The organism is Mesorhizobium sp. WSM4813, assembly GCF_055811555.1.
Genome location: NZ_JBVVQU010000006.1, coordinates 115,344 through 160,781, shown reverse-complemented (window position 1 = coordinate 160,781; position 45,438 = coordinate 115,344). Strand labels below are relative to the sequence as shown.

Annotated in this window: 49 protein-coding genes, 2 pseudogenes and 1 riboswitch (1 of these 52 cut by a window edge); of the genes and pseudogenes, 38 read left to right on the top strand and 13 right to left on the bottom strand. The window is 60.6% G+C overall.

Annotation, left to right across the window (positions count from 1 at the left end):
- The 3 genes and pseudogenes from AC0L25_RS05455 to AC0L25_RS05445 form a co-directional block, all read left to right on the top strand.
- Window positions 1-131, top strand: a pseudogene (locus AC0L25_RS05455) (IS630 family transposase); the annotation flags it as partial.
- Between the two features lie 54 nt (window positions 132-185).
- Complete coding sequence (locus AC0L25_RS05450) at window positions 186-836, top strand: Crp/Fnr family transcriptional regulator (RefSeq protein ID WP_473594540.1); 651 nt, start codon at window positions 186-188, stop codon at window positions 834-836.
- Between the two features lie 134 nt (window positions 837-970).
- Window positions 971-1,537 (top strand): LysE family translocator, encoded by a 567-nt coding sequence (locus AC0L25_RS05445; protein ID WP_473594539.1) that lies wholly within the window; start codon window positions 971-973, stop codon window positions 1,535-1,537.
- Window positions 1,538-1,645: 108 nt separating this feature from the next.
- Here the strand turns inward: AC0L25_RS05445 and AC0L25_RS05440 are convergent, their stop codons facing one another.
- The 4 genes from AC0L25_RS05440 to AC0L25_RS05425 form a co-directional block, all read right to left on the bottom strand.
- Window positions 1,646-2,302: a helix-turn-helix domain-containing protein gene (locus tag AC0L25_RS05440; protein ID WP_473594538.1), complete on the bottom strand. Its 657-nt coding sequence runs from the start codon at window positions 2,300-2,302 to the stop codon at window positions 1,646-1,648.
- Between the two features lie 62 nt (window positions 2,303-2,364).
- Window positions 2,365-2,742 carry a transcriptional regulator gene (locus tag AC0L25_RS05435; protein WP_473594537.1) on the bottom strand — a complete coding sequence of 126 codons (378 nt, stop codon included), beginning with the start codon at window positions 2,740-2,742 and terminating at the stop codon, window positions 2,365-2,367.
- A gap of 106 nt (window positions 2,743-2,848) precedes the next feature.
- The gene (fixJ, locus tag AC0L25_RS05430) at window positions 2,849-3,469 is read right to left on the bottom strand and encodes a response regulator FixJ (protein WP_473594536.1); all 621 of its coding nucleotides are present in this window, start codon (window positions 3,467-3,469) and stop codon (window positions 2,849-2,851) included.
- Window positions 3,456-4,976, bottom strand: coding sequence for a PAS domain-containing sensor histidine kinase (locus tag AC0L25_RS05425; protein ID WP_473594535.1), 1,521 nt, complete (start codon window positions 4,974-4,976; stop codon window positions 3,456-3,458). The genes fixJ and AC0L25_RS05425 overlap by 14 nt, the downstream gene beginning before the upstream one ends.
- A 353-nt stretch (window positions 4,977-5,329) precedes the next feature.
- On the opposite strand from AC0L25_RS05425, the gene AC0L25_RS05420 reads away from it, so the two are divergent.
- The 12 genes from AC0L25_RS05420 to ccoS all read left to right on the top strand — a co-directional run bounded on the left by AC0L25_RS05420 (window position 5,330) and on the right by ccoS (window position 16,108).
- Window positions 5,330-5,770 carry a pseudoazurin gene (locus tag AC0L25_RS05420; protein WP_473594534.1) on the top strand — a complete coding sequence of 147 codons (441 nt, stop codon included), beginning with the start codon at window positions 5,330-5,332 and terminating at the stop codon, window positions 5,768-5,770.
- 86 nt (window positions 5,771-5,856) lie between these two features.
- Window positions 5,857-6,369, top strand: a complete 513-nt coding sequence (locus tag AC0L25_RS05415) for an NnrS family protein (RefSeq protein WP_473594533.1) — start codon at window positions 5,857-5,859, stop codon at window positions 6,367-6,369.
- Window positions 6,370-6,470: 101 nt separating this feature from the next.
- Window positions 6,471-7,571, top strand: coding sequence for a copper-containing nitrite reductase (gene nirK / locus AC0L25_RS05410; protein WP_473594532.1), 1,101 nt, complete (start codon window positions 6,471-6,473; stop codon window positions 7,569-7,571).
- Window positions 7,572-7,649: 78 nt separating this feature from the next.
- Window positions 7,650-8,519: a formylglycine-generating enzyme family protein gene (locus tag AC0L25_RS05405; protein WP_473594531.1), complete on the top strand. Its 870-nt coding sequence runs from the start codon at window positions 7,650-7,652 to the stop codon at window positions 8,517-8,519.
- Window positions 8,520-8,579: 60 nt separating this feature from the next.
- Window positions 8,580-9,014 carry a group III truncated hemoglobin gene (locus AC0L25_RS05400; RefSeq protein WP_473594530.1) on the top strand — a complete coding sequence of 145 codons (435 nt, stop codon included), beginning with the start codon at window positions 8,580-8,582 and terminating at the stop codon, window positions 9,012-9,014.
- Window positions 9,015-9,153: 139 nt separating this feature from the next.
- Window positions 9,154-10,809 carry a cytochrome-c oxidase, cbb3-type subunit I gene (gene ccoN / locus AC0L25_RS05395; protein WP_473594529.1) on the top strand — a complete coding sequence of 552 codons (1,656 nt, stop codon included), beginning with the start codon at window positions 9,154-9,156 and terminating at the stop codon, window positions 10,807-10,809.
- A 5-nt stretch (window positions 10,810-10,814) separates the two neighbouring features.
- Entirely contained in the window at window positions 10,815-11,555 is a 741-nt protein-coding gene (ccoO, locus tag AC0L25_RS05390) for a cytochrome-c oxidase, cbb3-type subunit II (RefSeq protein ID WP_473594528.1), read from the top strand.
- Window positions 11,552-11,722, top strand: coding sequence for a cbb3-type cytochrome c oxidase subunit 3 (locus AC0L25_RS05385; protein WP_473594527.1), 171 nt, complete (start codon window positions 11,552-11,554; stop codon window positions 11,720-11,722). Before ccoO ends, AC0L25_RS05385 begins: the two co-directional genes overlap by 4 nt.
- Window positions 11,713-12,594 (top strand): cytochrome-c oxidase, cbb3-type subunit III, encoded by an 882-nt coding sequence (gene ccoP / locus AC0L25_RS05380; RefSeq protein ID WP_473594526.1) that lies wholly within the window; start codon window positions 11,713-11,715, stop codon window positions 12,592-12,594. The genes AC0L25_RS05385 and ccoP overlap by 10 nt, the downstream gene beginning before the upstream one ends.
- 258 nt (window positions 12,595-12,852) lie before the next feature.
- Window positions 12,853-13,671: a DUF2189 domain-containing protein gene (locus AC0L25_RS05375; RefSeq protein ID WP_473594525.1), complete on the top strand. Its 819-nt coding sequence runs from the start codon at window positions 12,853-12,855 to the stop codon at window positions 13,669-13,671.
- Complete coding sequence (locus AC0L25_RS05370) at window positions 13,668-15,965, top strand: cation-translocating P-type ATPase (RefSeq protein WP_473594550.1); 2,298 nt, start codon at window positions 13,668-13,670, stop codon at window positions 15,963-15,965. The genes AC0L25_RS05375 and AC0L25_RS05370 overlap by 4 nt, the downstream gene beginning before the upstream one ends.
- Window positions 15,962-16,108: a cbb3-type cytochrome oxidase assembly protein CcoS gene (ccoS, locus tag AC0L25_RS05365; RefSeq protein ID WP_473594524.1), complete on the top strand. Its 147-nt coding sequence runs from the start codon at window positions 15,962-15,964 to the stop codon at window positions 16,106-16,108. The genes AC0L25_RS05370 and ccoS overlap by 4 nt, the downstream gene beginning before the upstream one ends.
- A gap of 609 nt (window positions 16,109-16,717) precedes the next feature.
- Here ccoS and AC0L25_RS05360 read toward each other — a convergent pair.
- Window positions 16,718-17,002, bottom strand: coding sequence for a glutathione S-transferase family protein (locus tag AC0L25_RS05360; RefSeq protein WP_473594523.1), 285 nt, complete (start codon window positions 17,000-17,002; stop codon window positions 16,718-16,720).
- 478 nt (window positions 17,003-17,480) lie between these two features.
- Here AC0L25_RS05360 and AC0L25_RS05355 point away from each other — a divergent pair, with 478 nt between their 5' ends.
- From AC0L25_RS05355 to AC0L25_RS05260, 20 genes are all read left to right on the top strand, one after another.
- Window positions 17,481-18,116 carry a type III secretion protein gene (locus AC0L25_RS05355; RefSeq protein ID WP_473594522.1) on the top strand — a complete coding sequence of 212 codons (636 nt, stop codon included), beginning with the start codon at window positions 17,481-17,483 and terminating at the stop codon, window positions 18,114-18,116.
- Between the two features lie 15 nt (window positions 18,117-18,131).
- Window positions 18,132-18,791: a hypothetical protein gene (locus AC0L25_RS05350; protein WP_473594521.1), complete on the top strand. Its 660-nt coding sequence runs from the start codon at window positions 18,132-18,134 to the stop codon at window positions 18,789-18,791.
- Between the two features lie 46 nt (window positions 18,792-18,837).
- Window positions 18,838-19,629, top strand: coding sequence for a type III secretion system inner membrane ring lipoprotein SctJ (sctJ, locus tag AC0L25_RS05345; protein ID WP_473594549.1), 792 nt, complete (start codon window positions 18,838-18,840; stop codon window positions 19,627-19,629).
- Complete coding sequence (locus AC0L25_RS05340; RefSeq protein ID WP_473594520.1) at window positions 19,626-20,252, top strand: hypothetical protein; 627 nt, start codon at window positions 19,626-19,628, stop codon at window positions 20,250-20,252. Before sctJ ends, AC0L25_RS05340 begins: the two co-directional genes overlap by 4 nt.
- Window positions 20,253-20,259: 7 nt before the next feature.
- Complete coding sequence (gene sctL / locus AC0L25_RS05335) at window positions 20,260-20,880, top strand: type III secretion system stator protein SctL (protein WP_473594519.1); 621 nt, start codon at window positions 20,260-20,262, stop codon at window positions 20,878-20,880.
- Window positions 20,877-22,238: a FliI/YscN family ATPase gene (locus AC0L25_RS05330; RefSeq protein WP_473594518.1), complete on the top strand. Its 1,362-nt coding sequence runs from the start codon at window positions 20,877-20,879 to the stop codon at window positions 22,236-22,238. The genes sctL and AC0L25_RS05330 overlap by 4 nt, the downstream gene beginning before the upstream one ends.
- Window positions 22,225-22,719 carry a hypothetical protein gene (locus tag AC0L25_RS05325; RefSeq protein WP_473594517.1) on the top strand — a complete coding sequence of 165 codons (495 nt, stop codon included), beginning with the start codon at window positions 22,225-22,227 and terminating at the stop codon, window positions 22,717-22,719. Before AC0L25_RS05330 ends, AC0L25_RS05325 begins: the two co-directional genes overlap by 14 nt.
- A gap of 19 nt (window positions 22,720-22,738) precedes the next feature.
- Window positions 22,739-23,818: a type III secretion system cytoplasmic ring protein SctQ gene (gene sctQ, locus AC0L25_RS05320; RefSeq protein WP_473594548.1), complete on the top strand. Its 1,080-nt coding sequence runs from the start codon at window positions 22,739-22,741 to the stop codon at window positions 23,816-23,818.
- Window positions 23,811-24,467, top strand: a complete 657-nt coding sequence (gene sctR, locus AC0L25_RS05315) for a type III secretion system export apparatus subunit SctR (protein WP_473594516.1) — start codon at window positions 23,811-23,813, stop codon at window positions 24,465-24,467. Before sctQ ends, sctR begins: the two co-directional genes overlap by 8 nt.
- 93 nt (window positions 24,468-24,560) lie before the next feature.
- The gene (locus AC0L25_RS05310) at window positions 24,561-24,830 is read left to right on the top strand and encodes a flagellar biosynthetic protein FliQ (protein ID WP_473594515.1); all 270 of its coding nucleotides are present in this window, start codon (window positions 24,561-24,563) and stop codon (window positions 24,828-24,830) included.
- Between the two features lie 9 nt (window positions 24,831-24,839).
- Window positions 24,840-25,652 carry a type III secretion system export apparatus subunit SctT gene (gene sctT / locus AC0L25_RS05305; RefSeq protein ID WP_473594514.1) on the top strand — a complete coding sequence of 271 codons (813 nt, stop codon included), beginning with the start codon at window positions 24,840-24,842 and terminating at the stop codon, window positions 25,650-25,652.
- Between the two features lie 397 nt (window positions 25,653-26,049).
- Window positions 26,050-26,229, top strand: coding sequence for a hypothetical protein (locus tag AC0L25_RS05300; RefSeq protein WP_473594513.1), 180 nt, complete (start codon window positions 26,050-26,052; stop codon window positions 26,227-26,229).
- 138 nt (window positions 26,230-26,367) lie between these two features.
- Window positions 26,368-27,372, top strand: a complete 1,005-nt coding sequence (locus AC0L25_RS05295; protein ID WP_473594512.1) for an FHA domain-containing protein — start codon at window positions 26,368-26,370, stop codon at window positions 27,370-27,372.
- Entirely contained in the window at window positions 27,369-27,809 is a 441-nt protein-coding gene (locus AC0L25_RS05290; protein ID WP_473594511.1) for a hypothetical protein, read from the top strand. The genes AC0L25_RS05295 and AC0L25_RS05290 overlap by 4 nt, the downstream gene beginning before the upstream one ends.
- Before the next feature lie 17 nt (window positions 27,810-27,826).
- A complete protein-coding gene (locus tag AC0L25_RS05285) occupies window positions 27,827-28,138 on the top strand; it encodes a tetratricopeptide repeat protein (RefSeq protein ID WP_473594510.1) in 312 nt (103 codons plus the stop codon).
- Window positions 28,138-30,291 (top strand): type III secretion system export apparatus subunit SctV, encoded by a 2,154-nt coding sequence (sctV, locus tag AC0L25_RS05280; protein ID WP_473594509.1) that lies wholly within the window; start codon window positions 28,138-28,140, stop codon window positions 30,289-30,291. The genes AC0L25_RS05285 and sctV overlap by 1 nt, the downstream gene beginning before the upstream one ends.
- Window positions 30,292-30,342: 51 nt before the next feature.
- Complete coding sequence (locus AC0L25_RS05275) at window positions 30,343-31,707, top strand: type II and III secretion system protein family protein (RefSeq protein ID WP_473594508.1); 1,365 nt, start codon at window positions 30,343-30,345, stop codon at window positions 31,705-31,707.
- A gap of 13 nt (window positions 31,708-31,720) precedes the next feature.
- On the top strand, window positions 31,721-32,182 hold the full coding sequence (locus tag AC0L25_RS05270) for a hypothetical protein (protein ID WP_473594507.1): 462 nt from the start codon (window positions 31,721-31,723) through the stop codon (window positions 32,180-32,182).
- Window positions 32,183-32,231: 49 nt separating this feature from the next.
- Window positions 32,232-33,041: a tetratricopeptide repeat protein gene (locus AC0L25_RS05265; protein WP_473594506.1), complete on the top strand. Its 810-nt coding sequence runs from the start codon at window positions 32,232-32,234 to the stop codon at window positions 33,039-33,041.
- A gap of 84 nt (window positions 33,042-33,125) precedes the next feature.
- Window positions 33,126-34,169 carry an EscU/YscU/HrcU family type III secretion system export apparatus switch protein gene (locus AC0L25_RS05260; protein WP_473594505.1) on the top strand — a complete coding sequence of 348 codons (1,044 nt, stop codon included), beginning with the start codon at window positions 33,126-33,128 and terminating at the stop codon, window positions 34,167-34,169.
- Window positions 34,170-34,666: 497 nt separating this feature from the next.
- Here AC0L25_RS05260 and AC0L25_RS05255 read toward each other — a convergent pair whose 3' ends face one another.
- The 6 genes and pseudogenes from AC0L25_RS05255 to thiC form a co-directional block, all read right to left on the bottom strand.
- Window positions 34,667-35,434, bottom strand: coding sequence for a hydroxymethylpyrimidine/phosphomethylpyrimidine kinase (locus tag AC0L25_RS05255; RefSeq protein ID WP_473594504.1), 768 nt, complete (start codon window positions 35,432-35,434; stop codon window positions 34,667-34,669).
- Complete coding sequence (locus tag AC0L25_RS05250; protein WP_473594547.1) at window positions 35,425-36,009, bottom strand: thiamine phosphate synthase; 585 nt, start codon at window positions 36,007-36,009, stop codon at window positions 35,425-35,427. Before AC0L25_RS05250 ends, AC0L25_RS05255 begins: the two co-directional genes overlap by 10 nt.
- A gap of 18 nt (window positions 36,010-36,027) precedes the next feature.
- Complete coding sequence (locus AC0L25_RS05245) at window positions 36,028-36,801, bottom strand: thiazole synthase (RefSeq protein WP_473594503.1); 774 nt, start codon at window positions 36,799-36,801, stop codon at window positions 36,028-36,030.
- A gap of 3 nt (window positions 36,802-36,804) precedes the next feature.
- Window positions 36,805-37,002 (bottom strand): sulfur carrier protein ThiS, encoded by a 198-nt coding sequence (gene thiS / locus AC0L25_RS05240; RefSeq protein ID WP_473594502.1) that lies wholly within the window; start codon window positions 37,000-37,002, stop codon window positions 36,805-36,807.
- Window positions 36,971-37,970: pseudogene (gene thiO, locus AC0L25_RS05235) on the bottom strand (glycine oxidase ThiO). The gene thiS and the pseudogene thiO overlap by 32 nt, the downstream one beginning before the upstream one ends.
- Window positions 37,967-39,802 (bottom strand): phosphomethylpyrimidine synthase ThiC, encoded by a 1,836-nt coding sequence (gene thiC, locus AC0L25_RS05230; RefSeq protein ID WP_473594501.1) that lies wholly within the window; start codon window positions 39,800-39,802, stop codon window positions 37,967-37,969. Before thiC ends, thiO begins: the two are co-directional and overlap by 4 nt.
- 104 nt (window positions 39,803-39,906) lie before the next feature.
- A riboswitch (TPP riboswitch) is annotated at window positions 39,907-40,023 on the bottom strand.
- A 135-nt stretch (window positions 40,024-40,158) separates the two neighbouring features.
- On the opposite strand from thiC, the gene AC0L25_RS05225 reads away from it, so the two are divergent.
- A complete protein-coding gene (locus AC0L25_RS05225; protein WP_473594500.1) occupies window positions 40,159-40,590 on the top strand; it encodes an SgcJ/EcaC family oxidoreductase in 432 nt (143 codons plus the stop codon).
- Between the two features lie 131 nt (window positions 40,591-40,721).
- Here the strand turns inward: AC0L25_RS05225 and AC0L25_RS05220 are convergent, their stop codons facing one another.
- Together AC0L25_RS05220 and AC0L25_RS05215 are read right to left on the bottom strand one after the other, a co-directional pair.
- Window positions 40,722-42,101, bottom strand: a complete 1,380-nt coding sequence (locus AC0L25_RS05220; RefSeq protein WP_473594499.1) for an ATP-binding protein — start codon at window positions 42,099-42,101, stop codon at window positions 40,722-40,724.
- Window positions 42,101-42,829 (bottom strand): response regulator, encoded by a 729-nt coding sequence (locus AC0L25_RS05215; RefSeq protein ID WP_473594498.1) that lies wholly within the window; start codon window positions 42,827-42,829, stop codon window positions 42,101-42,103. Before AC0L25_RS05215 ends, AC0L25_RS05220 begins: the two co-directional genes overlap by 1 nt.
- A 589-nt stretch (window positions 42,830-43,418) precedes the next feature.
- Between AC0L25_RS05215 and AC0L25_RS05210 the strand changes: the two genes are divergently transcribed.
- Both AC0L25_RS05210 and AC0L25_RS05205 read left to right on the top strand, forming a co-directional pair.
- Complete coding sequence (locus tag AC0L25_RS05210; protein ID WP_473594497.1) at window positions 43,419-44,642, top strand: efflux RND transporter periplasmic adaptor subunit; 1,224 nt, start codon at window positions 43,419-43,421, stop codon at window positions 44,640-44,642.
- On the top strand, window positions 44,643-45,438 hold the beginning of the coding sequence (locus tag AC0L25_RS05205) for a MacB family efflux pump subunit (RefSeq protein ID WP_473594496.1). It continues 1,196 nt past the right edge of the window; 796 of the gene's 1,992 nt are visible here — the first part of the coding sequence; the start codon lies at window positions 44,643-44,645; its stop codon lies off the right edge, out of view.

Here is a 45,438-nt window from a genome sequence, read left to right as displayed (position 1 = left end):
AGGCGCTGCTGCGAGCAAAGGCCGAGAGAACCATCAAGGCTCTGTGGGACGCGGTCGGCGCGGTCGTCGACCTCTTCCCCCCAGCCGAATGTGCCAATTACTTCAAAGCCGCAGGATATGAACCGGATTAAACAGGACGTGCTCTAGACCGCTCGCTCATCGCCGGGCTGCCCCCGTTTCAGGGCATGGCCCCGGCGGATCTTGATCGCATCATCCAAAAAGCCAGTTCGCTTAGGGTATCGAAGAATTATGAGATCTTCGAGCAAGAGGCCGAGGCACACTCATTCTTCCTGCTGCTCGACGGACATGTCCGCGTTGTGAAGACCACACCCGATGGCCAGCAGGTGATCGTTCGCTATATTAGCCCGGGTGAACTGATGGGGATCGCACACGCGCTTGGCCGCAAGACCTATCCGGCAAGCGCCATAGCCGCCGTCGACTGTGTTGTTCTTTCCTGGTCAAGCTCCCTTTGGTCGATATTTGTAGCAGCCTTCCCGAGTTTCGGCGTCAATACCTACAAGACGGTCGGCGACAGGCTTCAGGACGCGCAGACACGTGTCGTCGAGATGTCGACGGAGCAGGTGGAGCAACGGGTCGCGCACGCTCTGCTTCGACTCTCCGAACAGAATGGCAAGAAGACTGACCACGGCATTCTGATCGACTTTCCGATCTCGCGCCAGGATATCGCCGAAATGACCGGCACGACCCTTCACACGGTAAGCCGGCTGCTTACGACGTGGGAAGAAAAGGGGGTCGTGGCGAGCGGCCGTCAGAAGGTCACCATCGTCGAGCCTCGTCGCCTGCTGACGCTCGCCGAGGGCAGCGAGGGGCGCTAGCGCGATTTCGTTTATCGACCGGCTATGTCCATCTCCCAACATGGCATGCCGAGGCGAAACGTTGAGGATTGCCTGCCGTGGGCCCATCCGTTTCCACTCTTCTTACGTTTGCAATTACCTCACTGGCGATAGAAATGACGCCGGGGCCGAATATGGGCTATCTCGCGGTCCTCGGCCTGAGCAGGGGCCGGGCCGCGGGTCTTTCGGCAGTCCTGGGAATCGCGCTCGGGTTGGGGCTGCTCGGCATCGCTGTAGGTCTTGGGATCGGCTCGTACATTCTCGATAATCGTTTTGCATATGAAACCGTCCGCTGGGCAGGCGCGCTCTATCTGTGCTGGCTTGCCTTTGACAGCTGGATCGAATCGCGACGGCCGCCCGAAACCGGACCGCTCGATCTGTCGTTGATCGTCTACTTTCGCCGCGGACTTGTTACGAATGTGCTCAACCCGAAAGCGGGGCTCTTCTTCGTTGCGGTGCTGCCAGATTTCGTCGATGGCTCCACCACAGCAGTCACGCAACTGTCGATCCTGATTGCAACCTACGTGGGCGTCGCGACGCTGGTTCATACCATAATCGTGATGCTGGCGGGGGCGGTGCAGCCCTACCTATCGCGCCCCAAATGGCGGCGAGGCGCGGGCAACTTTTTTGCCGCAACCCTTTTGGTTCTGGCAGTCTGGTTGTTCATGAAAGGCGCGCGCTAGTCGAGCCGCGTCGAGATGGTCCGAGCGCCAAACGCCTAGCGCAGACAATCGCGGAAATCCTTTCGTTACGCGGGGTTTTGATGCGCGCGGGAATGCCATTCCCTTGCCTTATTCGCACATGAATCGAAGAGCTTCGGGCTTGCTGATTTCGAGGGTGCGAAGACCATGAAACTTGAGGATTCCCTTGTCGCGCAACCTGGAGAGGACACGCGATACGGTCTCGATTGTAAGTCCGAGGTAGTCGCCGATATCCTGCCGGGACATCGGCAACTCGATCTGGGCCAACTCCCCCTGGCGATCAGCCATGTCTACCAAGAATGCTGCAATACGTTCGACGGCGTTCTGGCGGCCGACCACGAGCAGGTGTTCCTGTGCGCGGACCATGCCACGAAGGGCGAGCTGAAGAAGCTCCCGGGACATATCAACGCCCGCGGTCGGGCGGAAGGTTCGCAAACCCGTCGCGACTATGGCGTCGGCGAAAAAGTGATGGGTGTGGTCGGCTTCGAAGCCGAAGGACTCGCCGGCGAGGTGGAATGCCGTTATCTGCCGGCGCCCATCAGAGAGGAGCCGGTAAACCCGAACCGCCCCGAATTCGATCTGATAATGGCTGCTAACTTTCTCGCCCTGGGCATAAATCTCCGAACCGGCGGCAAAAAACGAAACGGGCAGCGGCCGCGTTGTTGCTGAGCCCGCGGCACCCGAACCGATCGAGGTTGCACCCGACACGATTTCGAAAGGGACTTCGGAGCGGACGAGAGCGTGCATGGCTGATTCCTTCATTTCTGATCAATCAGCAATCGCGCGAATTCCTCGACCGCGAAATTCGGTTATGTCCTAAGGGAATCCACGTAGTCGGAGCTCAAACATGCTGCAAGACCATGCACTACGTCGATCAGGTCGTCGCCGATGATCGGCTTGGTCAGAACCGTCAAACCGTCGGCGGCCGCAGTCGAGGAAAGCCCGTCTACCAGCAGAATTACAGGCCCCGGCATTCGTCCAAGCGATTGCCGCGCAGCCGGGTCCATCGCCAGAGCACTTTCGTCGACGACCATGCAGACTGCCTTCGCAGCGGCGGAAGATGCTTCGGCCTGCGTCAGCATCGCATGAGAATCGACCGAGAATCCCTCCACTTCGAGCGCGAACTCGAGTGATTGCCGCAAAGCGCGGTCCGGAGCAACGACGAGAATGGTGTTGGCGGCGACCAAAGACGGATTCCTGAAGGCTGTCGGCGGGGACAGCCCGCCGGCGCAACTTCAGCTAGCGGCAATTCAGCGGCGTGCGCATTGCGCCAGGTCAAACGGCCAAATTGAATCAGGTGGGGCCGAAACTAGCGGCCAGTGCCATGCGGACGAGCTGCGGCAGGCTGTTTGCCTGCATCTTGGCCATGACATTGGCGCGGTGGACCTCGACCGTGCGCGGACTGATGTCGAGGTCGTAGGCTATGGATTTGTTCGGTAAACCCGCGACTACTCCGGAGAGAACCTGCCGCTCGCGGTCGCTGAGCCGCTCCAGCCTGGACTGAATAGTAGCGACATCATCGATTTCCGCCGGTTTGTCCACAAGCTGCTCGGCAGCGCGTTGGATGGCTTCGATGATAACGACGTCTTCGAACGGCTTTTCGATGAAGTCGATGGCGCCCGCCTTCATGGCCTCGACCGCCATTGGGACGTCACCGTGGCCGGTGATAACGATCGCTGGTAGCGTCGCTTTCAGCGACGAGAGATTGCGCAGCAGATCCACCCCTGACATGTCCGGCATGCGGAGGTCGGTCACGAGTACCCCGTTTCGGATGTTTGGCGCGGCTGTAAGGAAATCGGACGCGCTGTCGTGCATGCGAACCGCGAACCCAGCCATTCCCAGCAGGAACGCGAGCGACTTCCTGACGGGCTCTTCGTCGTCAACAATGTGGACGATGTAGTCACCCGTCTGCATTTTTGTCCTCCTCTTCAATTGCTGGAAGTGTGAAGCGGAAGGTCGCGCCGCCAGCGGCGTTGCGGCTGACCGAAATTTCACCTCCGTGCGCCTCCACTATGCGCTTTGAAATCGATAGACCAACCCCCATTCCGCCGGGCTTGGAAGTGACGAACGGCTTGAAAAGCTGAGAGGCGACGTCGTCGGCGACGCCTGGACCACTGTCCTCGACTACGACGGCGATTTCGCCGATCCCTGCGGGCTCCGTCCGAACGACAAGTTCTCGCCTGTTGCTCGCGCGCATGGCTTCCATCGCGTTGCGCATCAGATTGATAAGGACCTGCTGGATCTGGATACGGTCCACCATCACCATCTCCGCCCCAGGGACGAATTCGAATACGCTACGGATCCCGCGCTCGCGTGAGCCGACGAGCGCCAAGGCTCCGGCCTCTTCGACCAGGGTACGAATATTTTCGGGAGCCTTTTCCGTTTCACCTTTGGTCACGAATTCGCGAAGATGCCGGATGATCTGTCCGGCGCGCAGGGACTGTCTGGCCGTCTCTTCCAGCGCTCCTCTCATTTTCGTCGCAACACTGTCGTCCATGTCACGTAGCAGTCGCGCGCATCCCTGCACGTAGTTCGCAATGGCCGATAGCGGTTGATTGAGCTCATGCGCCAGTGTCGATGCCATCTCACCGAGTTCGTTCAAGCGGGCGAGCCTCGCCAGTTCGCCCTGAATTTCCTGCAGGCGGGCCGCAGATTCTTCCCGCTCCGTGAGGTCACGTATAAATCCGGTAAAATACGTCTTGCCTCCGGATCTCATCTCCCCGACGGCCAGCTTCATCGGAAACGTCGAGCCGTCCTTGCGTCGCCCGACAACGACCCGGTCGACGCCAATGATGCGCTTTTCCCCCGTTGTCAGATATCTGTGTATGTATCCATCGTGCTCGTGACGGTACGGTTCCGGCATCAGCAGGCGTACGTTCTGTCCTATGACCTCCGGTTCCGCATAGCCGAACTGGCGGACCGCCGCTGCATTGAACGAAACGATCGTGCCGTCTTTCTCGATCACTACGGTTGCGTCGAGCACCGTATCAAGGATGGATCGTAGATGAGCCTCGCGTGCGCCAAGCGCGCTCTCGGCCGCGTCGATCGCACGCCCGGCATGATGAAGCATGTCACCGATCCACGCGATCGTGAGGCCGACCACGGTAAAGATCACCAGTTCGGCGACGTCGTTGGACTGCCCTAACCGCGACCCGTCCAGCCAACAGGCCGCGGCCAGGGAAAGCGCGACAGCCAACAATCCAGGCTTGATGCCGCTTGCGACCGAGGCGACGAGTATCGCGGGAGCGAATAAGGCGAATGTCGCCCTGTCATCGAGCAGCCCCTGCAGGGAGGATCGCACTAAAAGCGCCGCCGCAACCGTGACCGTCGCCAGGATGTAGCCGTTAGCCCCGTCGAATCGATGAGAGAGAATTGCCTGAGCAATGCGTCCGTTGATTCCTATCAAGTTGGGGGTGGGCATGAGGTGGGTTGCCGATCGATAAGCGAGAACTGACAGACTGTGTTCCAACGAAACAGGAACAGTGATCGTCGCTTAGTTTGCTTTTACCCGTCAAGCAAACCCGCGCGAGTCTCCATCAGCGGCGGGCTCCAGCACCATTGATACCTGAGACGAGCTCACCTCTAGAGTGACACCAGGGCTTGCAGAGGCTCGCCGAAACAAACCTGGCGGTCTGAGCCCTGACGGAGCCGCTGGACCCGGCTTACAAAATATTCATTCGCGAGTTTGCGCTCGCGCAAATTGCAACGCTGTCGTCTCGGGTACATCGCGGTCAGCCGGTTGATGCCGCGCGAACAACGAAAGGATAGTCCCCGATGAAATTCCCGCTGATTTCCGCCGCCGTGGCCCTCTTCGCGCTGGCTGGCGGCGCGAATGCCGAAGAACATGTGGTCCAGATGCTCAACAAGGGCGAGAAGGGTGCAATGGTCTTCCAGCCAGCCTACGTCCACGCCGCTCCCGGCGACACCGTGAAGTTCGTGCCGACCGACAAGTCCCACAACGCCGAGATCATCAAGGGGATGCTGCCGGACGGCGCCGAGGCGTTCAAAGGCAAGATGAACGCGGAAGTCACCGTTACCCTGGCCCAGGAAGGCGTCTACGGCGTCAAATGCGCGCCCCACTACGGCATGGGCATGGTGGCGCTGATAGTCGTTGGTCAGCCCGTTAATGAGGCGGCCGCAAAAGCGGTCAAGCAGACCGGCAAGGCAAAAACGGCATTCGCCGATCTGTTCAGCCAGGTCGTCGCATCGAACTGAGCAGCTTCCCACACAGAGTTGCCTCCGGCTAGCATGCCGGATGGCGCGGGCCGGATGGACCAAGGCGGGGAGTCCATCCGGCCGTCTTGCCTGGGAGGACAACTGGGAATTCCGAGACTGCGATCCTTCACTGGGCCACACGTCGAACGATTTCGGCTGGCGCGCTCGGCTCGTGGACGGTTCTGCCGGACAAGCCCGTATCCGCAGTCCTGCTTGCGTTTGCCGCCTGCTCTCAGATGGCGCGGCTCACGCGCTGGGCCGGCGACCGGGCCGTCAAGGATCCGATGGTCGCCATCCTCCCCAACGCCATGCCGCAGGTCGCCGGTATCCGCGCGCTCGGCGGCGGTGCGATCGGATCGATGACGATGGCCGTGATGACGCGGGCGACGCTCGGGCATACCGGACGCCAGTTGAAAGCCGGAGGCGGCACGGTGTTCCTGTTCGAGGCGATCCTGCTCGCAGGCTCGCTGCGGATCCTTGGAGCCTTGACGCCGAATGCCGAGATGATGATCATCGTCGCGGGCATCATGTGGGCCACCGCCTTCCTTGGGTTTGCCGCTATTTACGGATTAGCGCTGGTTGGACCCAAAGCCCGTTAGGGCTTACGCGATCGAAAAAGGTTTGCGCCAGCGCAAAGACGGGATTCTTGGAGGCATGTAGCTTCTTATGCATCAACAAGGCGATGGATAAGGAGATCGACATGATTACGAGGCGCCAAACCCTTCTCGGAACAGTATTTGCCGCGGCCGCTTCTGCGGCAATATTCGCATTCCCAGCAATGGCGCAGTCGACGGATATAAGCGCTTTGCCGCGCCAGAGCGTTTCGCTGGTTGCTCCTCCATTCGTTCATGAGCACGAGCAGGTCGTCACGAGCGGCCCGAAAGTCGTCGAATTCACGATGACAATAGAGGAAAAGCCGATTGTCATCGATGGCGAGGGCACGACGCTGAGGGGCATGTTCAACGGCTCGATTCCTGGCCCGATGATGGTGGTCCACGAGGGCGACTATCTCGAGTTGACGCTGGTCAATCCCGAGACGAACGAGATGCCGCACAACATAGACTTTCACGCGGCGACAGGCGCCCTCGGCGGTGGCGCGCTGACGCATGTCAGCCCCGGCGAGCAGGTCACGCTGCGCTTCAAGGCCACGAGAACGGGAACCTTCGTCTACCATTGCGCGCCGGAGGGCATGATCCCGTGGCACGTGGTGTCGGGGATGAGCGGAACTTTGATGGTGCTGCCGCGCGACGGACTGAAGAACGACAAGGGTGAACCAGTTCGTTACGACCGGATCTATTACGTCGGCGAGAACGAGTTCTACATTCCGCGTGACGAGACCGGCACCTACAAGAAGTACGAATCGCTGGGCGAAAGCTACGACGAGACGATGAAGGCCATGCGCGGACTAATTCCAACCCACGTCGTGTTCAACGGCAAGGTTGGCTCCCTCACGGGCGAGAACGCCTTGAAAGCCAAGGTCGGTGAGGCGGTCCTGATCGTCCATTCGCAAGCTAACCGCGATACGCGACCGCACCTGATCGGCGGACACGGCGACTATGTCTGGGAAGAGGGCAAGTTCGCGAACCCGCCGGCCAAGGATCTCGAGACCTGGTTCATCCGCGGCGGATCAGCCGGCGCAGCGCTCTACACTTTCCGGCAGCCTGGCATCTACGCCTACGTCAACCACAATTTGATCGAGGCCGTGGAACTCGGAGCGACCGCGCATTTCACGGTCGAAGGGGAATGGAACGACGATTTGATGACGCAGGTCGCCGCCCCTGGTCCCATACCGAGCCAGTGACGGGCTCAAAATTGTGAAACGGACGCGATCTTGTGGAGAACCCGCCCGGTCGCGTTTCCATTCGGAAAGAGCAAGGGAATGCCGCTCACTCAGTCTACCGCGCTCGCTGCTGCTGTCGTCCTTGCCATCGGCGCAACTGGCGTTGCCGGCAGCTTTGCAATCACGGTCGACGAAACTGTGCCTATTGCCGAGACGGCAACCGTCGCACCTGGCTCTTTCACGCATTCCCTGCCTGGCGAGTTTTTAAAGGACGGTCATCCCGTCGCGGCGCCACGAATCCTTGCGACGATCAAGAGCCCGCTCGAGATCATGAAATACCAGGTGAGTGCGACGGAGTACCAACGCTGTGTCGAAGTAAGGGCCTGCCAGCCAGCGGATAGCATCGGCCGCGGGAACGTTCCGGTCACCGGGGTGAGCCGTTTGGATGCCGAAGCCTACGCGGAGTGGTACTCGGACGCGACGGGCGACAGATGGCGGCTCCCGACCGACAGGGAATGGGCGTTTGCCGCCGGCGAACGGTTTGCCGCAGATATCGAAGGAGGTCAAAGCGACCCTCATAATCCTGCATTGCGCTGGCTCGCGCTGTATCGGACGGAATCAGCCATGGAACGCAAGCCGGACCCCGCCCCGAGGCTACGGGGTGCATTCGGCACGAACTCGAATGGCGTGGCCGATCTGGCGGGCAACATCTGGGAATGGACATCGACCTGCTACGTCCATGCGACGTTAGACTATGGCGGGAAGGCCATCGAAACCGCGGTCGAGAACTGCGGAGTGCATGTTGTCGAGGGCTTCCACCGAACCTACATGTCGGATTTCATCAGAGACGGCAAAAGCGGCGGTTGCGCCGTCGGAACTCCGCCCGACAATTTGGGCTTCCGGCTTGTCCGGGACCGGCCGACTCTTATCGTGGCAGTCCTTCGCTATTTCGGAGATGCCTGGCGGTGATTTCCTCGTCGGTCGACTACCATCGCAACTGCCATTACACGTCCGATTGCAGGATCCAGTATGAATTTCGACCCTATTGATAAAGCACGCCCCGTTGCGGAGCAGCCTCTGACGAGTGCTGGCGTCGATCGGGATTGCATCGGCGTGCTGGTACGAGAATTTTACACGCGGCTGCGCGCAAACGAGCGGCTGGGGCCGATTTTCGCGCGAGAGATTTCCGGGGACTGGGAGCCGCACCTCGAAAAGATGACGGACTTCTGGTGTTCGGTAATCCTGAAATCGGGCGACTACCAGGGACGACCCGTCCCTGCCCATCTCAAGCTCAAGGGCGTGTCCGAGGCAGACTTCGACATCTGGCTCGGCATCTTCGGTGAGACAGCCACGGAACTCTTAGCACCGGAAACTGCGGCTGTGTTTCTCGACCGGGCTGAACGCATCGCCAAGAGTCTGAAACTCGCCATGTTCTTCCGCCTTCCGCCGCGCCCGGCCTCCTGACCGGGCGTCAGTCGCGAGTGCGGCTGCAACGATCGCGGGAGATATCCGCTCGCATTTGCGCCAGATCAAATCGACATCGGCGCGATCGTGACACACGGAGGGAATGCTTTTGCCCTGAGTGTCTGAAGGTGGACGGAACATGGTTGCGCAACTCACATCCGGCGAACGCCAGCTTTCAGTTATCGTCCTCCTGCTCTTGGCGTTCGCTGGGTTGGCAATGGCGGTCGCAGGCCGCGGCGACCCGCTCGGCGTGCACGGCTTCATTGTGCTGGTAGCCAGCGTCGGGTTGATATTCGTGATGCTTTCCGCCTTCTACGCACCGGAACCCTCTTCCGAGCGGCTTGACCACTACTACGACGATCCCAGCAAGGTCGGCATCGTGCTGGCCATGGCTTGGGCCGTTGTCGGCATGTTTCTGGGCGTCTGGGTCGCCAGCCTGCTTGCCTGGCCGGACCTGACTTTCGACGCGGCCTGGGCCAGTTTCGGCCGCCTGCGGCCCGCCCATACCAGCGCCGTGATTTTCGGCTTCGGCGGCAACGCGCTGATCGCCACCTCTTTCCATGTTCTCCAGCGCACGTCGCGTGCCCGACTGCCCGACCAGTTCAGCCCCTGGTTCGTGCTCATCGGCTACAACCTTTTTTGCGTAATCGCCGCCGCGGGCTATTTCATGGGCGTGACCCAGTCGAAGGAATACGCCGAACCGGAATGGTACGCCGATATTTGGCTGGTCATCGTCTGGGTGACGTATTTCGCCATCTACATCCGCACGCTGGCGCGGCGGAAGGAACCGCACATCTACGTCGCCAACTGGTACTATATGGCCTTCATCCTGGTCGTGGCGATCCTGCATATCGTGAACAACCTTGCCGTGCCCGTTTCCTTCGGTCACGCGAAGAGCTACTCGGCGTTTTCCGGCGTCCAAGATGCGATGGTTCAGTGGTGGTATGGCCACAATGCGGTCGCGTTCTTCCTGACGGCCGGCTTCCTCGGCATGATGTACTACTACCTGCCGAAGCGCGCCGGCCGGCCGATCTTTTCTTATCGGCTATCGATCATCAGCTTCTGGGGCATCACCTTCATGTACATGTGGGCGGGCTCCCATCACCTGCACTACACCGCACTTCCTGATTGGGTGCAGACGCTGGGCATGACATTCTCGGTGGTTCTGCTGGTGCCGTCCTGGGCATCGGCCGGCAACGCGCTGGCGACGCTCAACGGCGCCTGGCACAAGGTGCGCGACGACGCGACGCTGCGATTCATGATGGCGGCGGCGGTGTTCTACGGGCTGACAACATTCGAAGGGTCGTTCATGGCGATCCGTCCCGTCAATTCGCTGTCGCATTACACCGACTGGACCGTCGGCCATGTTCACGCGGGAGCGCTTGGTTGGGTCGCGTTGATCACCTTCGGCTCGATCTACGCCGTGGTGCCTTGGCTGTGGAAGCGTGAGCGAATGTATTCGGCAAGACTGATCGAGGTCCATTTCTGGTTGGCGCTGTCCGGCACCGTGATCTACGTCTTCGCGATGTGGAATTCGGGCATCATCCAGGGGCTGATGTGGCGGACCTACAACGAAAGCGGAACGCTGACCTATTCCTTTATCGAATCCATGGTCGCAATGCATCCCTACTACGTCGCCCGGGCATTCGGTGGGCTGCTGTTCCTGCTGGGGGCCATCACGGGTTCCTACAATGTCTGGATGACAATCCGCGGTCATTCCGCAGCCGCGCCGAAATCGGCCGAAGACGCGCCAGAGCGCAGGCTCGTGCCAGTCGCGGCCCAACCGGCAGAGTGAGAGATATGACAGAATTCCATCGCAAGATTGAACGCAGCGCGATCGGCTTCGTGCTCGCCATCGTCGTCGTCGCCAGCATCGGTGGTTTCGTCGAGATCGCACCGCTGTTCACGATTGACGATACCGTCGAGAGCGCGCCGGACATGCGGGTCTATACGCCGCTCGAACTCGCCGGCCGCAACATCTACATCCGCGAGGGCTGCTACGCCTGCCACAGTCAGATGATCCGTACGCTCCGGGACGAGGTCGAACGCTATGGCCCGTACTCGCTTGCCGTTGAATCCAAGTACGACCACCCGATGTTGTGGGGGTCGAAACGGACGGGGCCGGATCTCGCCCGCATGGGCGGCAAGTATTCCGACGCCTGGCATGTCGCGCATCTCGACAATCCTCGCAATGTTGTGCCCGAATCCGTGATGCCGAAATATGGCTGGCTACGGCGGAATTCGCTGCGCATGGACGATCTCGGTGAGCATCTGACTGCGATGCGCCGGGTTGGCGTTCCCTACACGGAGGAGATGATCGCCAACGCAACCCACGACGCTTTGGGTCAGGCTACTCCGGACAGCGACTTCGCGGCCGGCGTTTCCGAGCGCTACGGAGAGGCAACCCAGGTCAGGTCGTTCGACGGCGATCCAGCCACGACCACCGAGATGGATGCGCTCGTGGCTTATCTCCAGGTCCTGGGCCGTCTCACCGACGCGGCGCAAAAGCAGGCCTCAGCGGAGACGGAGGCGGCACAATGAACTTCGAGCACGAAACCCTGGTCGGTTTCGCCAAGAGCTGGGGCTTGTTCTACCTGATCGCCCTGGCGCTCGGCGTCCTGATCTACACGTTCTGGCCGTCGAACAGGAAGCGGTTCGAAAGAGCCAAAGACAGTATTCTCGACGAGGACGACAAGCCATGGAAATAGGCGAACGCGATCCCGTCACGGGGCAGGTGACGACGGGTCATGAGTGGAACGGCATCAAGGAACTTTACACACCGGTTCCGCGCGTCGTGATCTTCTTCCTTGTGGCGACAATGCTTTTCGCTGTCGTTTATTGGATCCTCATGCCCGCCTGGCCCTTAGGCACGACCTACACGAAGGGCCTTTTGAGGATCAACCAGAAAACAAGTGTGGAACGGCAGATTCAAGAAGCGGCTGCCGAGCGGTCGGAATGGACACGCAAGATCGACGAAATGGATTTCGCCGCCATACAGTCGGATCCTGCTGCGATGACGATCGTGCAGGAAAACGGCCGCACACTTTTCGGAGACAACTGCGCGGCTTGCCACGGAACAACCGCTCAGGGCGGACCAGGATTTCCCAATCTCACGGCCAAGGCATGGCTCTGGGGCGGCGATCCCGAAACGATTGCCGAAACACTACGTGTCGGAATCAACTCGGCAAACGAGGAAACGCGTGTCTCGCAGATGCTAGCCTTCGGCCGCGACGGAATCCTCGACAGGAAGCAGATCACGGACGCCGTCGCCTATGTCCGTTCGCTGGGGGGCCTGTCGGCCGGCGTGCAGGCCCCGCCCGAAAGCACGGCGGCCGGCCGGGAGGTATTTGCTGCTAATTGCGTCGCCTGTCATGGCGACGACGCGAAGGGCAATCGCGATCTCGGCGCGCCGGACCTGACCGACGCGAACTGGATCTACGGCGGCGATGTGCAGTCGATTCAGACGACGATTTACGCGGGACGGCAGGGACATATGCCGCACTGGGAGCAGCGCCTCTCGGCGACGGAACGAAAAGTCCTCGCCCTCTACGTGCTCTCATTGTCGGAGGCTCGGAAATGACGGCTCCTATCACAACGACCCCGCGGCGGCGGTCGCGTGCAAGCATCGCGGCGTTGATCCTCATTGCGGTCGGCATTTCAGGACTCGCCGCTGCCAATGGTCACCTCGTCTACGTGTCCGTGACGTCGCAGCCGGACTGCGTGCCACACGCAAGAGAAACCGGTTCCGCCGCCATGACCGTCTACCGAGCCGCGAAGTCGTCATGCTGAGGCGCCAGGTGCACAAGACCAAACCGAAGCCGGAGGAAGGATCATCAGAATGAGCGACCTCGATCTAGCCTGCGGGGAAGGTTTCATTCCCGTCGGATCGCGCAATCGCGGTCTTCCGGTCGGCGCTGCCTTGGAATGGCTCAACGCCGGATGGCATGATCTTGTGACGGATGCCGCGTCCAGCATCGCCTATGGGCTAGTGGTTTTCGCGGTGTCGCTTGCGATCGTCGCCGGACTTTTCTTCCTCGGCCTCGACTACATCCTGTTTCCCGCAATCGCGGCCTTCATGGTGGTCGGCCCGGTCGTCGCCATCGGCCTCTACGAAAAAAGCCGGGCCCTTGAGCGTGGCAACTCCGTGACGCTTGTGCGCATGATACTTGTCAGGCCCGCCTCCGGCGCGCAGATCCTCTTCATCGGCGTCATCTTGCTAGGTCTTGCGCTCCTGTGGATGCGCGCCGCCGTCATCATTTACGCGCTGTTCTTCGGACTGCGGCCGTTTCCCGGTATCGACAATCTTGCGCCGATGCTGTTCACGACCGGAATTGGATGGGCCATGCTTGGCGCGGGCACAGCCGTCGGCGGACTGTTCGCAGCATTCTCCTTCGCCATCAGCGCATTTTCCATCCCGATGCTTCTCGACGAGCGGACCGACGCCTTCACGGCGATGGGCACCAGCATCTCGCTCGTTTGGAACAATCGGCCCGTCATGATTGCATGGGGCGCGATCGTGCTGCTGTTGACCGCGCTCGGTCTTGCGACGGGAATGATCGGATTGATCGTGGTGTTTCCCTTGCTCGGACACGCGACATGGCACGCCTACAAGGCGATAGCCGTTCCGCAGGAAATCCAGCGGGGTGCTCGGCAATGAGTTGCTGTGCCCCGGGAGCGGAGGCTGCGCTGCTGATCAGCGAGAGCGTGCCGTCGTCAAATCCCTTGAACGAAATGGTGCTGGCAAGCCGCGACCTTGGCGACGGCCTGCGTCAAACCGATCTGTCGGTCCCGGGTGTCCACTGCGCGTCCTGCATCGCTGCGGTCGAGAAAGCCCTCATGACTTTGCCCGATGTTGAATTCGCCCGCGTCAACCTCTCGATGAAACGCGTCGCGGTGAAGTGGCGCGCGGCGGAGGCCGCGCCGCCAGACCTGATCCGTACCTTGCAAGCCGCCGGCTACGATTGTCACCTGTTCGCGACTGAATCGGATCAGCGCGACCCGGAATATTCGCGTCTCGTTCGAGCGCTTGCCGTCGCCGGATTCTGCGCGATGAACATCATGCTGCTGTCGGTGTCGGTCTGGTCGGGCGCCGATGGCGGTACGCGGCAGGCATTCCATTGGATTTCGGCCGCACTGGCCCTGCCTGCGATCCTGTACTCAGGTAGCGTCTTCTTCTCATCGGCATGGTCGGCACTGCGTCATGGTCGCACAAACATGGATGTGCCGATATCCATCGGTGTGCTGATGGCCTTCGGGCTCAGCCTCTACGACACGCTCTATGACGGACCGCACGCTTATTTTGACGCGGCGACATCACTGCTGTTCTTCCTGCTGATCGGCCGAACGCTCGACTATGTGATGCGGGAAAAAGCGCGGTCGGCCATTGCCGGACTGGCAAAACTCGCGCCTCGCGGCGCGACTGTCCTGAATGCCGAAGGCAGACGCTACATTCCAATCGCCGAGATCAAACCTGGAACGTCGATAATCATCCCCCCCGGCGACCGAATCCCCATCGACGGGATTGTCACTGAAGGAGAATCCGACCTCGATTGTTCCCTGGTTTCGGGGGAGGCCGCGCCCAAATATGCCAAAGCCGGCACGGTGGTCCACGCAGGTCTGATGAACCTCACAGGGCCGCTGACGATCGTCACAACCACGCGGGCCGAGGACTCATTCCTTGCAGAAATGGTCCGGATGATGGAGGCAGCCGAAGGCGGACGGGCGCGCTACCGTCGGATGGCCGACCGCGCCTCGGCACTCTATTCACCGGTTGTGCACCTGATCGCGTTTCTCTCGTTCGTCGGCTGGATAATTGCCACGGCGGACTGGCATGGCTCCGTCACGATCGCCATCGCCGTGCTGATCATTACCTGTCCTTGCGCGCTCGGCCTCGCGGTCCCGATCGTGCAGGTTATGGCCGCGCGTCGTTTGTTCGAAAAAGGCATAATGCTGAAGGACGGCACCGCACTTGAACGGCTGGAGGAAATCGACACCGTTGTGTTCGACAAGACCGGGACCCTCACCGTCGGTAAACCGCAACTCGTAAACGGACACCAGATCGACGCCTCCGCCTTCGCAATCGCGGCGAAGATGGCATTCGGCTCTCGGCATCCAATGTCCCAGGCAGTATTCGCAGCAAATCCCGAAAGCCTGGATGGGGCTTCTGACCTGACGATCGTTTCTGAACATCCCGGCTGCGGGCTCGAGGCGAAATCGGAAGGCAGCATTTACCGACTTGGTCGGCCCAACTGGGCGCTTGGCGGCGAAGCCCCGATCCACGAAGATAGCGCGTTTTCGGTATCCCTCCTGGTCCGGGATGGAGCAGTAATAGCTCGTTTCGTGTTCGAAGATCGTATGCGCCAAGGGGCGAGGTCTGCGGTCCGTCGCTTGCAAGGCGAAGGCATCGCCGTGACGATCCTGTCCGGCGACCGCAAACCTGTCGTCCGCGACTTGGCCTCTCGTCTCGGCATCGACAGTTTTCTGTCGGAGATGCTTCCATCGGATAAGGTAGATCGGATCGCCGCGCTGGCAGCATCCGAAAGCAAGGTGCTGATGGTGGGCGACGGTTTGAATGACGCTCCCGCGTTTGCGGTCGCGCATTTGTCCATGGCTCCCGCGACAGCGGCCGACATCGGTCGGAACGCCGCTGATTTTGTGTTCCTGCACGAGAACCTTTCCGCTGTCACCGATGCACTGGAAATCTCGCGGAATGCCGGAACACTGATACGTCAGAACTTTGCCTTGGCCATCGGCTACAATGTCATCGCGATACCGATCGCAGTGTCCGGCTATGTGACCCCTCTTGTCGCCGCTGCCGCCATGTCGCTGTCGTCCATCCTAGTGGTGGCCAACGCCATGCGCCTGAGCCATTTCAGGACTCCTGCGCACTCACGCGACGGGCAAACCGTATTCACGCACCCCAACCTCTCTGGCGTGGAGGCGACCACATGAGTTATCTGGCCTTCCTGGTGCCAATTGCAATCCTCCTGGGCCTCTCGGGACTTGCGGCCTTCATGTGGACATTACAGTCGGGACAGTACGACGATCTTGATGGGGCAGCCGAGCGAATCCTGATGGACGAGGAGTGCGAGTGAACATGGCTCAATCTGGTCAATGCACCGATTGCGCGGGCCGCGAAGGCAGTGCTCGACGACGCACTTCACCTCAATACGTTGTCGACCCGCGCGTGCAGGGGACGGTAATATTGCAAACACCCCAACCTGTGTCGCAGGACTCATTGTTCGATCTTCCCGCTCACTCCGGCGTACGGCGTCGATCTGCGTTTGAAGCTTCCCTTCTGCCTTGCCCATCAGCTCGGCAAGAACGGGCTTGTTGGCCCCGGGCAGGCTGTTTAGGAGCTTGAGGCGCCCCTCCAGCTTGGTTGCAAGCCGACCAGGGATGCGGCGAGCCGATAGCGCACCGTGGGACAGCGGCCGCACCAATGAGTTACCGTTTCGTCCGGCAGGCCCACCAGGGCGTTCTTGTGTTGCAAGCGTGGGAAATGTTTGACGGGCGTAAGCTTGCCCGTTGCGACTTCAGATCGCCGGAAAACGGTCATCAAGTGTGGCGAGCGGTTGGACCTCAGCAAGCCCTTTACGCCCGCGTGCGATTTGTCCCTATGGTGCAATCCCCTTCGAGCTTGCTGGTTTTGCCGCAGAAGGATCGGATGTTGGATCAATGTCAGAGGAACGGGCGATCCGCCGTCACAACGTCACGTCCGCATCGATACCACTCGCTCTCTGAAACGAGGGCCTATTCTCGATGCGCTTGAGATAGCCGACGAAAGGTTCCTCAGTCGTGGCAATCAATTCGCCCGCGCGTGCGATCCGCAAATCGGATGCAAGATAGATGTCGGCCACGGTAAAGGTGTCGCCGAGCAGCCAGGGACCCGTTCTCAATCCCGCAGCGATGACCTCGCGCACCCGCTCAAAGTCGCCCCAGTCGTTGTAGTACGGGTTTGGCGTCCAGCCATTGAACTTTTCGCCCATCGCGGGCTTTAAGCAGGAGCAGACAAAAAACAGCCAGCGAAGGCAGTTCGGGCGGATCGCCTAGCGGTGGAATCAGGCAGGGGGAGGGCACTCGCTCGGCCACATATTGAAGAATTGCTCCCGTGTCTAAGCTTTCTCGACAATTCGAGGCAGCAAGCAGCGAGCACGTTGCGCAAAAAAAGGCAAGATCATTGGCCGAGCAAGCCGCATCTCGCGCAGAGTAGCCATGCCTCAGCTCGCGGCGATAGTGGGCGATCGTGCCGCAAAAGAACACCGATCAAGGCTGCCTCCTCCAACATCAAGTTGGCACGAAGGTTGCCTCGCAACCAGATCTTTTTGCCAAACGCGTGCACGCTTTGGCCACATGTCGTAGCCGGTCCAGTTGGATTTTCAGTTTCGGAGGCGGCGCGCTAGATAACCTCAACTCATATTCAGATTGAGGTTTAGAGGCTCCTCTCGATCTCTTGGCGGGACACTGATGGTTGGGAAAAACGGGCACTCTGACGCTGCCAAGACGGCTATGGAGATTGGGGTTTGCCTCGCGATCGGATTTTCAATGAGCATGTTTGGGACACCTGCGATAGCGGCCGAACCCGACTGGCCTGCTGGAATGCACAAATACATCACAGTCGATCAGGCAGTGGACGAGGCCCTGAGCGAGTTTGGGAAAAACATCGGAGTTCCGGTGAGGGTCAGTAAAGAGGTCAAAGGGCGCCTGAGCGCCGGCATGCCCGTTGGGACGGCTCGCGAATTTCTTGATTGGGTTTGTAACCGTTACGGGCTGGTCTGGCACTATGACGGCTCCGTGATCAACGTAGCTGCCGAAGCTGAAGTCCAAACCGAAATTTTCAAGCTCGACGCCAATACGGCATCAAGTGTTAGCGAACGGCTGGCAACGCTCGGTGTCAGCGATGCCCGCTATCCAATCAAGATTTCCAAAAAGGACGATATGGTCTCGGCATCCGGTCCACCATCCTATCTCGCCTTGGTCAGGAAGGCGCTTGTTCCGTCCACTCCCCCCGTCGCGCAGGACAAGACCAGCCTCATTGCCGTCCGCGTTTTCCGCGGCCGGAGCGCTGAGGCACAGACCTTTCCACCCACTGGACGGCAGTAGAAGGGCAAGCTCATCATGCAAATCGCGGCCGTAGGCAATATGGATGTCGCGCTTTCGAACCTCGCCATTGATATGGCGACGCAACATCAAATCGCCCAGAGCGCGATCGCGCAGCCAGGGATGTTGGGTGCCACGCAGGAAATACACTCCGTGGCGAAAGCGGAAATGTCGGGTCGCGATGATCTGACAATGTCGGTGGATCGGCGGCAGGTTGCGCAGAATGCGCTAGTGACCGATTTCGCCAACTCTCAATCGTCCGCCACAATGAGACCGGCGCAGCCGATTACCGAACGCCAGCTCTTCGACTATCTTGCCGAAATCGAGAAAAGCGGTGCTGGGAACCTTGCCGATCCATCAGCGCTGGTGAAGGCGGCGATCCATTCACTGCAAGGCATATTGGAACACGCCGAAGCGACTTTTGGTGAAGTTGCGGTGCCCTCGACATCCAACGCTGACGCGCCGCAACCTTCAGGCGCCGCACCTGAAACGCCGTCGGACCAAGCGGCGACAAAAACATCCGGCGGAAACGGTGCAGACGCGGCGCCTTTCGACGAAATGGATCAGACAATCGAGGAGCTTAAGTCGACACTGCTGGCGCTGTTTAGCGCGTCTCTCGCGGTCAGCAGCGTAACTGCAGCGACGTCCTCCACAAACGCGTTGATTAGGCAACAGTGACGGAGCTGACGTGAGCCGAGCAATCGTACCGCAGCGGTCAACGGCGATGTCCCGGTGCGCGACACGGTACCGGGCGGCGTTTGCCGCCTCGAGCATGCTAGTCCTTCAGGCGTGTTCGGTTGAACTATACACCGACCTTAATCAGCGCCAGGCTAACGAAATCCTCGCCACCCTGATGCGTCATGGTATCCCGGCACAGCGCCAGCCCGGTAAGGACGGAACCATGACGGTTTCCGTGCAGAAGGGTCGTTTCGCCGATGCAATGGCGATCCTCGACGAGAGCGGTTTGCCCAAGCAGGAATTCGCGACGCTCGGCCAAGTGTTCAAGCGGGATGGACTGGTTTCCTCGCCGGTCGAAGAACGTGCGACGATGATCTACGGGTTGAGCCAGGAATTGTCGCAGACGATCTCGGATATCGACGGCGTGCTTTCGGCGCGTGTGCACCTTGTATTGCCGGAGAACGATCCTCTGCGGCAGCGGCTGGTGCCGTCGTCGGCGTCTGTGTTCATTCGGCACCGCGCGTCGGTTCCAATGAACGACCTGATACCGCAGGTGAAGATGCTGGTCGCCAATGGCATCGCGGGCCTGAAGTATGACAACGTCTCGGTCATCCTCATCCCTGTCGAGATAACCGCGCCGGCAGACACCAGCGAAGCCGGCTTCACCTCTTTCCTCGGACTGCGGCTGCATCCAGATAGCCTCACCCCTGCGATGGGGCTAGTCTGTGGATTGATCGCTGCCGTGCTCGTGCTCGCCGGCCGGCTGGCATACCTGCAACGGTTTCGGCCTCGCAACGTCTATGCTCTCGATACATCCGTGCCCGTGAAGAAGTCATGACGCTGCATCCCAACGCGGGTCTAGCCTTGGCGTCCGAATGGCAGGCGTTCTTGGAGGACCCCTCGAGGTATGCCGAGCCCCAGCGGCTGGCCGCGTGCTTCGACGATGCCATCAGCGGTGCGGCATGCGAACGCCTGCTTAGAACTGAACGCCTTCAAACCCGGTTATCCAAGCTGCTTATCGAGCACCACCGGCTTGCAGTATCAACGCCGGCCGCGCAAGCCGATGACGTCGACCGGACAATCGCGCTGCTACCCGCCGAAGGCCTGGACGAAATTGCCCTTCGCGCCGGTGCCATCCATTGGGCGGGCGTCTTTGCTGGCATCATCCTCGGCCAGAAGGCAGCGGCTTTGCAAGAGGCGCTTGGCGTGGAACTGATCGCCTTTGCCGTGGCCAACCGGAACCTCGCCGGTCCCGCACAATCGCTCGGTTCTGTCGAAGGCATTCGCGAACGCGTTGATGCCGACGGCCGGCGGTGCCTAGGCGCATGGTGTCACGCGGTACCCGCCGCAATTGGGATGCGCGTGCGTCTCAAATTGCCGCCCGACGATATGATCGACGCAATACCGGCACCGCTGTTTGCCGAAGTCGGCCCCGGAATCGTTCGCCGGGCAGCAAGTTGAGGGCACGATGACAAGACAGGCCATAACGACCGACGATCTGCCGCTCCGGCCTACCGGCCGCATCCTGCGCGCCGCTGAAGCGCGGGCCTGGCAGGACGGCTGTGGATTTCTCGAAGCCGCACGGCGCGAGGCGGAAAAGTTGCGGGAATCCGCGCGGCGTGCTTACGCCGGCGAATACGCGCAAGGCTACGAGGACGGCAAAGCTGAAGGTGATGCCGAGGCAGCACGCATAGTCAGCGAAGCAGCCATCAAGGTTGATCGCTACCTGCGTGGTCTCGAAGCGCAGGTGATGGAACTCGCTCTGGATGTGGTGAGAAGGACCCTCGGCGAATTCGATGTGAACGTCTTGGTGGCCAAGGCCGCCCGACAGGCAATCGCCGAGCTGCGGCGGGCCAAATACCTAAAGGTTTCGGTGCATCCCGATGCGATAAACACCCTCCGCGACGAACTGAGAGCGATTTTGAGAGAGGCCAACCTCGGGCTGACGATCGAGATTGAGGCCGACAACACGCTGGCGGCGGGCGCCTGCATCATGTCCACCGACATCGCGGTGGTGGATGCCAGCATCGACGCCCAACTCAGCGCCATCGCGGCGGCGGTCGCGGCCAAGAATAGTGCGCAGCCGTGACAGGGTCGGCTGCAAAACTTATCGACGGCAAGCTTGCCACGATCATCCCCAATCTTCGCGAGGAACTGCGCGACAACGCGGTCAGGCCGAGGAAGGGGCGGGTGCGCCAGGTGACCGGCTTCCTCATCCATGCAACCGTCGACGAAGTCAGGATTGGCGAGATCTGCGAATTAATCGACCCCAAGACCGGCCACCGGGCAAAGGCCGAAGTGGTTGGGTTGATGGACGAGTCGGCCGTTCTCGTCCCGCTCGGCGACCTCGCCGGACTGTCGAGCCTCACCGAAGTGGTTCCGACCGGGAAAGACCTGCAGGTGCCAGTCGGCCCCGGATTGCTTGGGCGTGTCATCAGCGCGTTCGGCGAGCCGCTGGACGGCAGGCCATTGCAGCCGGGAGAGATCACCGGCAAGTACCCGGTCAACGCCTACCCGCCGTCTCCGCTGTCCCGCACGCTGATTTCGGAACCGATCCAACTGGGCGTGCGCGCGGTTGACGGGCTTCTCACCTGCGCCCGCGGCCAACGCATCGGCATATTCGGCGAGCCCGGGGTCGGCAAGTCGATCCTGCTCTCTGACATTGTCAGCGGCACCGACGCTGACGTCGCTGTGGTTGCGCTGGTTGGCGAACGCGGCCGCGAGGTGCGTGAGTTCGTTGAACGCCAGTTTGGACCGCAAGGGCAACCGCGTGCTGTGGTTGTGGTCGCGACATCAGACAGGCCGGCGATCGAGCGGGTGAAGGTCGCTTATGTCGCCACAACGATCGCCGAATATTTTCGCGACCAGGGCAAGCACGTCCTTTTGGCCATGGATAACATCACTCGGTTCGCCCGCGCACAGCGGGAGATCGGCCTCGCGTCGGGAGAGCCCCCAACACGCCGCGGCTTTCCGTCCTCGCTGTTTGCCACGCTACCGAGGTTGCTTGAGCGATCAGGCCCCGGCCGCCTCGGCTCGATCACTGGGATTTACAGCGTACTCGTGGAAGGCGACGGCACCTTGGATCCAGTCGCCGAGGAGATCCAGGCGCTGCTCGACGGCCACGTATTCCTGTCGAATGAACTTGCGCAGCGCAATCATTTCCCCGCCATCGATGTGCTGCGTAGCCGTAGCCGTTTGATGGACACGGTTGTCTCTCCGCGGCACCGGGCCCATGCCGGCCGCATCCGCGAGTTGCTCGCCCGCTACGCCGATGTCGAATTGCTGCTGCGGATCGGAGAATACGAGCGCGGCAGCGACGCGGTCGCTGACGAGGCCGCCGCCAAGATCGACAAGATCAACGCCTTTCTTCGCCAACCATCGGCAACGCATGAGACGATGGAGGAAACCGAAAAACGCATGCAGGAGATCGTCGATGAAGGACCATGACATGGTCGTGCGCCTGCGCGACCTCAGGCGGTTGCGCGAACAGCGCGCCAAGGAAACGGTGATGCGGCGAGAGAAGGCGGCAAAGCAGGTGGAAGCGGTCACCCAGGAAGCATCCAGTGCGGTTGCGACGCATTTCCAACAGACCGTGGAGGAGGAACGCTCGGCGTTTGGATTGCTGGTCGGCCAATCGGTGACCGCGGCCAAGCTCCGTTCCATCCAGAGACAGTTCGAAAAGGCAGCCGGAGAAGCGGCACGGCTGCGCGAGAATGAAAGGACCGCCAGTGCTGCCGAGCAGAAACACAAGGCGGAGCTCTCAGGCGCGCGCGACACCCACAGGATCCGGCTCAAGGCGGTCGCGAAATTGGACGAGTTGCTGGGGCAACTGACGAGGCGTACGGCGCGCCGGCGAATGGCGCTCGCGGAGCTTTGCGACGAGGACGACCGCGGCCCCGCGCGCCCCGGCACGCTCGCTAGCCTATGACCCCAGAAAAGAACTCGTGATGCACCAAGCCTTGGCGTCACCCAGGAAGACAAACGGCAAGGCGGTTATCGAGCCGCTTGTGCTGGAAACGGTCGCGCCCGAAGACGTAGAAGCGCTGAACAGTTTTTACCGTTGCAGTTCGCCAGTAGAAATCGTCATTGCCGGCCAAGCCATGGCGCTTGCCACGCTGGGGCCTGGACAAACCGGGGTGAAATATCCGCGGTGCGTGGTCGCTTTCACTGTGGGCGGCGCGGACGGCGAACTCGAGATGCCGCGCGAGCTTATCGAGCGCTGGCTGGTCCAGACAGATCGTAACGTGGAACTCGCCCGCCTCAAGCCGGAGCACGCGGCTCTTCTGCTGGAATTGCTCTTCGACGACGAACTCGGCTGGCTGGAGGGCAAGCTTGGATATCCGGTCGCGGTCACCGCGATCGAAGACCGGAACCTGATGCCGAACACTGCTTCATTCGTCTTCAGTCTCCAAGGAAAGCAAGACGACATCATTTGTACCCTTCGCCTGACAGATATGGGCTGCGCAACGCAGCTTGGGCGTCTTCTCAAGGGGGGCAACAAAAGTATGCCGGCTACGCCGCCCGATTTGCCGATACCAATCCGTCTGTGGTGCGGTGCGGTAAAAGTTAAGGTCGGGGATGTTCGAACCCTGCGGCCTGGCGATGTCGTGCTCCTCGACGATATCGAACAAGAGGCTGCAACTGCATTGCTGGTGATCGGCGGCCGATTTGTCGCCCCCATCGAATTCGTAAGCGAAGGGGCCTGCCTGACGGCGGGGCCGCGCCCCGTCACCCGGTCAAAATGGGAGTGGACCATGAACCAACCGAACAAACCCGGCGCCGCTGAGCCCCTAGATGATTCCGATCTGGAGGGTCTGCCCGTAACACTGGTGTTCGAACTCGGCCGCACGGCTCTGTCTCTGGGTGAGCTCAAACAGCTCGCGCCAGGCGCGATCGTCCCGTTGCCCGAAGTGGCGAAAGAGACCGTCGACGTGATCGCCAACGGCAAGCGCGTCGGCCGCGGCGAAATTGTCCGGATAGGAGCGAGTCTGGGCGTGCGGGTGCTCCGTATGTTCGACAATGCTTGAGAATTCTCCCAACCTCCTCGGCATCCTTGTCGCTGTCGGCTTTGTAGGCCTGCTGCCCCTCGTCGTGGTGACAATGACGGGATTTCTGAAGATCTCAGTTGTGCTGTTTCTCATCCGCAATGCGCTCGGCGTGCAGCAAATGCCGCCCAATCTGGTGCTCTACGGCATTGCGCTTGTCCTGACGGTCTACGTCACCACGCCGCTGCTCAGCGATATGGCCGGCCGGCTGGAAGAGGGGCACGTGCAGTTCCAGACCACCGACGACATCTCAAGGGCTGCACAACTGGTCAGCCAGCCGCTCAAGCAGCATCTCTTGCGGTTCACGCCTTTGGAGGAGCGTCAATTCTTCCTGAACGGAACCAGCAGGCTGTGGCCGGAACAGGCCCGCCAGAATGTTCGGGACGACGATCTCGCCATTCTCGTTCCGGCGTTTGTGGCGTCCGAACTCACCCGCGCTTTCGAGATCGGTTTCCTGCTCTACCTGCCGTTTCTGATCGTCGATGTGGTTGTTGCGAACATTTTGATGACGCTCGGCATGATCATGGTGTCGCCGGTTCTCATTTCCATCCCGCTGAAGCTGTTCCTGTTTGTCGCCATCGACGGCTGGTCGCGCCTGATGCACGGTCTGATCCTGAGCTATGTGCCGTAGAGGCGCGGAAGCCCTGCTCTACCTGTCTGTTCGCATCGGGTCTCTGCGGAAATCCTACACACTTTTCGACAAGAAGGCCTAGGAGCTCGCCGCATGACCAACGACTTCGTGCTCGCCAAGGTCCAGAGCGCGCTCTTGACCGTTCTCTTCGCCTCGGCGCCGGCGATCGTCGCAGCGCTAGTGGTCGGGCTTGTCGTCGGGCTCGCGCAGGCACTGACGCAGATCCAGGACCAGTCGATGCCGCAGACCATCAAACTGGTCGTCATCCTGCTGGTGCTGCTGCTGTTTGGGCCATTGGTCGGCCAGCAGATCGCCGAACAAGCTTCAACGGCGTTCGACGAATTCCCGGTCGTTACTCGCTGAGACACCCGGATGCCGGTCGATCCTCTTTTCGCAGCGATCAAGGATACCCAGATCTACGTCCTCGCGGGCGCATTTGCGACCGCCCGGCTGATCGGGCTGATGATGCTGATGCCGCTGTTTTCGCGGGTTCCGCTGACCGGCATCCTGCGAAACGGCGTGGCGCTGGCCTTTGCCGTCCCGATCATTCCGAGGATTGTCGACATCCTCACCCAGACCGAACTCGCCGCAACGATGATCGTTGCCTACATGCTGAAAGAATTCGTGGTCGGAGCAACCCTCGGGCTGGCCATGGGGGTTCCTTTCTGGGCCGCGGAAGCTGCTGGCGATATCCTTGACCTGCAACGCGGCTCGACCATGGGAACGTTGATCGATCCGATGATGACACACGAGACGAGCGCCACTGGCACCTTGCTCGGTATCATCATGATTACGCTCTATCTCGCGGCCGGGGGCCTCGAACTGACCTTGGACATCCTTTATGACAGCTACGGCCTATGGCCGGTCGACCATCTTATGCCGGTATTCAGCAAGGAAGCCGCGCCGATTTTCCTTGATCTACTCACCCGCACTCTGTCGATGGCGCTGACGCTGGTTTTCCCGCTGATCGTCAGTTTGCTGCTTTCCGACCTAGTCCTTGCGTTCATTTCGCGCGCATCGCCGCATCTTAACATCTTCACGCTTTCGCTCATTGTGAAGACGTTGGTTTTCAGCTTGGTACTTGTTCTCTATGCGGCTTTCCTGCTCTCCTACATGAATCGCAATTTGGGCTTTCTGCTCGAGGCCAAGGAAAAAATCGAGGCGATCGGCTCCTTCGCCCAGTAACCATAACACCAGCGGCTATACAGGGCTGTCACTGGCCGGGCGATTGAACCAAGCCGCTGGCGCCGCGGCAGATGCCGGGTGGGTCTGCGGCTGCCGAGCACGGCGCCGCTACACCTCGCCGCGGCGGTGTTAAAAAAGGCAGCACGGTGCGCGCTCCTTGGCAAGATGAGGGCCGGCCTCTTAGAGATTTCGCGCTCCCAGAGCCATCATGTCGATCAGGTCACAATTATGGGCTCATATCGGAGAGTCGTCATCGCCTGGATGTTAGATGTCGGCGGTCCAAATGGATTTCGGTTTTGATTTGCTTCTCCTTAGCGTTGCGATGGAGCCGATCGCTCAGGTGTGACGCATCCTCGTGATCCGGCTTCGCGAATGACAGCCTTCGAAGGAGAAACTTATGTCTGACAGTGTCCCCAGCACTACCTCCACTACCACATCACCTAATTCGGGAACTATCGACGAATATCAGCAGTGGTCGGAGTTGATGTTTCAGGATCAGCTCGAAGTGGCGAAAATCCAGGCAACCCAGGCGGTCCATCAGACGACCGCGCAGGCTCTGGGGCAGTCCGGTCGATAGAGTGTTCGGAATATTCAGCGCCGCCGAGTGAAGAACCGGCGGCGCTGTTTTCAGGCCGAGTACAGCTTTTCGCCAAGCAGCGCTTGAAGCGTTGAATGCCCCGCAGGTGAAATTGGAATGAGTGCAGAATCGAACAGATTGTGGGGCGGATCGTTCTTGCCTCTGTTTCGGCGGAACCTCCATCATCCCGGCGGCGGAGCAGCGAGTCGCGACGTCACATTGCTGGTAACGCACGGGTTACATGCCGGCGCGGCGCTTGATCTTGCGGAACCAGTCTACACGGTAGGGTCGACCACAGAGTCAGATATCGTCCTTAGAGATTCCGGGATTGCACCCGTCCACGCTCGCCTACGCCGCAAGGGCGGCCAGGTGGAGATAGAAGCCCTCAGCGGCGACGTTACCCTGGCAAGCGATGAGGTTGTTTGGAAGGGCCACGGGCGCCGCTGCAAGTTGCCGGTGGAGGTTGTATTCGGCGAAGCTCGGATCCTTTTGACTTGCCCGTGGCAAGTGTCTGCTAATTTGCCGGCTGCCGGCAGGTCAACGCTTGTCGCGGCCGGGCTTGTAGCTGCTGCGTTCGTATTGTCCATCGCCTACCATGGTCTATCGGTGGCCGGGCCGGAACGATCCCTTCAACGCGACCGGTCGGACGAAGAGTCCACGAGGCTGCCTGTCGCCGATGGCACCCAGCAATTTGCCGAGACTGACGTGGCGCAATCCGGCCAGGCTGCGGCCGCACAGGCTCCGGTGAGCGCCAAAGAGGCCAGCAAGCAGCTCAAACTTCGACTGGCACAAGCCGGCATCGGTTCCTTGAGCGTCGAGATCAGCCATGGGCGGCTGACGGTGGCTGGAAGCATCCCGGCGCAGCAGGGCGAGGCTTGGACCGATATCCAGTCCTGGTTCGACCAGACCTATGGCGGCCATGTCCCGCTCATCTCCGATATCGTGACAGCAGGTGTCGAAAAAACGCCCCGGCTGCCACTGAAAGCAATCTGGTACGGTCAACGGCCCTACATCATCACAGCCGACGGCGCGCGCTACTATGAGGGCGCCTTCGTGAATGACGGCTGGACAATCAAGCAGATCGGCGAGAAGGAACTCCTGCTGACAAAAGGCGGCTCAACTGTCGCTTTGAAATATCCATGAACCGCCGCCTGGAGGGGCCGCGCTTCGACGCGGCCAGGGTAGATACATCCGGGCGCGCGGCGCAGCAAGCAGAGGGCGTTCGCGGCCAGCCAATCAACCGACGACGGCTGAACGGCGTCAACAAGGCGGCGGCCCGTGCGGGTGAGACTAGTAGCGCCTCGAGGTCCGACCGTTCGGAAGCCGCGGACTTTCAATCCTCATCGGTCGCCACCGGCAAATCCCTGGACGACGCCCTAATCGATTTCGTCATGCCGCGTATTTCCGAGCCCGCCATTCTGCGCCGGTCGCTTTCCATTCTCCAGCATTGCGTCACCCACCTTGTCCCCGATCTAGAAGGCGGCGAGCACATCAAAAGCCTCGCCCGGACGCTGATCCAAGATGAAATCGAGCGCCATCGGGAACTGCTCGGTCGCTTGCAGGGAGGGGTTGAGACCTGACCGACGCGCACGAAACGGTGCAGCTGCTGCATGTGCTCGGCTACTTGTACGGGTGTCATGGGCAAGTCAAACGCGGCGTCGCGTATCTGCTTATCGCTGCGCAGCTTTCTCCCGGCAATCCCGGTGTCCTCAAGACACTCGCCCACCTTCTAATACTCGACGGCGAAGCGGACAAGGCACTCGCTACCATTGCCAGATTGGAGACTTTGGACGGGATGGCTCACCCCACGCTTGCACTTCTAAAGAGCCGTGCGCTGCGAGCGGCGGGCCGGATGGCGGAGGCACGCCACGCATTCCGGGCCTGCCTGGCCCAGCGGGGTGGCGACTGATGTCCAACCGGCTTCTGCGGCTACTCGCGAAACTCTCAAACCGCGGCGATCTCGTCATCGCCATCCTGATGCTCACCGCCGTGGTGATGATGCTCATCCCGTTGCCGACCTTCCTTGTTGACATCCTGATCACCGCCAACATTGCAATAAGCGTTCTGATCCTACTGGTATCGTTTCATGTCGTTCATCCGTTGGAATTTTCGTCACTGCCCTCGGTGATCCTTATCGCCACCCTGTTTCGTCTGGCGATTACCATCTCCACCACGCGACTGATCCTGCTTCAGGCGGACGCAGGCCAAATCATCACTGCCTTCGGCACGTTCGTGGTCGGCGGCAGCGTCGTCGTTGGCATGATCATCTTTTTGATCATCACCATCGCGCAATTCATCGTTGTCGCAAAAGGCGCCGAGCGCGTCGCCGAAGTGGCCGCCCGCTTCACACTGGATGCTTTGCCGGGCAAACAAATGAGCATCGATGCAGAGCTACGCAACGGCGACATCGACCAGGCCGAGGCTCGCCGTCTGCGCCTTCAGCTCGAGCGCGAGAGCCAATTGTTCGGCGCGATGGACGGTGCCATGAAATTCGTCAAGGGCGATGTGATGGCCAGTATCGTCATCATTTTGGTCAACCTCATTGGCGGTTTCGCAGTCGGCACGCTGCAGAACGGCATGTCGCTCGGCGAAGCTGCCGTGACCTATTCGCTGCTCACGGTCGGCGATGGCCTTGTCGCCCAGATTCCTGCCCTGCTCATCGCCGTGGCGTCAGGCACTATGGTGACGCGCGTCGGCAGCGCGGACGGCAATGGCGACCTCGGCCGGCAGATCACCGGACAGCTGCTGCGCGATCCGCGTGCGCTGGCACTAGCGGCGGCGATCATGATCGGCCTCGCTCTGGTGCCGGGTTTTCCCACTGTGGTGTTCCTGGTTCTGGGAGCGGCTTTCGGGGCCGGAGCCTACGCGATCCATCGGCCGTTCGCGAAGACCGAGACGGTCGATGAAGCCAGAGCGGTCGAGACTGCGGAGCAACTTGCAATTTCGCCGGCAGCCTCGATCGGCAACATCAATGCAGCGCAATCTACGTCACGAATCGTCGTGCGGCTCGGTTCCGAACTCGGGCAATCGATCCCGGAGGCGGAATTCGGCGTGCAGGTGGTCCGCAGCCGCCGCGAATTGTTCGCCGACCTGGGCGTCGATGTGCCCGCAATCGGCTTGCTTGTCGACAAGGCTCTCGCGCCTCGTCATATCCGCATCGACCTCGAGGGCGCGCCGATCCTCAACGCTGAAATTCCAGCCGAGCGAGTGTTGGTCGCGGAAGATAAGACCCATCTTGACTTGCTCGGTGTCGGCCATGACGTTGGCCCTCCGGTCGCCGGGCGGCACAACACGATCTGGGTTGATGCGCGTCACACTGCCGTCTTGAAAGAAGCCGGCCTCAGCTTTTTCCCTCCCGTCGAAGCGTCGGGCAAATGGCTCGCCCATACGCTCAGGCTCTATGCTGGCCATTTCGTCGGCATCCAGGAAACGCGCCGGCTTCTATCCGATATCGAGCCGGACTATGCCGATCTCGTCAAGGAAGCCCGGGACATCCTGCCGCTTCAGAGGATCGCCGAGGTGCTTCGCCGGCTGGTCGCCGAAAACGTGCCGATCCGCAACCTTCGTCTCGTCCTGGAAGCGCTTATTGAATGGGGCCAGCGCGAACAGGATGTCGTTCTACTTACCGAGCATGTGCGCATTGCCCTGAAGCGCCAGATCAGTTTCCGCTCGGCTGACCGGAACAACATAATCGCCGCCTATGTCCTGCAACGGTCGGCCGAAGAGATATTGAGAGCCGCCGTGCAGGCCACTTCCAGCGGCACCTTCCTCGACCTTTCCGACGAGGAAGCGCAGTCACTTGTGAAACAAATCGAGCGGGCATTGTCCGAGACATCGGCCGCCGTCCTGCCAGTCGTGCTTACGGCCATGGACGTGCGCCTGCACATGCGCAGCCTTTTGGTGCACAACGGCATCGAGCTGCCGGTGCTTTCCTATCAGGAACTCGCGGCCGAGTTCAACGTCCAGCCGCTGGCGGCGATAGCTGCCGAGCAGGGGGCTCGGAAAACCTCACAATCACTGCCGGGGACGCGGTCGCAAGCCGGGCAGGAGGCCACCCCCTGATGCAGCGATGCAGAGAGCTCGGAATAAGAAAATGGGCAAGAGAGGGACAGCATGACAACCCACGATATCGCAAAGGGCACTCGACCGGCCGCCGGCGCAGGGCGGAAGCTGGTCGCCCGGTCGTGGTCTATCGCGGTGTTGTTGTGTTTGGTGGTGATTTTGGGGACGCCAAAGGATCTGAAGGCGCAGCAAGTGTCACCACTGCCGAGTCGGCCGACCATCGAGCTACCAATCGGGCAAGGACGCATCCTGCGTTTCAATGAACCAGTGGAATCAGTGCTGATTGCCGACACCACCATTGCTGATCTGCAGGTGGTGTCGCCCGACATCGTCTATGTCTTTGGCCTGAAGTCTGGCGTCACCAACCTGATAGCGATCACCGCCGATCAGCGGATCGAGGCAACGGCGCAGTTCCGTGTCACCCCAGACAAAACACCGGCAAATGAAGCCAAGCGCGCCTTGCAGCCGACATCGTCTGCCGACCTGTCCATCTTCGGCAACCGCATCGTGGCAACCGGCGACACGCTGAACGTCACCGAAGCTGTCGATGTCGACAATGTAGCGCGAACATTTTCGCCGCCGGAGCAGCCGCCGATCAACAACACCACCGTGCAGGGAGCCCAGCAGGTCAACATCCGCGTTCGGTTCGCCGAGGTCTCGCGCACGGAACTTCAGTCGTACGGCGTGGATTGGTCGGTCGGCTACAAATCCAGCGGTTTCGAATTTAGCATGTTTCAAAACAATGCCGTCCCGATAGGCGACGCAGGAAATCTGGGTTTCTCGGGCGAAGCCGACGGCTTCAACTTCGATGTCCTTATCGAAGCCCTGCAGCGCAACGGCATCGTCAAGATCCTGGCCGAGCCGAACCTGACTGCGGTGACTGGCCAGACCGCGAGTTTCCTCGCTGGCGGCGAAATCCCGGTTCCGATCCCGCAGAGCCAGGATACGGTTACTGTGGATTACAAGTCTTTCGGTGTTTCGTTGACTTTCACGCCGACCTTGATCGGGCGCAACCGCATCGGCCTTCACGTCAAACCGGAAGTCAGCTCGATTTCGGTGAGCGGAACGGCCGTCAGCGTCAATGGCTTCAACCTGCCGAGTTTCGTGGTGCGCAAGGCCGACACCATCGTCGAGGTGGCGAGCGGACAGACATTCGCAATCGCCGGCCTGTTCCAGCAAAACTTCACTCGCAGTCTCGAAAAGTTCCCCGTACTGGGTGACGTCCCGGTCCTCGGCGCGCTGTTCCAGTCGCAGCGCTTCCAGAAGGAAGAGACCGAACTTGTCATCCTCATCACGCCTTATCTGGTCGAACCGGTCAGGGACAGCCTGGCATTGCCTATTGATCGCCCCTCCGGCAAGCGCCCCAGCCGAACACGTTCGAACGACCCATCCTCAATGGGCCTCATCATCAAGTAGCGGAGGACGACCTATGACACATCCACTCGTCTTCCGTGCCGGGCTCGCACTGCCACTGGTCGCGCTCGCCGGCTGCGTCAATAACAAGCTGCAGCCCGAGGATTATTCGCCCGGCTACAGCTATGTCGCGACCAACGCCTCCGGCGGCTCTGAAAAGGCCGTCGGAGGTTCGGCGCTTGCGCCAAACGCCTGCCTGGCCGAGCCGGTGGACGACGATCTGTCGCCTGCCGCGACCGATCTTACGATTGTTTCCGGCGTCGGCACCCATTTGCCGCCCGGCTGCGCCAATGCCTACAATCTTCAGCGCATAGTGGAAAGTGACCGCGATCTGATCGAGGGACGTCGGATGGGACCGGCGGCGGCAGCTCCGACGGCTCGGGCGGCACGCCGGTATCTCTACGGCGACGAGTCGCCAGTCGGTGGTGCGAACGCCGCGCCTCTGGAGGCGAGTACGACACTGCCGGCAGATAACTGATCGATCGATCGGCGGTATGTCGATCACGATTAAATACGGAGAGGTGGATATGCGGCCGCGTATCGTGTTTTTGCCCATTGTCGCAATATTAGCGCTGGCGGGCTGCCAGACGGTCAAATCCAAGGCCGATTCGGATGCTGCCCAGGCGCAAACCGCCTCGACGCAATCGGACCGGCTGATCAAGCTGGCTGCAGAGATCGAGGAACGCGGGGAAACTGAGACCGCTCTCGCGCTCTATCAACGGGCCACCGCGTTGCCGGATGCGAAGCCGACCACCTTCGTGAAGGCAGGCGGGGCCTATATGCGTGCCGGCTACCCGACCGAAGCGGCTCAGGCGTACCGTTTCGCTCTCTCGAAAGTGCCGGCTGACGGCCAGGCCATGCTTGGCCTGGGTTCCGCGATGATAGAGACAGGCGACGTCGATGCCGGTATTCGCGCGCTCGCCCAAGCGGCGCCAATTGTGAACACCAGCTCGGCCTACAACCGGCTCGGCGTGGCACAGACCTTCGCCGGCCATGTTGACGAAGCGCAGGCCACTTTCGGCCAGGCACTCAAGCTGCAGCCGGGCGATCTCGACATCGAGACCAACATGGCATTGGCGGCAGCACTCGGAGGCAATTCCGCCGCGGCGGTTCCGCTGATCCAGAAGATTGCCGCGGCACCCAATGCGCAACTGCACCACAAGCGCAACGTGGTTGTGGTCTACGGCCTGCTTGGCCAAGCCTATCAGGTCAAGGCCGTGCCTCCGACTGGCCTCTCGAGCAAGGAGATCAGCGCTTTGCTCATCCGCGCCAAATCAATACGCGCAAAAGGAAGCGCGAAGGCGAAAGCGAAAGCACTCGGATCGATCGTTGGGTAGCGTTCGCGCCTTATAGGGGAAGGTGCAGGCACCCGACCAAACGTCCGGCAAATTGGTGAGCGCAGAGCTGACGGTGATACATACATGTCGCAAGAAGAAGCCGAGGAAAAACAATTACCCGCTTCTGATAAGAAGTTGCGCGACTCGCGACGAAAGGGAAAGGTCTCGCAAAGCCGCGACCTGATTGCCGGTTTTCCTCTGCTGGCGGCGCTCGCCTACCTGTTTTTCATCTGGGAGACCGTCCTGGGACTACTTGCCCAGCTTGTGCAAACGGTCACGGCGTCGAACGGGTCGTTCGAGGAAGTCAGCCTGCGTGCAATCCGGCACACTGTCACTTCCATGTTTCTGATCACCGGCCCCCTGGCCAGCATAGTCATCGTTTTCACTCTGCTCTTCGGCGCGGTCGCGACATCAGGGCCGGTCTTTTCCTTTGAGCCGGTCAAGCCTCGGTTTGATCACATAAATCCGGCCAAGGGTCTAAAGAGGATCGTGTCGCTTCGCAACGTCGTCGAATTTGCCAAGGGGCTGGCGAAGGTCTTATTCCTGGCATGCCTGTTCGTGGCTGTCCTGCTCACCTATCTGCAACCACTTTTCGACGCACCCGGTTGCGGCGAGACTTGCATTGGGCCAATGATCAAGTCCGTGCTGACCCCACTGGGTGCGGCTGCGGCGCTGGGTTTCATATCGATCGGACTGATCGACGTGCCGCTGCAGCGCTGGCTTTTCCTGCGCGATATGCGGATGACCCGCACCGACTTCAAGCGCGAGCACAAGGACCTCGTAGGCGATCCGCTCATCCGCCAGGAACTGCAGCGCCAGCGCCGCGAAGCGGTTACTCGTCCGCTAAGGCTCGGCATTAAGAACGCCGTCCTCGTCTTTGCCGCCGACGACCGGGTAGTCGCGCTGCGTTATGTCAAGAAGGAGACGCCGATCCCGATCGTTGTCGGCAAAGGGCAGGGTCACAGTGCGGAGGCCATGATCGCCGAAGCACGGCGACTCGGCATTCCGATCGTAGAAGACGATACGCTGGTCCAGCCACTTTTTGAGACGATCGGGATCGGCGCCTACATCACCCAACACCTGTTTCCCCCGATCATACGCCATCTCGTGCGCAATGGGCTCGCTTGATGAGCATTTCAGTTAGACCCACACCCTACACAGTCATTCGGCTGCATCCTAAAGCTTCTCGAATACAGACCGATTGCCTTTGCGCACGCTGTCTTCGAGGGACCTCTCTGCTCGCCAAAATCGAACTGACGAGCGGCCGAAATCCCCATGCCTGCTGTTTACGCCCGAGTGACTGCCGTCCGCCACCATGGCTTTCTACGTCGACGACATGGATGGCGCCATCGCCTTTCTAAATCAGAACGGAGGTTCAGCCGACCTCCTATAGGGGGCCGGACCTCGGCGTGACGTGGTGCTACTTCATGGCGCCTTGGGACTGTAGCTCGAATCGTGGTCGGCGCTGAGGGGGGAACCGTATTTGATCGCGACATGGGCATACGTGCGTTTTCCCACCCGGCTTTTGTCGGGAAACGACGATCTGATCCGAAACCGCACGTCGCCACCGGCGAATGATCAAGAGCGATCGGGCGCGGCTTCACCGCGACGGCTCGGCACGCAGGCTATGGTGCTTCGGCTGCATTTTTCTGAAACTTCTTGAACACGAACCGTTTGCCTTCGAGCACGCTATCTTCGAGCGATTTCGCATTCGCCATATGGGCAGCGATGGCGCTGGCCAGCATGCAGCCCGTCCCGCGCATCGTTCCGGCAAGGCGCGGCCTGTCGAAGCAAATTGCTTCCTGATTGGAACTCAACAAAACATCGGTTGAACGCGGTCCCGTCGCGTGGCCACCCTTGATCAACAGCGCCTGCGGCCCAGCCTCAAGCAATTTTCTTCCCTGCCGCAGCCTGTCGTCATCGTCCGCTGCCACTTCCGAACCGACAAGGGCCGCCAGCTCGATGAGATTTGGCGTGACGAGCCGGCAGAGCGGTAAGAAATCCCGCTTCATGATGCCGATCGCGTTCGCTTCAAGTAGCGGCCTGCCCGAAGAGGAAGCCAGCACCGGGTCGAGTACTGCCGGTATCAGTGGATATTCGCTGAGCACGGCCGCAACCGCCACAAAGACCCGCCCCGTTGCAAGCATGCCGATCTTGATGGCCGCGACCTGGTTGGCCTGCAGCGCAGCGCGCATCTGATCGGCCACCAGACCTGGTTCCATAGGGTGGATATCCAGGACGGCTTCGTGCGTCTGAACCGTTAGCGCGGTGACAGCAAGGCAGGTGCGCACGCCAATTAAAGAGATCGTTTCGATATCGCGTGCGATTCCAGCCCCACCGCTGGAGTCCGACGCGCCAACCACAAGCACATGCGGTTCTCGCCTCAGCGCCATTGGTCTGTCTTTTCGATCCATTCTCGCGTGCGCGCTTCGGGGTCGTCGTTCAGCGTGATGTCGGTCACCACGGCCGCGCTGTCAGCACCAGCCGCAAAGACACCGATGAGCCGGTCAGGGTTGAGGCCACCAATGGCGACTAAGGGAACCGGTGCGACCCGGCGTTTCCACTCGCTGATCCGTTCGACCCCTTGCGGCGCCCATTTCATCTGTTTCAGGATGGTGGGATAGATGGGGCCTAGCGCGATGTAGTCGGGCTCGGCGGTCAAGGCCGTTTCAAGTTCGACATGATCATGCGTGCTGAGCCCGAGCCGCACGCCGGCTGCCCGTATGCGCGCGAGGTCGGCGTTCTGCAAATCCTCTTGGCCAAGATGCACGAAGTCGCAGCCCTCCTCGATTGCCAGGCGCCAGTGATCGTTAACGATGAGCTGGCATTCGTGCTGGGCGCACAGGGCCCTCGCCTTCCGGATTTCGGTGCGCAACCCAGCCTCATCCATGGTCTTGATGCGAAGCTGAACCAGCCTGACTCCGAGCCGCACCAGTCGCTCGATCCAAGCAGCACTGTCAACGATCAGGTAGAAGGGGTCGAAGCATCATGAAAAAACTGCCGTGCCGATCGTGGGCGTCGACGGCACGGCGACGTCGCGCGGTTCGAGCAGTCCCGAGCAGAATGCTTCACGGCCAGCGTCGACCGCCTTGGCGAAAGCACGCGCCATGCCGACCGGATCGGCCGCCCTGGCAACCGCTGTGTTCAAAAGCACAGCGTCAAAGCCGTATTCCATGACGGTTGCCGCGTGCGAGGGCCGTCCGAGCCCCGCATCAACAATCAGCGGGACGGCAGGGAAATGCCCACGCATCGAGCGCAGCGCGGTGATGTTGATCGGCCCGAGGGCGGAGCCGATCGGTGCGCACCACGGCATTAAGACCTTGCAGCCCGCCTCTAGCAGCCGCTCGGCGACTACAAGGTCCTCGGTGGTATAAGGGAATACGGTAAAACCGTCCTCGCACAGGATGCGGGCGGCTTCGACCAGGCCGAACACGTCCGGCTGCAGAGTGTCGTGGTTGCCGATCACTTCGAGCTTGATCCAGGTCGTACCGAAGACTTCGCGTGCCATTTTCGCGGTCGTGACCGCTTCTTTGACGGAGTGGCAGCCGGCAGTGTTGGGCAGGATTCTGACGCCGAGCGAGCCGATCAGCGACCAGAATTTTTCGCCATCCCTGCCGCCCGCCATCTCACGGCGCAACGAGACAGTCACCACCGACGTGCCCGACGCCTTGACTGCATCGGCAAGGACGGCTGGCGAGGCGTATTGAGCCGTGCCGAGGAGCAGGCGCGACGGAAGCGTGGTTCCCAGAAGAGCGAACATGGTCTAGCCCCCTTGCATTGGCGACAGGATTTCGATCCGGTCTCCATCGCTCAGCTGGAAGTCCGCCCGGTTGGTTTTATGCACGAGGTCACTGTTGACGGCCGTTGCCAGCCAGTCGCCCTCATAGTCGAGCGCTGCGAGCAGCTCGGCCAGCGTAGTGGCGGCAATCTCATACGCTTCGCCGTTGACCAGCAGTTTCATGAGCAAGCTCCTTCTCGGTCTTGATTGAACACCAGGTCGGCCGCCTGGCGCGCCATGGCAGGGGCGAGAAGAAAGCCATGCCGATAAAGCCCGTTGATCGCGACGGTATCTCCGCTCGTTTCGACCCGCGGCAGGTTGTCTGGAAATGCCGGGCGAACGCCGACGCCGGTCTCAACGATGCCAGCTTCGCCGAATGCCGGATGGAGTCCGCAGGCGGCGCCGAGAAGCTCCATAATCGAACGGACCGTGACCGGTTCCGCGGATTGGCTCTCGATCATCGTCGCTCCGGCCATGAAACGGTGACCGGTGCGCGGCACCAGATAGAGCGGAAAGCGCGGATGCAGCAGCCCGACCGGGCGCGACAGTCGGATATCAGGCGTGCGCAGTATCAGCATCTCGCCACGAACGCCGCGCAGCCTGTCATCGACGGCGGCCATCCCCCTGCAGTCGATCTGTCGATCGAAATTGGAAACTCGCCGGACGTCGGCGCCGAAGTGGAATTCGACGCCCATGTCCGCGAGCTTGTCATGAAGTGCTCGCATCGCCTGGCGCGGGTCGAGATGTGCCTCGTCGGAGAAGAACAGCCCCCGCCGGAAGCGCCCGGCGAGGTCGGGCTCCAGCAACGCAAGTTCGCTTTCATCGATACGCCGATGCCCCGACGTGCGACTGGCGAACCGGTCGAGCTCGCCTGCATCTCGCGGTGCAGCAACGACCAGCGTTCCGGCCCGTGTCACCTGACCGGGCGTCGCCGCGTCCCACCAGTCGGCGGCATCGCGACCGAGATCCAGCACCGGCTGCTCGGCGCTTTCACGCTCGCACCACGGCGCCAGCATGCCGCCGGCGAACCACGACGCATTGCCACCCAGGCTACGTCTTGTCTCGGCCACGGTCACCGCCGCGCCGCGTATGGCGAGCTCGAAGGCGGCAGTGAGGCCAGCGACGCCAGCCCCGTTGACCAGCACCCTCATGATCGCTCATGCGCCTCCGGCACGCGTGGTGCGTTAGTCTCGTCCGCCGGCATGTAGAGATCGCCGCCCTCGCGGTATTTCTGCGCCATTGCCGCCATGCCCTCCTTCTGCGCTTCGGCGCGGATGTCGTGGGAGATGCGCATCGAACAGAATTTCGGCCCGCACATGGAGCAGAAATGCGCCAGCTTGTGGGCCTCCTTGGGCAAGGTCTGATCGTGGAAGGACCGCGCGGTTTCGGGATCGAGCGACAGGTTGAACTGGTCCTCCCAGCGGAACTCGAAGCGCGCGCGGGAAAGGGCATCATCCCTGAGTTTTGCCGCTGGATGCCCCTTAGCCAGATCGGCGGCATGGGCAGCTATCTTGTAGGTGATCACGCCAACCTTGACATCGTTGCGATCGGGAAGGCCGAGATGCTCCTTGGGCGTGACGTAGCAGAGCATGGCGGTGCCGAACCAACCTATCATGGCGGCGCCGATGCCTGAGGTGATGTGGTCGTAGCCCGGCGCGATGTCGGTCGTCAGCGGTCCAAGCGTATAGAATGGCGCCTCGCCGCACACAGCGAGCTGCTTGTCCATATTCTCCTTGATCTTGTGCATCGGTACGTGGCCGGGCCCCTCGATCATCACCTGGCAATCCTTGGCCCAGGCGATCTTCGTCAGCTCGCCGAGCGTTTCCAGCTCCGCGAATTGCGCGGCGTCGTTGGCGTCGGCGATCGAGCCCGGACGCAGCCCATCGCCCAGCGAAAAGGACACATCATAGGCGCGGCAGATGTCGCAGATTTCGGCGAAATGCTCGTAAAGGAAGCTCTCCCGGTGATGGTGCAGGCACCATTTGGCCATGATCGAGCCGCCGCGCGAGACGATACCCGTGACCCGGTCAACGGTCAGCGGGATATAGTGCAGCCGCACGCCGGCATGGATAGTGAAATAGTCGACACCCTGTTCGGCCTGTTCGATCAGCGTGTCGCGGTAGACCTCCCAGGTCAGATCCTCGGCAATGCCGTTAACCTTTTCGAGCGCCTGATAGAGCGGCACCGTGCCGATCGGCACCGGCGCATTGCGCACGATCCATTCGCGGATGTTGTGGATGTTGCGGCCGGTCGACAGGTCCATCACCGTATCGGCGCCCCAGCGGATCGACCAGACCATCTTTTCGACCTCCTCGGCCATCGAGGAGGTGACCGCCGAATTGCCGATATTGGCGTTGATCTTCACCAGGAAATTGCGGCCGATGATCATCGGCTCGCTCTCGGGATGATTGATGTTGGCGGGAATGATTGCCCGTCCGCGCGCCACCTCGTCGCGCACGAATTCGGGTGTGACGAAATCGGGGATCGCCGCGCCGAAGGCTTCGCCATCGCGCTCAACTTTGCCACGCAGGATCTCGCGGCCGAGGTTCTCGCGGATGGCCACGAACTCCATTTCTGGCGTGATGATGCCGGCGCGCGCATAGGCAAGCTGGGTCACTGCCTTGCCCGATCTGGCCCTGAGCGGGCGGTTGCGAACGGGAAATTCCGGCGTCAGGCGCTCGCCCACGGCGAACCCGTTGTCTTCCGGCCGGACATGGCGACCCTCATAGGCTTCGACATCGCCGCGCGCGGTAATCCATTCGTGGCGAAGCCGGGCAAGGCCCCTTTCGATGCTGGTTTCGACAGTCGGGTCTGTGTAGGGGCCGGATGGATCGTAGACGGTAACGGGCGGCTCGCCGGCCGTCGGATGGACGGAGATTTCGCGCATTGGCACCCTGATCTGCGGGTGGATAGTGCCGAGCTTGTGGACTTTTCGTGAGGCGGGCAGCGGTCCCGTCGACACGGCGGGGGTAAGGGCATTCATCGTGAGGCTCCTTTGCTCATGCATTGGAGACCCAGTTCTGTGCCGGAAGGATGAAAAGACGCTTTGGCCTGCCTGTTCAATACAGGACTACGGGCGTGAACTCCCGCAAAGCGCTTGCACCGTCCCTACGCCAGTATGAACTGGATCAGGTTCAACGGGTCACTGCGCCGCGAAAGCCAGCAGTATCTCAGCCCCTTGCCGGGACTCCCCTGGTGAATGCGTCAAGTTGAACGGGCCCGTGCCATGTTGTCAAGCGCGTTCGGCCGGCGGTAGTGGGTCAGTTTGAAATCTGCCCCCTCGCTCGTCGCGATCCGGGCCGAAATCCCATATGCTTATCGCAAGCAACGAGATTTGAGATGAGCTTGATGGTCAGCACACCTGAGGATGCCGCGACTGCCTTTGCCGATGCTTGGAATAGGCACGATATGGATGACTTCGCAGCGTTGTTCGCCAACGATGCTAATTTCGTCAATGTCGTAGGCGTGTGGTGGAAGAACCGCACCGAGATCGAAGCGGCGCATCGCGCAACTCATGAAACCATGTTTCGTGATAGCCGATTGGAAGGTGATGTCTCGGCAGTTGTGGAATTAGCTCCCGGTCTTGCATCCGTGCACTACACATGGACCCTGACTGGCGCATCCGCCCCGGACGGCTCACCCGCTGGAACACGAGAGGGCATTCTGCTTCTGATTGTGAAGGAAGAACAGTCGGGCTGGCAGATAAAGGTGGCCCAAAACACTGACATTGTTGCGGGGGCGATTGCTCCCCCTTCAAGCGCAAAGAGATAACTATGCCTGTAGGACCTAAGTACAGAAGCGCCCCGCCGACGTGATCGGCAATGCCGTCCGCGCATGATTCCACTCATGGGTCGCGACAGTCGCGATGCATCATCAACAGATCACCCGAGACGGCGAAGGTCTCAATGCAGTGGTGTCAGGGGCTGGAATTCGGGAGCGGCATGCTTCTCTCTACCATGGCTGGCAGGCAGGCAAATGCGAACAGTCAGCCCGGTGGGGGCTCGGCCGAGAAGCGCGATTTCGCCTTGATGGCGTCTGACGACATCCCGCGCAATGGACAGTCCCAATCCGAAACCGCTGCGTTCCGTCGATGTGCGAGCGCTATCGCTTTTGAAGAACGGCTCAAAGACTTTTTGGCGCTGCGACTCGGGGATTCCCGGACCATCGTCGGAAATATCGATCTGGACACTATGTGAGGCGGCGAGCGAAAGCCGCACATCCACTAACGTTCCATTCTTTACGCCGTTTTCGACGACGTTTGTGATCGCCCTCATCAGCGTGTTGCGCCGACAGGTGATAACGCAACGGTCGGGACCGTGGTAGGAAACCTGATGACCCATGTCGCTGAAATCCGTGCAAATCGTCTGCAGCAGACTGGCTAATTCGACGCGTTGCATTGGCTCGGAGCGGTCATCCTCGCGCAAATAGGTGAGAGTCTCGGCAAGCATGCCACTGATTTTGCCGATGTCGCGCAGCATCTGGTCCCGAATCGAAGGATTGGGGAGCTGCTCAGTCCGCAATCGCAGCCGCGTCAAGGGCGTGCGAAGGTCATGGCTAATTGCGGCGAGCATACGAGTGCGGTCATCGATCATCGCCCGGATCCGATCGCGCATATGGTTCATGGCACGCGCCACTTGGGCGACCTCTTTCGGTCCCTCTTCGCTCAAAATCCGATCATCGCTAGTCGGCCGTCCAAAAGAGTGTGCCGCCGCGGCGATCGAGGAAAGTGGCGCTGTAATCCAGCGCACGGCGTATACCGGAATGAAAAGAATAAAGAGTGTGACAACGACAAGAACAAATGTCCCCGGCACAAGGAGAAACCTCATCCATCCTGGAAGGGGCGGACTGTCAAAAACGAGGGCGCTCTGCTGATCGAGCCTGACCACCATTGTCCCCCGTTGGGCCGGCGGTGCGCGGTCTCTTAGGACCTTGACCCCGTAGGTATGCTCCAGCCGTTCGTCAGCTATACGTTCCTGTTCGGACGGGCTAGCTGGCGAGGGTGCCAATTGCGGGAGTGGTATTCTTCGCACCCCCATCCCCGATTCGCGTGCCATTTCGAGCAATTTCAAAAGGTCTTCTGGCGATTTCGCCGCTTTAGCCAATTTCGTGATGGCGATCACACGGCCAATGCCAAAGCTCGATCGCTTCGAAAGCTCCGATTCATAGGAGAACAAGAGCACGATCATAAACGTAACCAGGCTCGCCGCCACGAGAGAAGCGATGACCAGCCCGGTGATTTGCCCAGTTACCGTCTGTGGCAGAACACGCGCAACCAAGCGCATCAGGTCGGCTCCACCTTGGGTGTGAAAATATATCCACCGAGCCGAACGGTTTTGATCAGCTTTGGGTATCTTGGATCCGCCTCGATCTTCTGCCGGATGCGACTTACGTGGATATCGATGCTGCGTTCGATCGGGCCGGCCAACCCGCCGTGGGTGAGCTTGAGAAGCCCCTCACGCGAAAGCACCTGACCAGGGTTACGGCACAAAGCAAGAAGCAGATCGAATTCGGCACTCGTAACAGTCACCTGTGCGTCGTCCGGGCTGCGCAGTTCGCGTGCGGAGGGATCGATCAGCCAGCCATCGAAACGGAGGGGCCTCCCAGCAATGCCTCGCCGCCCCTTGTCGTGCGTGCGCCGCAGCAGAGCTCGGATACGCGCCACGAGCTCCCGCGAACTGAAAGGCTTTGCGACATAGTCGTCTGCGCCAACCTCCAGCCCAACCACTCGGTCGATCTCCTGATCGAGGGAGGTCAACATGATGATCGGTATTTGCGAAGTGGCCCGCAGCCGGCGGCAAATGCTGATTCCGTCCTCTCCGGGCAACATGATGTCGAGCAGGATGACGTCCACACAGCCTTGCTCGAGGATTCGGTCCATTTCCGGCCCTGTGCCTGCCAAGGAAGCGACGAAACCATTCTTGGACAGGACCTCGGACAGAATCCGCGAGATCTCCACGTCGTCCTCAACGAGCAGGACATGCGTGGCGGAAGTGGACAGATCTTGCAGCATTCGGAATCCACTAGCGAACCACGACCTGGCTTCATTTTCTATGGATGAGCCGAGGCTGTCATCGCGCCATTTATATTTTTTTGTTTCTAAAAGTTGCGGCCTTCGTTGAGAACCCGGCAATCCAACGCCGGGGCAGAAACCTATCTTAACATCACTTCAAACCAGAGCGGCCGGTCAATGCTTATCCTGAAGCACGTCCCTTGGAGACCTTCATGTATTCAAAAGCACCAGCCGCTCCAATCAAGCCTTTTAGAGTTCTCAAGCCGGACATGTGCGCGAAGTGCGAACCTTCCGCCGTGGTCACGCGAGTTCCATCAAATCCATCCGACCGGCGCAATTGCGAGATGTTCCGGACCCTGGCGCTGCCGGATCGGCCTGGACTGGCGTTATGCCGAGCCCACAAACGTATTCTCCGCGGGGTGGGACCTGGCGACGGCCCGCCTGCTCTTCAGCGCAACGTGATGCGCCTGCACCGGTCCAGGCTTTGACGAATAGGCACTCAATTGAATGCAGACCACACTCTCGGTTCACGCAGGTGGACGAAACGCAGGGACGGCAAGGAAGCCTCGCACCGCGTGGGGTCCCGGTGATGGAAGCGCGCTCGGGCCAACCCAAAAGTAAACGCTCGCGCCGGCTTTGGACCGTTGCGATTATAATTTTGTCGATCGCCGGTGGCAGCGGTACATATGCGATGCTGAATCGACAGGCTTCGATGCAGTTTCGGACTGCGCGTGTGGCGATTGGCTCAGTGGAGGAGACAATCACCGCGCTGGGCTCGCTCGAGCCCAAGGAGTATGTCGATGTCGGCGCCCAAGTATCCGGTCAGCTCAAGAAGCTGCATGTGGAACGCGGCGAGCGCGTCGTGCAAGGGGACCTCCTTGCAGAGATTGACGCCACCGTCCTTGCAGCAAAGGTGACCTCGGACGAAGCCAGGCTCAAAAGCGTGCAGGCAATGGCCGAACAGCAGCGTGTTGAGCTCGACCTGGCCGGCGCGTCCCTGAAGCGCACGCAACAGCTCTTCGACAAGAATACGGCCAGCGCTGAGGCGCTGGATACCGCGCGCGCCGGCGTCCGCATCGCAGAAGCGAAACTGCGATCTCTCGAGGCGCAGGTCGAGGAGGCCGAAGCCACGCTCGACGGGAACCAGGCTGGCCTCGGGTACACCAAGATTTTCGCTCCGCTTGGCGGAACCATTGTGTCGATCGCTGCTGTGGAGGGGCAGACATTGAATGCAACTCAGCAGGCACCCTCCATCCTTCGCATCGCCAATCTGGACGTAATGACTGTTAGGGCACAGGTCGCTGAAGCGGATGTCGGCGACATCACGCCGGGCATGCCGGCTTTTTTCCGGACGCTGGGGAATGATGAGGAGACCTGGCGAGCGACCGTAGCTCAGGTGCTGCCGACACCTGAAAGTGTAAATGACGTCATTCTCTATAACGTCCTTATTGATATCCCTAACAATGAACATCGGCTGATGATCGACATGACGGCCCAGGTATTCTTCGTAAAAAGCGCGGTCTCAAACGTACCGATCGTTCCGGTTGCGGCGCTGCGGCCCGTGCGCTCGGGAGCTGCCGAATGGGAGGCTCGCGTGGTTAGCGCCAATGGAATTGAGCGGCGGACTGTTCGGACGGGGGTGACTAACCGGACCGAAGCAGAAGTTATCTCCGGCCTTGAAACGGGAGAGGAGGTCGTGACCGGAGTTATTGATGGTGTGGCAAGGCGAGGACCCGGAACACGGCGCCCCATCGAGGGAGCGGGCAGCCCAGATGCGGGTGCCCGCTCCTCCGGTGCAAGGCTGGGGTTCTAAATGGTCGACCAGGTTCAGATCCCTGCGAACCTCTTGGAGAGTTCCGTGTCGTCAATCCCGCTTATCGAACTCCGGGATGCGTGGAAGACACATGTCAGCGGCGAGTCGACCGTAAACGCGATTGGCGGCGTCGGTTTTAGGATCGACGCGGGGGAGTTTGTCGCAATCGTGGGCCCTTCCGGTTCTGGAAAGTCGACGATGATGCACATCCTCGGCTGCCTCGACCGGCCGACTAGAGGCAGCTATCTGGTCTGGGGCAGGGATGTTTCCAGCCTGTCCCCCGATGAGCTCGCTGCACTTCGGCGAGAGATGTTCGGTTTCGTGTTCCAGCGCTACAATCTCCTGACCGATGCGACCGCCGCCGAGAATGTCGAAATCCCTGCGATTTACGCAGGTCAGCCCAAAAAGCTCAGATGGCAGCGCGCGTGTGACTTGTTGAACGCACTCGGACTTGGCGAGCGCATAAACCATTGGCCGGCTCAACTGTCTGGCGGCGAGCAGCAGCGGGTGTCTATCGCTCGCGCGTTAATGAATGATCCGCCGGTGATCCTCGCAGATGAGCCGACGGGCGCTCTGGATATGCGCAACGGCGAAGAGGTAATGCGGCTTCTCAAGCAACTGCACATGCAAGGCAGAACGATCGTGCTTATTACGCATGACCCTGCGCTCGCCCAGAAGGCCGACCGTCTCATCCAGCTGCGCGACGGGCGCGTCGTCGCCGACGAGAGCCACACCAACTCTGGGCCAGCAGCTCGTTGGGAAAAGCGCAGTGCCTCCGGCCAAAGAAGCGGGTCTT

Bases quoted from the DNA above. Each gene is read 5' to 3' on its own strand.
- ccoO (WP_473594528.1), top strand. From the start codon at position 10,815: ATGACAGAATTCCATCGCAAGATTGAACGCAGCGCGATCGGCTTCGTG.
- AC0L25_RS05360 (WP_473594523.1), bottom strand. From the start codon at position 17,002: ATGGGCGAAAAGTTCAATGGCTGGACGCCAAACCCGTACTACAACGAC.
- AC0L25_RS05310 (WP_473594515.1), top strand. From the start codon at position 24,561: ATGACCAACGACTTCGTGCTCGCCAAGGTCCAGAGCGCGCTCTTGACC.
- sctL (WP_473594519.1), top strand. From the start codon at position 20,260: ATGACAAGACAGGCCATAACGACCGACGATCTGCCGCTCCGGCCTACC.
- nirK (WP_473594532.1), top strand. From the start codon at position 6,471: ATGATTACGAGGCGCCAAACCCTTCTCGGAACAGTATTTGCCGCGGCC.
- ccoS (WP_473594524.1), top strand. From the start codon at position 15,962: ATGAGTTATCTGGCCTTCCTGGTGCCAATTGCAATCCTCCTGGGCCTC.
- AC0L25_RS05220 (WP_473594499.1), bottom strand. From the start codon at position 42,101: ATGCGCTTGGTTGCGCGTGTTCTGCCACAGACGGTAACTGGGCAAATC.
- AC0L25_RS05420 (WP_473594534.1), top strand. From the start codon at position 5,330: ATGAAATTCCCGCTGATTTCCGCCGCCGTGGCCCTCTTCGCGCTGGCT.
- sctR (WP_473594516.1), top strand. From the start codon at position 23,811: ATGCTTGAGAATTCTCCCAACCTCCTCGGCATCCTTGTCGCTGTCGGC.
- AC0L25_RS05275 (WP_473594508.1), top strand. From the start codon at position 30,343: ATGACAACCCACGATATCGCAAAGGGCACTCGACCGGCCGCCGGCGCA.
- AC0L25_RS05355 (WP_473594522.1), top strand. From the start codon at position 17,481: ATGGTTGGGAAAAACGGGCACTCTGACGCTGCCAAGACGGCTATGGAG.
- AC0L25_RS05445 (WP_473594539.1), top strand. From the start codon at position 971: ATGACGCCGGGGCCGAATATGGGCTATCTCGCGGTCCTCGGCCTGAGC.
- sctV (WP_473594509.1), top strand. From the start codon at position 28,138: ATGTCCAACCGGCTTCTGCGGCTACTCGCGAAACTCTCAAACCGCGGC.
- thiC (WP_473594501.1), bottom strand. From the start codon at position 39,802: ATGAATGCCCTTACCCCCGCCGTGTCGACGGGACCGCTGCCCGCCTCA.
- AC0L25_RS05290 (WP_473594511.1), top strand. From the start codon at position 27,369: ATGAACCGCCGCCTGGAGGGGCCGCGCTTCGACGCGGCCAGGGTAGAT.
- AC0L25_RS05440 (WP_473594538.1), bottom strand. From the start codon at position 2,302: ATGCACGCTCTCGTCCGCTCCGAAGTCCCTTTCGAAATCGTGTCGGGT.
- AC0L25_RS05400 (WP_473594530.1), top strand. From the start codon at position 8,580: ATGAATTTCGACCCTATTGATAAAGCACGCCCCGTTGCGGAGCAGCCT.
- AC0L25_RS05210 (WP_473594497.1), top strand. From the start codon at position 43,419: ATGGAAGCGCGCTCGGGCCAACCCAAAAGTAAACGCTCGCGCCGGCTT.
- thiS (WP_473594502.1), bottom strand. From the start codon at position 37,002: ATGAAACTGCTGGTCAACGGCGAAGCGTATGAGATTGCCGCCACTACG.
- AC0L25_RS05370 (WP_473594550.1), top strand. From the start codon at position 13,668: ATGAGTTGCTGTGCCCCGGGAGCGGAGGCTGCGCTGCTGATCAGCGAG.
- AC0L25_RS05340 (WP_473594520.1), top strand. From the start codon at position 19,626: ATGACGCTGCATCCCAACGCGGGTCTAGCCTTGGCGTCCGAATGGCAG.
- AC0L25_RS05260 (WP_473594505.1), top strand. From the start codon at position 33,126: ATGTCGCAAGAAGAAGCCGAGGAAAAACAATTACCCGCTTCTGATAAG.
- sctJ (WP_473594549.1), top strand. From the start codon at position 18,838: ATGTCCCGGTGCGCGACACGGTACCGGGCGGCGTTTGCCGCCTCGAGC.
- AC0L25_RS05450 (WP_473594540.1), top strand. From the start codon at position 186: ATGGCCCCGGCGGATCTTGATCGCATCATCCAAAAAGCCAGTTCGCTT.
- AC0L25_RS05385 (WP_473594527.1), top strand. From the start codon at position 11,552: ATGAACTTCGAGCACGAAACCCTGGTCGGTTTCGCCAAGAGCTGGGGC.
- AC0L25_RS05325 (WP_473594517.1), top strand. From the start codon at position 22,225: ATGAAGGACCATGACATGGTCGTGCGCCTGCGCGACCTCAGGCGGTTG.
- AC0L25_RS05225 (WP_473594500.1), top strand. From the start codon at position 40,159: ATGAGCTTGATGGTCAGCACACCTGAGGATGCCGCGACTGCCTTTGCC.
- AC0L25_RS05255 (WP_473594504.1), bottom strand. From the start codon at position 35,434: ATGGCGCTGAGGCGAGAACCGCATGTGCTTGTGGTTGGCGCGTCGGAC.
- ccoN (WP_473594529.1), top strand. From the start codon at position 9,154: ATGGTTGCGCAACTCACATCCGGCGAACGCCAGCTTTCAGTTATCGTC.
- sctQ (WP_473594548.1), top strand. From the start codon at position 22,739: ATGCACCAAGCCTTGGCGTCACCCAGGAAGACAAACGGCAAGGCGGTT.
- AC0L25_RS05300 (WP_473594513.1), top strand. From the start codon at position 26,050: ATGTCTGACAGTGTCCCCAGCACTACCTCCACTACCACATCACCTAAT.
- ccoP (WP_473594526.1), top strand. From the start codon at position 11,713: ATGGAAATAGGCGAACGCGATCCCGTCACGGGGCAGGTGACGACGGGT.
- AC0L25_RS05270 (WP_473594507.1), top strand. From the start codon at position 31,721: ATGACACATCCACTCGTCTTCCGTGCCGGGCTCGCACTGCCACTGGTC.
- AC0L25_RS05405 (WP_473594531.1), top strand. From the start codon at position 7,650: ATGCCGCTCACTCAGTCTACCGCGCTCGCTGCTGCTGTCGTCCTTGCC.
- AC0L25_RS05350 (WP_473594521.1), top strand. From the start codon at position 18,132: ATGCAAATCGCGGCCGTAGGCAATATGGATGTCGCGCTTTCGAACCTC.
- AC0L25_RS05215 (WP_473594498.1), bottom strand. From the start codon at position 42,829: ATGCTGCAAGATCTGTCCACTTCCGCCACGCATGTCCTGCTCGTTGAG.
- AC0L25_RS05425 (WP_473594535.1), bottom strand. From the start codon at position 4,976: ATGCCCACCCCCAACTTGATAGGAATCAACGGACGCATTGCTCAGGCA.
- AC0L25_RS05375 (WP_473594525.1), top strand. From the start codon at position 12,853: ATGAGCGACCTCGATCTAGCCTGCGGGGAAGGTTTCATTCCCGTCGGA.
- AC0L25_RS05265 (WP_473594506.1), top strand. From the start codon at position 32,232: ATGCGGCCGCGTATCGTGTTTTTGCCCATTGTCGCAATATTAGCGCTG.
- fixJ (WP_473594536.1), bottom strand. From the start codon at position 3,469: ATGCAGACGGGTGACTACATCGTCCACATTGTTGACGACGAAGAGCCC.
- sctT (WP_473594514.1), top strand. From the start codon at position 24,840: ATGCCGGTCGATCCTCTTTTCGCAGCGATCAAGGATACCCAGATCTAC.
- AC0L25_RS05245 (WP_473594503.1), bottom strand. From the start codon at position 36,801: ATGTTCGCTCTTCTGGGAACCACGCTTCCGTCGCGCCTGCTCCTCGGC.